This is a genomic window from Aquisalimonas lutea (assembly GCF_030409225.1).
Classification (GTDB): Bacteria; Pseudomonadota; Gammaproteobacteria; order Nitrococcales; family Aquisalimonadaceae; genus Aquisalimonas; species Aquisalimonas lutea.
This window is the reverse complement of sequence record NZ_JAUFPK010000001.1, coordinates 1,393,099-1,449,001: the sequence shown is the minus strand read 5'-3', so window position 1 is coordinate 1,449,001 and position 55,903 is coordinate 1,393,099. Positions and strand designations below refer to the sequence as shown.

General features: G+C 66.1%; 54 protein-coding genes, 4 pseudogenes and 1 riboswitch (2 of these 59 running past the window's edge). Of the genes and pseudogenes, 28 read left to right on the top strand and 30 right to left on the bottom strand.

From position 1 onward, the window contains the following. Both QWY84_RS06760 and QWY84_RS06755 read left to right on the top strand, forming a co-directional pair. Positions 1–281 carry the 3' portion of a diguanylate cyclase domain-containing protein gene (locus tag QWY84_RS06760; RefSeq protein ID WP_290201745.1) on the top strand. 1,579 nt of this gene lie to the left of the window's left edge, so 281 of the gene's 1,860 nt are visible here — the last part of the coding sequence; its start codon lies beyond the left edge, outside the window; its stop codon occupies positions 279–281. Positions 282–294: 13 nt separating this feature from the next. Next, positions 295–1,413, top strand: a complete 1,119-nt coding sequence (locus tag QWY84_RS06755) for a PQQ-dependent sugar dehydrogenase (RefSeq protein ID WP_290201742.1) — start codon at positions 295–297, stop codon at positions 1,411–1,413. Between the two features lie 30 nt (positions 1,414–1,443). On the opposite strand, the gene QWY84_RS06750 is transcribed toward QWY84_RS06755, so the two are convergent. The 8 genes from QWY84_RS06750 to QWY84_RS06715 all read right to left on the bottom strand — a co-directional run bounded on the left by QWY84_RS06750 (position 1,444) and on the right by QWY84_RS06715 (position 13,735). Next, complete coding sequence (locus QWY84_RS06750) at positions 1,444–2,928, bottom strand: AMP nucleosidase (RefSeq protein ID WP_290201740.1); 1,485 nt, start codon at positions 2,926–2,928, stop codon at positions 1,444–1,446. Between the two features lie 108 nt (positions 2,929–3,036). Beyond that, positions 3,037–6,750 carry a sensor domain-containing protein gene (locus QWY84_RS06745; protein ID WP_290201739.1) on the bottom strand — a complete coding sequence of 1,238 codons (3,714 nt, stop codon included), beginning with the start codon at positions 6,748–6,750 and terminating at the stop codon, positions 3,037–3,039. A 180-nt stretch (positions 6,751–6,930) separates the two neighbouring features. Further along, positions 6,931–8,388: a sodium/proline symporter PutP gene (gene putP / locus QWY84_RS06740; protein ID WP_290201737.1), complete on the bottom strand. Its 1,458-nt coding sequence runs from the start codon at positions 8,386–8,388 to the stop codon at positions 6,931–6,933. Positions 8,389–8,622: 234 nt separating this feature from the next. Then, a complete protein-coding gene (locus QWY84_RS06735; protein WP_290201735.1) occupies positions 8,623–10,782 on the bottom strand; it encodes a putative bifunctional diguanylate cyclase/phosphodiesterase in 2,160 nt (719 codons plus the stop codon). Positions 10,783–10,845: 63 nt separating this feature from the next. Then, the gene (locus QWY84_RS06730; protein WP_290201733.1) at positions 10,846–11,355 is read right to left on the bottom strand and encodes a DUF4442 domain-containing protein; all 510 of its coding nucleotides are present in this window, start codon (positions 11,353–11,355) and stop codon (positions 10,846–10,848) included. Between the two features lie 39 nt (positions 11,356–11,394). Continuing rightward, on the bottom strand, positions 11,395–12,123 hold the full coding sequence (locus QWY84_RS06725; RefSeq protein ID WP_290201732.1) for an alanyl-tRNA editing protein: 729 nt from the start codon (positions 12,121–12,123) through the stop codon (positions 11,395–11,397). Between the two features lie 97 nt (positions 12,124–12,220). Then, entirely contained in the window at positions 12,221–12,616 is a 396-nt protein-coding gene (locus tag QWY84_RS06720) for a PilZ domain-containing protein (RefSeq protein WP_290202691.1), read from the bottom strand. Positions 12,617–12,892: 276 nt separating this feature from the next. Then, complete coding sequence (locus QWY84_RS06715) at positions 12,893–13,735, bottom strand: HAD family hydrolase (protein ID WP_290201731.1); 843 nt, start codon at positions 13,733–13,735, stop codon at positions 12,893–12,895. Positions 13,736–13,903: 168 nt separating this feature from the next. Between QWY84_RS06715 and QWY84_RS06710 the strand changes: the two genes are divergently transcribed. The 4 genes from QWY84_RS06710 (at position 13,904) to QWY84_RS06695 (ending at position 18,102) form a co-directional block, all read left to right on the top strand. Continuing rightward, a complete protein-coding gene (locus tag QWY84_RS06710; RefSeq protein WP_290201730.1) occupies positions 13,904–14,707 on the top strand; it encodes a DeoR/GlpR family DNA-binding transcription regulator in 804 nt (267 codons plus the stop codon). Beyond that, positions 14,700–15,839 (top strand): ABC transporter ATP-binding protein, encoded by a 1,140-nt coding sequence (locus QWY84_RS06705; protein ID WP_290201728.1) that lies wholly within the window; start codon positions 14,700–14,702, stop codon positions 15,837–15,839. Before QWY84_RS06710 ends, QWY84_RS06705 begins: the two co-directional genes overlap by 8 nt. A gap of 29 nt (positions 15,840–15,868) precedes the next feature. Continuing rightward, entirely contained in the window at positions 15,869–17,152 is a 1,284-nt protein-coding gene (locus tag QWY84_RS06700; RefSeq protein WP_290201726.1) for an ABC transporter substrate-binding protein, read from the top strand. Between the two features lie 65 nt (positions 17,153–17,217). After that, a complete protein-coding gene (locus QWY84_RS06695; protein WP_290201724.1) occupies positions 17,218–18,102 on the top strand; it encodes a carbohydrate ABC transporter permease in 885 nt (294 codons plus the stop codon). Positions 18,103–18,144: 42 nt separating this feature from the next. Here the strand turns inward: QWY84_RS06695 and QWY84_RS06690 are convergent, their stop codons facing one another. Next, positions 18,145–19,260 carry an RNA-guided endonuclease InsQ/TnpB family protein gene (locus QWY84_RS06690; RefSeq protein ID WP_290201721.1) on the bottom strand — a complete coding sequence of 372 codons (1,116 nt, stop codon included), beginning with the start codon at positions 19,258–19,260 and terminating at the stop codon, positions 18,145–18,147. Between the two features lie 112 nt (positions 19,261–19,372). On the opposite strand from QWY84_RS06690, the gene QWY84_RS06685 reads away from it, so the two are divergent. The 4 genes from QWY84_RS06685 to QWY84_RS06670 all read left to right on the top strand — a co-directional run bounded on the left by QWY84_RS06685 (position 19,373) and on the right by QWY84_RS06670 (position 23,256). Then, a complete protein-coding gene (locus QWY84_RS06685; RefSeq protein WP_290201718.1) occupies positions 19,373–20,230 on the top strand; it encodes a carbohydrate ABC transporter permease in 858 nt (285 codons plus the stop codon). Between the two features lie 101 nt (positions 20,231–20,331). Then, on the top strand, positions 20,332–20,916 hold the full coding sequence (locus tag QWY84_RS06680; protein ID WP_290201717.1) for a YgjV family protein: 585 nt from the start codon (positions 20,332–20,334) through the stop codon (positions 20,914–20,916). A gap of 69 nt (positions 20,917–20,985) precedes the next feature. Further along, positions 20,986–21,567 carry an acyloxyacyl hydrolase gene (locus QWY84_RS06675; RefSeq protein ID WP_290201715.1) on the top strand — a complete coding sequence of 194 codons (582 nt, stop codon included), beginning with the start codon at positions 20,986–20,988 and terminating at the stop codon, positions 21,565–21,567. A gap of 189 nt (positions 21,568–21,756) precedes the next feature. Then, on the top strand, positions 21,757–23,256 hold the full coding sequence (locus QWY84_RS06670) for a GGDEF domain-containing protein (protein WP_290201713.1): 1,500 nt from the start codon (positions 21,757–21,759) through the stop codon (positions 23,254–23,256). Between the two features lie 3 nt (positions 23,257–23,259). Here QWY84_RS06670 and QWY84_RS06665 read toward each other — a convergent pair whose 3' ends face one another. Both QWY84_RS06665 and QWY84_RS06660 read right to left on the bottom strand, forming a co-directional pair. After that, entirely contained in the window at positions 23,260–25,377 is a 2,118-nt protein-coding gene (locus tag QWY84_RS06665) for a putative bifunctional diguanylate cyclase/phosphodiesterase (protein WP_290201711.1), read from the bottom strand. Between the two features lie 689 nt (positions 25,378–26,066). Continuing rightward, positions 26,067–26,582 (bottom strand): DUF6933 domain-containing protein, encoded by a 516-nt coding sequence (locus QWY84_RS06660; RefSeq protein ID WP_290201710.1) that lies wholly within the window; start codon positions 26,580–26,582, stop codon positions 26,067–26,069. A gap of 446 nt (positions 26,583–27,028) precedes the next feature. Here QWY84_RS06660 and QWY84_RS06655 point away from each other — a divergent pair, with 446 nt between their 5' ends. The 4 genes from QWY84_RS06655 (at position 27,029) to QWY84_RS06640 (ending at position 30,460) form a co-directional block, all read left to right on the top strand. After that, on the top strand, positions 27,029–27,778 hold the full coding sequence (locus QWY84_RS06655; protein WP_290202690.1) for a glycosyltransferase: 750 nt from the start codon (positions 27,029–27,031) through the stop codon (positions 27,776–27,778). 205 nt (positions 27,779–27,983) lie between these two features. After that, on the top strand, positions 27,984–28,901 hold the full coding sequence (locus tag QWY84_RS06650) for a histone deacetylase family protein (RefSeq protein ID WP_353959885.1): 918 nt from the start codon (positions 27,984–27,986) through the stop codon (positions 28,899–28,901). Positions 28,902–29,364: 463 nt separating this feature from the next. Beyond that, positions 29,365–29,865, top strand: a complete 501-nt coding sequence (locus tag QWY84_RS06645; protein ID WP_290201705.1) for a hypothetical protein — start codon at positions 29,365–29,367, stop codon at positions 29,863–29,865. 46 nt (positions 29,866–29,911) lie between these two features. After that, on the top strand, positions 29,912–30,460 hold the full coding sequence (locus QWY84_RS06640) for an HD domain-containing protein (RefSeq protein WP_290201704.1): 549 nt from the start codon (positions 29,912–29,914) through the stop codon (positions 30,458–30,460). 509 nt (positions 30,461–30,969) lie between these two features. Here the strand turns inward: QWY84_RS06640 and QWY84_RS06635 are convergent. Beyond that, positions 30,970–33,123, bottom strand: coding sequence for a sensor domain-containing protein (locus tag QWY84_RS06635; protein ID WP_290201702.1), 2,154 nt, complete (start codon positions 33,121–33,123; stop codon positions 30,970–30,972). Between the two features lie 91 nt (positions 33,124–33,214). After that, positions 33,215–33,302, bottom strand: a riboswitch (cyclic di-GMP riboswitch). A gap of 355 nt (positions 33,303–33,657) precedes the next feature. On the opposite strand from QWY84_RS06635, the gene QWY84_RS06630 reads away from it, so the two are divergent. The 3 genes from QWY84_RS06630 to QWY84_RS06620 all read left to right on the top strand — a co-directional run bounded on the left by QWY84_RS06630 (position 33,658) and on the right by QWY84_RS06620 (position 37,280). Further along, positions 33,658–34,146, top strand: coding sequence for a GAF domain-containing protein (locus QWY84_RS06630; RefSeq protein ID WP_290201701.1), 489 nt, complete (start codon positions 33,658–33,660; stop codon positions 34,144–34,146). 61 nt (positions 34,147–34,207) lie between these two features. Beyond that, positions 34,208–35,455, top strand: coding sequence for a hypothetical protein (locus QWY84_RS06625; protein WP_290201699.1), 1,248 nt, complete (start codon positions 34,208–34,210; stop codon positions 35,453–35,455). A 298-nt stretch (positions 35,456–35,753) separates the two neighbouring features. Further along, positions 35,754–37,280, top strand: a complete 1,527-nt coding sequence (locus tag QWY84_RS06620) for a sensor domain-containing diguanylate cyclase (protein WP_290201698.1) — start codon at positions 35,754–35,756, stop codon at positions 37,278–37,280. 265 nt (positions 37,281–37,545) lie between these two features. Here QWY84_RS06620 and QWY84_RS06615 read toward each other — a convergent pair whose 3' ends face one another. Then, complete coding sequence (locus QWY84_RS06615; RefSeq protein ID WP_290201697.1) at positions 37,546–37,956, bottom strand: antitoxin Xre/MbcA/ParS toxin-binding domain-containing protein; 411 nt, start codon at positions 37,954–37,956, stop codon at positions 37,546–37,548. A 36-nt stretch (positions 37,957–37,992) separates the two neighbouring features. Continuing rightward, positions 37,993–38,334, bottom strand: coding sequence for a hypothetical protein (locus tag QWY84_RS06610; RefSeq protein ID WP_290201696.1), 342 nt, complete (start codon positions 38,332–38,334; stop codon positions 37,993–37,995). A 352-nt stretch (positions 38,335–38,686) separates the two neighbouring features. Here QWY84_RS06610 and QWY84_RS06605 point away from each other — a divergent pair, with 352 nt between their 5' ends. Then, positions 38,687–38,830: a hypothetical protein gene (locus tag QWY84_RS06605; RefSeq protein ID WP_290201695.1), complete on the top strand. Its 144-nt coding sequence runs from the start codon at positions 38,687–38,689 to the stop codon at positions 38,828–38,830. Positions 38,831–38,885: 55 nt separating this feature from the next. Here QWY84_RS06605 and QWY84_RS20070 read toward each other — a convergent pair whose 3' ends face one another. Continuing rightward, a complete protein-coding gene (locus tag QWY84_RS20070) occupies positions 38,886–39,080 on the bottom strand; it encodes a helix-turn-helix domain-containing protein (RefSeq protein ID WP_353959884.1) in 195 nt (64 codons plus the stop codon). A gap of 320 nt (positions 39,081–39,400) precedes the next feature. Here QWY84_RS20070 and QWY84_RS06600 point away from each other — a divergent pair, with 320 nt between their 5' ends. The 3 genes from QWY84_RS06600 to QWY84_RS06590 all read left to right on the top strand — a co-directional run bounded on the left by QWY84_RS06600 (position 39,401) and on the right by QWY84_RS06590 (position 40,945). Next, on the top strand, positions 39,401–39,835 hold the full coding sequence (locus QWY84_RS06600) for a hypothetical protein (protein WP_290201694.1): 435 nt from the start codon (positions 39,401–39,403) through the stop codon (positions 39,833–39,835). A gap of 159 nt (positions 39,836–39,994) precedes the next feature. Next, a complete protein-coding gene (locus QWY84_RS06595) occupies positions 39,995–40,141 on the top strand; it encodes a hypothetical protein (protein ID WP_290201692.1) in 147 nt (48 codons plus the stop codon). A gap of 111 nt (positions 40,142–40,252) precedes the next feature. Beyond that, a complete protein-coding gene (locus tag QWY84_RS06590) occupies positions 40,253–40,945 on the top strand; it encodes a hypothetical protein (protein WP_290201691.1) in 693 nt (230 codons plus the stop codon). A 259-nt stretch (positions 40,946–41,204) separates the two neighbouring features. Here QWY84_RS06590 and QWY84_RS06585 read toward each other — a convergent pair whose 3' ends face one another. Genes QWY84_RS06585 through QWY84_RS06560 form a run of 6 tightly spaced genes read right to left on the bottom strand, consistent with a single transcriptional unit; the run spans position 41,205 to position 45,544 of the window. Beyond that, positions 41,205–41,732, bottom strand: coding sequence for a 3'-5' exonuclease family protein (locus tag QWY84_RS06585; protein ID WP_290201690.1), 528 nt, complete (start codon positions 41,730–41,732; stop codon positions 41,205–41,207). Beyond that, positions 41,726–42,529, bottom strand: a complete 804-nt coding sequence (locus QWY84_RS06580; RefSeq protein ID WP_290201689.1) for a nucleotidyltransferase domain-containing protein — start codon at positions 42,527–42,529, stop codon at positions 41,726–41,728. The genes QWY84_RS06585 and QWY84_RS06580 overlap by 7 nt, the downstream gene beginning before the upstream one ends. Beyond that, positions 42,522–43,043 carry a hypothetical protein gene (locus QWY84_RS06575; RefSeq protein ID WP_290201688.1) on the bottom strand — a complete coding sequence of 174 codons (522 nt, stop codon included), beginning with the start codon at positions 43,041–43,043 and terminating at the stop codon, positions 42,522–42,524. Before QWY84_RS06575 ends, QWY84_RS06580 begins: the two co-directional genes overlap by 8 nt. Further along, positions 43,040–43,855, bottom strand: a complete 816-nt coding sequence (locus QWY84_RS06570; protein ID WP_290201687.1) for a metallophosphoesterase family protein — start codon at positions 43,853–43,855, stop codon at positions 43,040–43,042. Before QWY84_RS06570 ends, QWY84_RS06575 begins: the two co-directional genes overlap by 4 nt. Beyond that, positions 43,848–44,699, bottom strand: a complete 852-nt coding sequence (locus QWY84_RS06565) for a metallophosphoesterase (RefSeq protein WP_290201686.1) — start codon at positions 44,697–44,699, stop codon at positions 43,848–43,850. The genes QWY84_RS06570 and QWY84_RS06565 overlap by 8 nt, the downstream gene beginning before the upstream one ends. Beyond that, entirely contained in the window at positions 44,684–45,544 is an 861-nt protein-coding gene (locus QWY84_RS06560; RefSeq protein ID WP_290201685.1) for a Fic family protein, read from the bottom strand. The genes QWY84_RS06565 and QWY84_RS06560 overlap by 16 nt, the downstream gene beginning before the upstream one ends. 68 nt (positions 45,545–45,612) lie before the next feature. Between QWY84_RS06560 and QWY84_RS06555 the strand changes: the two genes are divergently transcribed. Then, on the top strand, positions 45,613–46,053 hold the full coding sequence (locus QWY84_RS06555) for an Xre family toxin-antitoxin system antitoxin (protein WP_290201684.1): 441 nt from the start codon (positions 45,613–45,615) through the stop codon (positions 46,051–46,053). Between the two features lie 28 nt (positions 46,054–46,081). Here QWY84_RS06555 and QWY84_RS06550 read toward each other — a convergent pair whose 3' ends face one another. Beyond that, a complete protein-coding gene (locus QWY84_RS06550; protein ID WP_290201683.1) occupies positions 46,082–46,888 on the bottom strand; it encodes a metallophosphoesterase in 807 nt (268 codons plus the stop codon). Then, entirely contained in the window at positions 46,885–47,691 is an 807-nt protein-coding gene (locus QWY84_RS06545; RefSeq protein WP_290201682.1) for a metallophosphoesterase family protein, read from the bottom strand. Before QWY84_RS06545 ends, QWY84_RS06550 begins: the two co-directional genes overlap by 4 nt. Positions 47,692–48,133: 442 nt before the next feature. Between QWY84_RS06545 and QWY84_RS06540 the strand changes: the two genes are divergently transcribed. From QWY84_RS06540 to QWY84_RS06520, 5 genes and pseudogenes are all read left to right on the top strand, one after another. Continuing rightward, positions 48,134–48,646, top strand: coding sequence for an OsmC family protein (locus QWY84_RS06540; protein WP_435372973.1), 513 nt, complete (start codon positions 48,134–48,136; stop codon positions 48,644–48,646). A 69-nt stretch (positions 48,647–48,715) separates the two neighbouring features. Next, on the top strand, positions 48,716–49,546 hold the full coding sequence (locus tag QWY84_RS06535) for a class I SAM-dependent methyltransferase (RefSeq protein WP_290201679.1): 831 nt from the start codon (positions 48,716–48,718) through the stop codon (positions 49,544–49,546). Between the two features lie 544 nt (positions 49,547–50,090). Further along, positions 50,091–50,285: pseudogene (locus QWY84_RS06530) on the top strand (hypothetical protein); the annotation flags it as partial. Beyond that, positions 50,282–51,259 carry a virulence RhuM family protein/type II toxin-antitoxin system death-on-curing family toxin gene (locus tag QWY84_RS06525; RefSeq protein WP_290201677.1) on the top strand — a complete coding sequence of 326 codons (978 nt, stop codon included), beginning with the start codon at positions 50,282–50,284 and terminating at the stop codon, positions 51,257–51,259. The pseudogene QWY84_RS06530 and the gene QWY84_RS06525, both read left to right, overlap by 4 nt. A 441-nt stretch (positions 51,260–51,700) precedes the next feature. Further along, a pseudogene (locus QWY84_RS06520) lies at positions 51,701–52,048 on the top strand (helix-turn-helix domain-containing protein); the annotation flags it as partial. Between the two features lie 54 nt (positions 52,049–52,102). Here QWY84_RS06520 and QWY84_RS20200 read toward each other — a convergent pair. The 5 genes and pseudogenes from QWY84_RS20200 to QWY84_RS06510 all read right to left on the bottom strand — a co-directional run. Continuing rightward, positions 52,103–52,321 (bottom strand): annotated as a pseudogene (locus QWY84_RS20200) (GIY-YIG domain-containing protein); the annotation flags it as partial. After that, positions 52,317–52,373 (bottom strand): annotated as a pseudogene (locus QWY84_RS20195) (hypothetical protein); the annotation flags it as partial. The pseudogenes QWY84_RS20200 and QWY84_RS20195, both read right to left, overlap by 5 nt. A gap of 86 nt (positions 52,374–52,459) precedes the next feature. Next, entirely contained in the window at positions 52,460–52,594 is a 135-nt protein-coding gene (locus QWY84_RS20190; protein ID WP_494337366.1) for a VapC50 family PIN domain-containing toxin, read from the bottom strand. Then, on the bottom strand, positions 52,591–53,022 hold the full coding sequence (locus tag QWY84_RS06515) for a PIN domain-containing protein (protein WP_290201676.1): 432 nt from the start codon (positions 53,020–53,022) through the stop codon (positions 52,591–52,593). Before QWY84_RS06515 ends, QWY84_RS20190 begins: the two co-directional genes overlap by 4 nt. A gap of 1 nt (position 53,023) precedes the next feature. Further along, on the bottom strand, positions 53,024–53,476 hold the full coding sequence (locus QWY84_RS06510; protein ID WP_290201675.1) for a helix-turn-helix domain-containing protein: 453 nt from the start codon (positions 53,474–53,476) through the stop codon (positions 53,024–53,026). Between the two features lie 157 nt (positions 53,477–53,633). On the opposite strand from QWY84_RS06510, the gene QWY84_RS06505 reads away from it, so the two are divergent. Then, positions 53,634–54,245 carry a tyrosine-type recombinase/integrase gene (locus tag QWY84_RS06505; protein WP_290201674.1) on the top strand — a complete coding sequence of 204 codons (612 nt, stop codon included), beginning with the start codon at positions 53,634–53,636 and terminating at the stop codon, positions 54,243–54,245. A 117-nt stretch (positions 54,246–54,362) separates the two neighbouring features. Here the strand turns inward: QWY84_RS06505 and QWY84_RS06500 are convergent, their stop codons facing one another. Both QWY84_RS06500 and QWY84_RS06495 read right to left on the bottom strand, forming a co-directional pair. Further along, positions 54,363–55,568, bottom strand: coding sequence for an SUMF1/EgtB/PvdO family nonheme iron enzyme (locus tag QWY84_RS06500; RefSeq protein ID WP_290201673.1), 1,206 nt, complete (start codon positions 55,566–55,568; stop codon positions 54,363–54,365). Further along, positions 55,543–55,903, bottom strand: the final stretch of a protein-coding gene (locus QWY84_RS06495; protein WP_290201672.1) for a class II glutamine amidotransferase. Its footprint extends 389 nt past the window's final position; 361 of the gene's 750 nt are visible here — the last part of the coding sequence; its start codon lies beyond the right edge, outside the window; its stop codon occupies positions 55,543–55,545. Before QWY84_RS06495 ends, QWY84_RS06500 begins: the two co-directional genes overlap by 26 nt.

Below are 55,903 nucleotides of genomic sequence, written 5' to 3'. Positions count from 1 at the left end.
TGGGGGGCGACGAGTTCGTGGTTGTCGCCCCCCTGGGGCGTCCCGCCGACGCCCCGGCCGTGGCCGACAAGCTGATCAGCGCCACGGAAACCGTGGAGTGCCCGTGCCCCGTGGGGCTGAGCATCGGCATCAGCCTGTTCCCGGATCACGGCGAGAGCGAGCGCCCCCTGCTGCACCGGGCCGACCGCGCCATGTACCAGGCCAAGCAGCAGGGCAAGAATCGCTGGGCCATCTACGGAACCTCGTCGGACCTGGCGGCGTCACAGCCGACAGACGAATAACGAGGCTGCCACCATGCCGGCTCGCCCGCTCGTGCTCATCGCCATCCTCGCCGCCGCCCCGGCCGTAGCGCACGCGCAGGTCTACGAGAGTCAACAGCACACGTTCCGGGTGACCACCGTCACCGACGGCCTGGAACATCCGTGGGCGGTGGCCTTCCTGCCCGACGGCCGCTTGCTCATCACCGAGCGCCCCGGACGCCTTCAGCTCGTCGAGCCGGACACCGGCGAGCGGACCCGCGTGCGCGGCGTCCCGGAGGTTGCCGCGCGGGGCCAGGGCGGGCTGCTGGACGTGATCCTGCACCCGGACTACGACGACAACGGCTGGCTGTACCTGAGCTATGCCGCCGCCGGCGACGGGGGCGCGGCCACCCACGTGAGCCGGGCGCGCCTCGGGGACGGGCGCCTGCAGGACCGCCAGGAGCTGCTGGTGGCGACGCCGTTTATGGACAGCAGCAAGCACTTCGGCTCGCGCATGGCATTCGACGAGCAGGGTTACCTCTACGTCACCAGCGGCGAGCGCGGCCGGCGGGACCAGGCCCAGCGGCTGGACGGCCATCTGGGCAAGGTCATCCGCCTCACGGATGACGGTCAAATCCCGGCCGACAACCCGTTCCTGGACCATCCCGAGGCCCGGCCGGGGCTCTACACCACCGGCCACCGCAATCCCCAGGGCATGGCCCGCCACCCGGAAACCGGCGCCATCTGGATCCACGAGCACGGACCGCGCGGCGGCGACGAGATCAACATCCTGGAAGCCGGCGAGAACTACGGCTGGCCGGAGACCACCTTCGGGCGCGAGTACTACGGCCCGGAAATCGCCCCGGATCCACCGGTGGCAGGCTATGTCTCGCCCATCCACCACTGGACGCCGTCCATCGCGCCGTCGGGCATGGCCTTCTACACCGGCGACGCCTTCCCGCAGTGGCAGGGCGACCTGTTCGTCGGCGCCCTGGCCCACACCCACCTGCGCCGCGTCGTCCTCGACGGCGACGAGGTGGTCGCCGAGGAGGAGCTGCTCGACGAGCGCGGCCAGCGCATCCGCGACGTCGCCCAGGGCCCGGACGGGCTGCTGTACGTGCTCGTCGACGCCGCGGATGCCCCGCTGCTGCGGCTGGAGCCCGTCGACGAGTAGCGGCCGCCGGGCCTGGTGTCCTGCAGGACACTACCGGAACGCGACCTCGGCGAAGCTGCGCAGCTTGCGGGAATGCAGCCGGTCGCGATCGTAGGTCTTCATGTTCTCGATGGCCGCCAGGCCGATCTCCAGGTGCTGATCCACCCGCTGCCGGTAGAGCTCACTGGCCATGCGCGCCAGCTTGATCTCCCCGTGCATGGGCTTGTCCGAGACGCACAGCAGCGTGCCGTAGGGGACCCGGAAGCGGAAGCCGTTGGCGGCGATCGCCGCTGACTCCATGTCCAGCGCCACCGCCCGCGACTGGGACAGGCGCCGGATGGTCGTAGTGTGGTCGCTGAGCTCCCAGTTACGGTTGTCCACGCTGGCCACCGTGCCGGTGCGGATGATGCGCTTGAGCTCGAAGCCCTCGTAGCCGGTGATCGCCCGGCCCGCCTCTTCCAGGGCCACCTGCATTTCCGCCAGCGCCGGGATGGGCACCCACAAGGGCAACTCCTCGTCCAGCACGTGGTCGGCACGCACGTAGCCGTGGGCCAGCACGTAGTCGCCGAGCTTCTGGGTATTCCGCAGCCCTGCACAGTGGCCGAGCATGAGCCACGCGTGGGGGCGCATGACCGCCACGTGATCGGTGATGTTGCGCGCGTTGGACGGGCCCGCGCCGATGTTGACCATGGTCACGCCGTTGCCCCCCGGCGCCACTAGGTGGAACGCCGGCATCTGGTGGGAGCGCTCCGGCGGGCTGCCGGACGGTTCCGTCTCGCCGGGCCGGGTGATCCGGTTGCCCGGCTCCACGAAGGCCTCGTAGTCCGCCTCGCTCTGCACCAGCCGCTCCCGGCAGATGCGGGTAAAGGCGTCGGTGTAGAACGGGTAGTTGGTGAAGATGACGAAGTTCTGGAAATGCTCGGGATCCGTGCCGGTGTAGTGGTTGAGCCGGTGCAGCGAGTAGTCCACCCGGGCGGCCCGGAACAGCGCCAGGGGCTGGGCGCCGTCGCGGCCGGCCTGATGCGTACCGTTGACGATGGCGTCATCCATGGTGCCCAGATCGGGGGTGTCGAACAGGTCCCGCAGGGGCCGATCCGGCAGGGCCTCGGCAAAGCCGGCCTCGATGTTGATATCGCGCCGGTAGGCGAAATGCAGCGGGATCGGCTCGTCGGACTCCCCTACCTCCACGGGCTCGCCGTGGTGCTCGAGCAGGAAGCCGATCTGCTCGATGAGATAGTCCCGGAACAGGTCCGGCCGCGTGATCGTCGTCTCGTAGGTACCGGGCCCCGCCACGAAGCCGTAGGAGGAGCGCGAGTCCACCCGCGCATGGGTCCGCGTGGTGATGCGCACCCGCGGGTAGCAGGCGCGCACCCGGCCCCGCACCGGCTCGCCCTGGGCGCAGGCCTCGAAGCGCGCGCGCAGGAACGACGTATTGCGATCGTAGATCTCCTGGAGCCGGTCCACCGCCGCCACCGGATCGGTGTACTCCCTGGTCGGCAGGGCTCCGGGGGACAGGATATCGACGTCTGTAGGCATCGGTTCGATCCTTGTTCAATGCGTGGCGTGGACCCCGATTGTAGTACGCGCGCAGCCGCCCCGCGCCAGCGTCCCTTGACGGCTTTACGGGGACCGTTGCCAGCGGCGTTAGCCGTCCAGGCGGGCGAGCCAGCCTTCGAATTCATGCGCCGGCAGCGGGCGGCTGAAGAGATAGCCCTGGAATGCGTGGCAGCCCTCCCGGGTCAGGAAATCCCGCACGCCTTCGGTCTCCACGCCCTCGGCGAGCACTTCCAGGCCCAGGCTCTGGCCCAGCGCGATGATGGTCTGGACGATCGCCACGTCGCTGGCATCGGTGAGCACGTCCTGCACGAAGCTCTGGTCGATCTTGAGCACGTCCAGGGGCAGCCGCTTGAGATAGGCCAGCGACGAGTAGCCGGTACCGAAGTCGTCCACCGCGAAGGTCACCCCGAGCGCGCGCAGCTCGTCCATCTTGCCGACCGTGTGCTCCAGGTCCTCCACGAGCAGTGACTCGGTCACCTCCAGCTGCAACCGGCCCGGATCCACACCGGTATCCGCGATGATGGCGCGCACTTCATCGACGAAACCGGGCTCGTGGAATTGCCGGGCACTGACGTTCACGGACACGATCAGCCCCGCCCGCTCGCCGTCGTCCGCCCAGCGCGCGATCTGCCGGCAGGCGCTGCGCAGGACCGATGCGCCCAGGGATCGGATCAGGCCGGTCTCCTCGGCCAGCGGGATGAACTCACCCGGCGAAACCAGGCCCCGCCGCGGATGATGCCAGCGGACCAGGGCCTCGACGCCCACGCAGCGGCCGTCGGCCGTCATCCGCGGCTGATAGTAGGGGACGAACTCGCCGGCCTGGATGCCGGCGGGCATCTCGCTCTCGATCAGTGCCCGCGCGTTGGCGCTCTCCTGGAGCGCCGGGTCGAACACGCTGACCATGTTGCGGCCCAGGTTCTTGGCCTGGTAGAGGACTAGGTCGGCGCGTTTCATGACTTCCTCGGTACTGTCCCGTCCCGGGTGCAGCAGCGTGATGCCGACGCTGCAGGTGCGGTGGTGCCCGCCGGATTCGCCGGCGGAGTGCCCGTCAAGCGCCGCCAGTACCCGCTGGCCGGCCCGCTCCGCCTCGACGGTGGCCTCCTCGGCGGAAGACCCCAGCCCGTCCACGATGACGGCGAACTCGTCACCGCCGATCCGGGCCAGCGTGCACGTGTCGCCGAACTCCGCCTCGAGCCGCCGGGCGACATTCTTCAGCAGATCATCCCCGCGGCTGTGCCCCAGCGTGTCGTTGAGCGTCTTGAAGTGATCCAGGTCGATGAAGATCACGCACGCGTGGGAGGCCGAGGGGCCCTTGCGCTCCAGGGTCTGCTGCAACCGGTCCACGAGCTGCCGCCGGTTGGGCAGGCCGGTGAGCGGGTCATAGAACGCCAGGAACTCGATCTCCGCCTCGGCGCTCTTGCGCTCGGTGATATCCCGGAAATAGACGGTAAGCCCGTTGTCGGACGGATACGCGTGGATCTCGAACCACATCGCCAGCGGCACGAAGTAGTACTCGAAGCTCCGCGTCACCTGCACGCGCATGGCATAGCGATACTCGTCTTCGACCACGGTTCCGGCTGCCTCCGGGAAGGTCTCCCAGAGGTTCTCACCGAGCAACGTCTCCCGCGACACGCGAAGCAGCCGTTCGGCCTCCCGGTTGAAGTACGTCACGCGCCAGTCGCTATCCAGCGTGTAGAAGCCGTCGGTGATGCTCTCCAGGGTCTGCGTCAGCCGGTCGGCCAGGCTGACGAGCTCCTCCTCCAGGTCCTTGCGGTCATGGATGTCCATGGCGCTGCCGTACCACTTGCGGATCGCTTCGGCCTCGTCGCGGATGGGCACGGCGCTGACATAGTGCCAGCGGTAGGTGGCGTCCGCCTGGCGGTAGATACGGAAATCGATGGCGTAGTCGGTGCCCTCCGCGACAGCCTGGCCCCAGGCGGCCAGGCAGCGGTCCCGGTCGTCGGGGTGGACGGCGCGGAGCCAGCCATCCTGGGGCAGCTCGTCCTGGGTGACCCCCGCGAGCTCCACGAATCGCTGATTGGCGTAGTCCAGCGTCCCGTCCGGCTCCGCCGTCCAGACGATGCCCGGCATGGCATCGGCGAGCTGCCGGAACTGCTGCCGGCTCTGCAGCAGGCTCTTCTCCGTCTGCCGCTGCTCGGTGATGTCCTGGAACGCCCCGCGGACCTCGCGGATCACGCCGTCGCGGTCGCGCACCGCCTCGCCGATGGAGCGCACCGTCCGCCGCCGCCCGGCCGCGGTAATGATCTCGACCTCCTCGTCGTACGGAGTCCCCTCCCGGGCGCAGGCGGTGAAGGCCTCACGGATGCGCTCCCGCCATTCCGGCGCATAGAAGCCGATCCCCTCGTCGACGTTCACCGCGCTCCCGGGCGGCATGTCGTGGATGGCGCAGACCTCGTCGGACCAGACCATGCGCCAGGTCTCCAGGTCCACGCTCCAGCCACCGACATGGGCCACGCGCTCGGCCACCGAGCGCAGATGCTCGGCTTCCTGCAGCCGCCGGTAGTCGCGCTCGCGGCGGGTCGCCGACGCCAGCGTCTGCGCCAGGCCGGTCAGTGCCTGCACGTCGTTGTCGGCAACGCCGGCACCGGCCCCGCAGAAGGCGTACAGAATCCCCCACTGCTGCGTCGGCTCGACCACGGGCACGCACACCACGGCGCCGAACCGCTCCGTGCCAGGCAGCGCCGACGCCCAGGATGAGCGCATCTCATCCGCCGTCGCTATAGCCGCTTCACCAGCCGCCAGCGCGCGACCGGCCGGATCGTCCTCACGGACCGTGATCGTTTCCGCAACCAACTCGCCATGCGCCCACCCCCAGTGGGCAGCCACGCGCCCGTCCTCGCCCGAGGACGCCACCTCGGCGAGCAGCGCCGCCTCGAAGCCGAACGTCTCGCAGGTGAGCTGAACCGCCTGCCGCTGCAGCAGCCCGAGGGACTGCTCCTCCAGGGCGGCCTGGCCGAAGCCGATCAGCGCCGCCCGCTGTACCGAACGCGACACCAGGGCCTGCTCGGCGCGCTTGCGCTCACCGATGTCGATCACGGAGGCCAGGATCTTGGTGGCTCCCTCGAAGGAAACCGGCGTCAGCCCGACTTCCAGGGGGAAGCGCGTACCGTCGCTGCGCTGGCCTTCCAGATCGCGCCCCCGCCCCATCTGCCGGGCCCTGGGATCACGGCTGTAGCCGGCCCGGTGCCAGGCGTGGCGCTCCGCCAGGTGGTCCGGCACCAGCGTTTCCACGGAGCGGCCGGCCAATGCCCCGTCGGCGTAGCCGAAGAGCTCTTCGGCGATGCCGTTGGCGATCTCGATGGTCCCCTTGGCGTCGACCAGCAGGATGCCGGCCGGCGCCGCCTGAAGGACGGTCTCGAGATACTTCTCGCGCACCAGGCGGTCGTCGATGGCGCGCTGGATGGAGACGAAATAGACCTCCCCGCGCGTGCGATCGCGGACCGGGGTGATGCTCCACTCCACGGTGTAGGGATTGCCGTCCTTGCGGTAATTGACGGTCGAGCCCAGGAAGGGCTCATACCGCGCCAGGGCAGCGCGGAGCTCCCGGAGCACGGAGGTATCCGTGTCCGGCCCCTGGAGAATGCGCGGCGTCTTGCCGAGGAGCTCGTCCCGGGTGTAGCCGGTCATGCGGCAGAACGCGGGGTTCGCGTACACGATCGTGGGGCCGGGCTGTTCCAGCTCCCCGGTGGTGACGATCACGGCGTCCGGAGCCTGCTCCATCGCCGGCTCGAACAGGGAGCGGTCCCACGCGGTCAACTGGTATTCCGTTCCCGAGGTCATTCGGCCTCCGCGCGCCCGCATGCGGCCGCTGGCGCGATCGGATTCCGCGCCAATACACGCCCACACGGAGTATTGTTCGGACCGATGGTATACACAACCCGCGTGGCAGAACGTGATGCGTTCACCAGAAACCGGGGTGCGGGCGCGGCCGATTCGCCGCCCCGCACCCCGGACGTCCGGCTACATGCCGGCTTCCCGGTACTGCGCGGACACCTCCGCGGACGGCTCCCTGCTCAGCAGGCTGACCGCCACGATGGCGATGGCGCAGAAGATGAACCCGGGCAGGATCTCGTAGACATCGAACAGGCCGCCGGAGAGCTGCTTCCACACGACCACGGTGACAGCGCCCACGATCATGCCCGCCAGCGCCCCGCTGCCGGTCATCCGCGGCCAGTACAGCGACAGGATGATGACCGGCCCGAAGGCGGCACCGAAGCCGCCCCAGGCATAGGAGACCAGGTCGAGCACGCCGGCCTCCGGGTCCATTGCCAGCAGTACCGCGATCACCGACACCACCACCACCGCGGCGCGGCTGATCCAGACCATTTCCTGGTCGGAGGCCGACGGGCGCACCATGCCCTTGTAGAAGTCATTGGTCAGCGCGCTGGCGGAGACCAGCAGCTGCGAGTCGATGGTGCTCATGATCGCCGCCAGGATCGCCGCCATGAGAATGCCCGCGAGCCACGGGTTGAACAGCGCCCGGATGAGCTCGATGAGCACCGTCTCGCTGTCGTCGATGGGCGCATCGGCGAAATACGCGATGCCCATGTAGCCGGTGGCCACGGCGCCGATCAGCGCCAGGATCATCCAGCTCATGCCGATGAGCGTCGCCCGCGGCACGTCGGCCTCGGAGCGCATGGCCATGAACCGGGCCAGGATGTGCGGCTGGCCGAAGTAACCGAGACCCCAGGCCAGCAGCGAGATCATGCCCAGGAAGGTCATGCCGCTCAGCACCGTGGTATAGCTCGGGTCCATGGCGCGGATCTCGCTCTCGGCCTGCCCCCAGCCGCCGACCAGGACGACGACGAACATGGGCACGACCAGCAGCGTCAGGAACATGAGAATGCCTTGGGCGAAGTCCGTCCAGCTCACCGCCAGGAAGCCACCGAGGAAGGTGTAGGAGATGATGACAATGGCGCCGACGATCAGCGCTGTCTGATACTCCATGCCGAAGGTGCTCTGGAAAAGCAGCCCCCCGCCGACGAGGCCCGCCGAGATGTACAGGGTGAAAAACACCAGGATCACGATCGCGGAGATCACCCGCAGCATGCGGCTGGTGTCGTTGAACCGGTTCTCGAGAAAATCCGGGATGGTCAACGAGTCCTTGGCCACGGCGGTATAGCGCCGCAGCCGCCCGGCCACGAAAACCCAGTTCAGGAAGGCGCCTGCAACCAGGCCCACGCCGATCCACAGCTCGCCGAGCCCGGAGGCATAGACGGCGCCGGGCAGGCCCAGCAGAAGCCAGCCGCTCATGTCGGACGCGCCGGCACTGAGGGCGGCCACGCCCGGGCCGAGGCTGCGGCCACCAAGCACGTAGTCCGAGAGATCATTGGTCATGCGGTAGGCGTAGAAGCCCAGGCCCAGCATGAGGAGCAGATACGCGGCGAAGGTCAGAAGCGTCGGGAGGGGCAATTCCATGGAAGGCTTCCTTTTTCGTTTTTAATAGGTGCCTGATGCCCAGGCCGGCAGCCCACAAAGGAAGCCTGCTGGGCCGTAACAAGCGCGATGGTTCGAACCTTTCGGAACGTATACCCCCTCGAAGAGTAGCACCGTTTCGATCGACGGCTACCGTTCCCCCCTTTTTCGGGGATTACGGGACGCCCCACGACGCTTCCCGGCCGTTCGCGAAGGGTGGGAGCGGACAGTGTCCGGCTACGCGGAATCGCCCGGCTTCGACCACGGCCGATGACCGCGGAGCAGCGCGCCGAAATCCGGTTCCGCCACCGGCTTGCTGAAGTAGTACCCCTGGATCTGATCGCAGGCGTAGTCGCGCAGAAAGTCGTACTGCTCCCGGGTCTCGACGCCCTCGGCCACGACGCCCAGGCCGAGAGTGGCGCCCATGGCGATGATCGCCCGGGTAATGGCGCGGTCGTCGGCGTCCACCGCCAGGTCGCGGATGAAGGAGCGATCGACCTTGAGGGTATCCACCGGGAAATGCTTGATATGCGACAGCGACGAGAAGCCGGTGCCGAAGTCGTCGATGGCGAGCCGCACGCCCCGCCGCTTGATGGCATGGAGCTTGTCGACGGCCTCCTCGACGTTGAACATCACCACGCTCTCGGTGACCTCGAGCTCCAGGTACGCCGGGTCCATGCCGGTCTCCCGGAGAATGGCGTCGAGGTCGTCCAGGAGATTGTCGTCGCGGAACTGCCGGGGTGAGAGGTTCACGGCCACGGACACCGGCGGCAGTCCGGCCGCGGTCCAGGCGACGTGCTGGGCACAGGCCTGGCGCAGCACCCATTTGCCGATGCCCAGGATCAGGCCGGTCTCCTCGGCGATGGGAATGAACTGGGCCGGCTGCAGCGTTCCCTGCTCGGGATGCTGCCAGCGCACCAGGGCCTCGACGCCGACGATGGTGTCCGTGGCCAGGCCGAGTTTCGCCTGGTAGGTAAGCGAGAGCTCATCGCGCTCGATGGCCCGGCGCAGGTCCGCCTCCATGGCCATGGGGTCGGACGCGCGGCTCCGGGTCACCCGGGAGTAGAACTGGTACGCGTTCTTGCCGTCCTCCTTGGCCTGGTACATGGCGATGTCGGCGTTGCGCATCAACGACGGCCCGTCCTGCGCATCGTCCGGGAACAGGCTGATGCCGACGCTGGCCGTGACCCGGCACTCGCGCCCCATGATCGTGACCGGCTCCAGCGCCGCGGCATTGAGCTTGCGCGCCGTCGCTGCCGCCTGCCGCTCGTCGTCCACCTCCTCGATGAGCACGATGAACTCGTCGCCGCCGAGCCGGGCGATGACGTCGCTGTCGCGCACGCAGGCCGTGAACCGCTCCGCCATCTCGCGCACCAGCGCGTCACCGGCCTCGTGCCCGAGGGTGTCGTTGATGATCTTGAAGCGGTCCAGATCGATGAACAGCACGGCGAACGCCCGGCCGTAGCGGCGCGCGGACGTCAGCGTATGCGTGAGCAGCTCGTTGAACAGGTCGCGGTTCGGCAGCCCGGTCAGGCTGTCGTGGGTCGCCAGGTACTGCGCGCGCTCCTCGGCGCGCGCCCGCTTGGTGACGTCGGTATAGACGGTCACGAACCCCCCGCCCGGAACCGGGCGGCCGCGGATCTCCAGCACCGTGCCGTCCGGGCGCTCGCGCTGGAACTCGTGGGGCTCGAAGCGCCCCGCGAGCTCCACGCGGGCGCGCACCTGCTCGTCGACGTCACCCGGGCCATAGTCGCCGCGCTCGGCGTTGTAGCGGATGAACTCCGAGAACGGCGTCCCCGGCTGGCAGAGCCAGTCGGGAAACTCCAGCAGCTCCTGGAAGCGACGGTTGGCGGCAAGCATCCGGAGATCGGCGTCGACGATGCTGATCCCCTGGTCCATGTACTCCATGGTCGTATCCAGGATCGCCTGCCGCTCGCGCAGCAACTGCTCGTTGCGCCGTGCATCCGTGACATCCTCGATGACCCACACCGCCCCCTCGTCGATGTGCGCCGGATCCACGGCCTGGCCGTAGACGTTGCACACCAGGGCCGTGCCATCCGCCTGGCGGAATTCCCAGTCCGAGTGAAAGGGCTCGCCGGCGGCGAACAGCGGCGCCGCCGTGGAGATCAGCTCCTCGTAGGTCTCTGCGCTTTTGTGAATCCACGCGGCGGGCTGGCCGGCCAGCGCCTCGGGCGCGTCGTAGCCGAACAGCGCCGCGGCCCGCTGGTTGCAGCGCTGAATCCAACGGCCGCGGGAGAAGAGGATGGCCACCGCCGCGTTGTCGAAGATCGCCCGCAGCTCGAGCAGCGCCTGCGAGGCGTCGTCCCGGGCCTGGCCGCCATCTGACCGGGACGGCGTCGTCCTGTTGTCTGCGGGGCTTGTTCGTCTTGTCCGCATTTCTCCCCCTGGGCCGGACCCGGAAGGCCGGCCCATGCAAGCTTAGACGAGTCAAAGGCATGATCATGCGGTGGAATTCGCATTTTCGACGTTCTTCTTGGCGCGCACATCGTCAGGCAAACGCCTGCGCACATACAACCGCTTGTAGACGCGGGCCACGGCATCGCCGTCGGCGTCCGTGATGTCCAGCGTCCGCTCGGGCTCGTACCTGGCACCGTCCGCGGTGGCCGCGCGCACGGCGGCGAGCTGGTCGTCGCTCCAGTGGAAAACGGCCGTGACGGTCCCGCGCCCCGGCTTGAGATAGTCGATGCACGCGCTGCGGTCCCAGACCACGTAGTCCCGGCCCAGGAGGTGGTGCAGCATGAGGGCGTAGAAGGGGTCCGCCATGCTGTAGAGGCTGCCGCCGAAATGCGTGCCGTACGCGTTGCGGTTGTAGAAGCGGCTCTTCATGGTCACGACCACCCGCTGGAAGTCGCGGCTGACCTCGCGCACGGCGATGCCCGTACCCAGGTACGGCGGGTACAGCGTCAGGGCCAGCCGGAAAACGGCCGGATGGCGGTACAGAAATGACATGCGGACCTTCCCGGGTTCGTACGGACTTGCCCGGAAACGTTACCCGGAATGGTCGCTGATGAGTACCCGGCGGTTGTGCCGGCTCTTCTTCTGCATGCGGGTTACATGCAGGCCTTCCAGCTCGGCGGTGCTGCGCACGTGGGTGCCGCCGCACGGCTGGTAGTCCAGATCCTCGATCTCCACCACCCGCAGCCGCTCGCCCGTCGCCGGCGGTGCCTTGACCGTACGCACGGTCTCCAGGGCTTCAGCGACTTCGGCACCGGTGCGCCAGTAGTGCCGAACCGGCCGGTCCCGGCGAATCTCTTCCTGCAGCCAGGCTTCCAGCTCATCCGCGGTGAACAGGCTCTCCGGGAGATCGAAGTCGATGCGCCCGCGGTCGGCGTGGATGGAGCAGCCGGTCACCGGCGCGTCGATCAGCCCGCACAGCACGTGCAGGCACGTGTGCATGCGCATGTGCCGGTAGCGCCGGTCCCAGTCGACGGCCAGCCGGACCGTGTCCCCCGGCTGCAGGGGCGCCCCGGAGGCAAGAGTGTGCGCGATGCGGATGCGCCCGGGCAGGTACTGCGTGTCCGAGACCGGAAGCTGCGCGCCGTCCGCCGCCTCGATCACGCCGTGGTCACCGGGCTGGCCGCCGCTCTCGGCATAGAACAGCGTGCGGTCGAGCACCACGCCCTGCGCGGTGACGTCGAGCACCTGCGCCGTGGTCTCGGTGGCGTAGGCATCGGTTTCGTACAGCCGGTCCGTGGCCGGCGGGATGGATGGCGCCATGGATCCGGAACTCCCTGTCGTCAGCGTCAACTCCGTTGCCAAGGTGAGCGGCGGGAATCCCTTTGTCAATCAGAGGTTTGTCACCGCGACAATGCCGTCAGCGGCGGGCGATGGTGGTATCCGGCACCGACCAGTCGTGCATGTGCGGAATGTAGCCATCGTGGATTTCCCTTCGCACCGCGGTGGGCTCGTCGCAGTGCCGCGCGACGATGTTCTGGAGCAGGGCGAAATCGTTGCGGTCCATGGACTGGAAGCGGACCCCGCACTCGTGCTCCGCGGCGTTGGCCACCTCCGCCTGGATGGTGATCACGTTCAGTTGGCGTCCGCCGTCGAGCAATACCAGCAAAACGGTGGACCCGACGCGCTCGCGACGCAGACCACAGTTCACCAAGGCTCCGCGAAGGCTGAGATTCCTGACTTCCGCCAGCTTGGTTCGACGGTCACTACCGAGGATCATTTGCACGGGCAGATTGGTTGCCACCCGGCAGTTCAAGCGCCTTTCCAAGATTGAACTCCTCAAAAAAAAACGGGAATCAAAAAACAGCCGTCGTCACGAATGGCTGGCCACGTCAAAACAACGCTGTTACGGCTGCGAATCAGATCCAACCGGCTTTCCCTCACTCCTCACTCTCCGTGCGATCCGGCATCACCGAAATTAGGCAATTATCATGCCGCGATCCACCGCCCGGCGCCATGAACGGATTCAAAAATGTTGCGACAAACGCGTGTAAAAAATTCCGGCACCCCCGGGGCGCCCTCGGAGCGCTTGTCAACGTCCCGGACGACGCGCTTCAAGCAAGGTCGACGCGAGTTCCTCGAACCCTTCACCGTGGGATGCCGCTGTAATCCAACGAGGCCGGGCGTGCAGGCCCAGCAGGTGGGGCGCGATATTGGCCACGGCCACCGTGTCCGGCAACGCCGCGAATAGGGCCTCGTCATTGGGCGCATCGCCGATGAACAGCACACGCCGGTGCCGGGCCTGGCCGTCGACGCCGAACCAGCGCGCCAGGCAGCGCCGCGCCATGGCCTCCTTGTCGAAGTCGCCGATCCAGGCGTTGACATGAATGGAGCTGGCACGGGCGCGGATGCCGCGTTCCTGCAGGGCGGCGATCACTGCCTGCACGTCCGCCGCGGGCAGCGGGCCGACGTCCTGGGCATGATCCAGGGCCACGTCGGCGATGCGGAAGTCCTGGTCCCCCGCCGGGACGATGCCGTAGGCCTGCTGCAGCTCCCCGGCCACGGCCAGCACCTGCGCCTGGTTGCGGGCCAGTGTCTCCCGCGGCGCCCAGTACAGCCGTTCCAGCCCGCCGCCGGCCCGGCGCAGGGCCACGGCGCCGCCTTCCGCGATGACGGCCGCCACCGGCCAGGCACGGGCCATGTGATCGGCCCAGCCCGAGCATCCTCCCGTTACCGGAATCACCGCGATGCCGGCGCCGGCCAGCGCCTCCATGGCGGCCAGGGTCGACGCCGCCAGGCGCCCGCGGCACGTAAGCGTGTCGTCCACGTCCGTGAGGAGGATGTCCTTGTGGGCGAGCACCGCCGGCGGACACGCCGCCAGCGGCTGCGGCTCCGCCCGCATCGGAGCGGGACGCGGGTCCTGTTGTGACGGCACGGGCTTCACCCCCCTACTTCTGCCGGACGAGCGCCGGGATTGTACGACGGATGCGGCGGCGAAGCGGGGCTTTCACATGAACGTCACGCACGGGTCAGGAAAACGAAACATCGTCTTCGTAGTGTTCGTTTCAACACGTTCGGTGATCGAGACGACAGGAGCAAGACGGTGGACAACCGGCAGGAACAGATCCTGGACCTCGTGCGACGCGCCGGGTTCACCCGCATCGAGGTGCTCGCCGAGCGCTTCGGGGTGAGCGCCCAGACCGTCCGGCGGGACGTGCGGGCGCTGTGCGACAGCGGCCTGCTCCGGCGCCACCACGGCGGCGTGGGGCTGATGCAGTTCTCCGGCAACCTGGATTATGAGCGCCGCCGCATCCTGCGCCTGCCGGAAAAGCACCGTATCGCCGGGACCGTGGCTCGGCTCGTCCCGGACGGTGCGTCGCTGTTCCTGGGCATCGGCACGACACCGCAGCAGGTCGCCCAGGCCCTGTGCAGCCACCACGACCTGCTGGTGGTCACCAACAACCTGGGCGTGGCGGAGGCGTTCGCCGGCAGCAATGACTGCTCGGTGATCCTGCCCGGCGGCAAGGTGCGCAACCGCCACCGGGACCTGATCACGCCGGCCGCAGCGGAGCTCTACGCCACCTATCGCGTGGATTTCGCCATCGTCGGCGTCGGCGGCATCGACCCCGACGGCACGCTGCTGGACTTCGACGGCGACGAGGTCCGCGCCCGCCGGGCCATGGCCGACAACGCCCGCTGCCGGATCCTGGTTGCCGACCACACCAAGCACGGGCGCCGGGCGCCCGCCCGCGGCGGCCACATTACCGAGGTCGACCGCGTGGTCACCGACCGTGCGCTGCCGGCGGCGCTGCAGCGAACGCTCGACGCCGCCGGGGTGGCCGTGTCGGTTGCCGACAGCCTGGCGCCGGAGCCGCACGCATGCGGGGAGGACAGGGCTCATGGCTGAACCGCCGGCGATCCACCTGGAAGGCCTGCGCAAGGCCTGGGGCGATACCACGGCCGTCGCCGATGCATCGCTGTCCGTCCGCCAGGGCGAGTTCGTGATCCTGCTGGGGCCCTCGGGCTGCGGCAAGTCCACCACCCTGCGGATGATCGCCGGCCTGGAGCCGCCGGACGCCGGACGCCTGCGCATCAACGGCACCGACGTCACGCGGCAGCCGCCGGGCCGGCGCGGGCTGTCCATGGTGTTCCAGTCGTACGCCCTGTTCCCGCACCTCACCGTGGCCGACAACATCGTCTTCGGGCTGCGCAGCCGCCGCGTCCCCAAGGCACAGCGGCGCCGGCGCCTGAATCACGTGGCCCGCCTGGTGGGCCTGGAAGAGCTCCTGCAGCGCAAGCCCGCCCAGCTCTCCGGCGGCCAGCGCCAGCGCGTGGCCCTGGCCCGCGCGGTCATCGCCGAGCACCCCATCTGCCTGATGGACGAGCCGCTGTCCAACCTGGACGCGCGGCTGCGCGCGGAGATGCGCCGCGAGATCCGCGAGCTGCAGCGCCGCCTCGGCATGACCGTGGTCTACGTGACCCATGACCAGGTCGAGGCCATGAGCATGGGCGACCGCGTCGTCCTCATGGACCGGGGAACGATCGTGCAGGACGACACGCCGGATGCCCTCTACAGCCGTCCGCGCACCGCCTTCGCCGCCACCTTCGTCGGCAGCCCGCCCATGAACCTCCTGGAGCTGGCCGACGACGGCGGCGCCAGCCACCTCCCCGGCGCCCCCGGCACACCGGTGGCGCCGGCCGGCCTGGCCGGCTGCCTTCTCGGCGTCCGCCCCGAGGACGTAGGCATCGCCGGCGCCGACAGCGCCGGCATCCCGGCGGAGATCGTCGACGAGGAGTACCTGGGCGCCGACACCATCGTCCGGCTCCGGGTGGGCGAGCAGACGCTGCGCTCGCGGCTGACCGGCCACCGCCCGGGCCCGGCCGAGCGGCACTGCCGCATCCACTGGCCGCACGAGGCCGCGCACCTGTTCGACACCGGCACCGGCCGCCGCCGCGACGACGCGGCCGTGTACGGCCCGGGCGAGAAGGCACCCGCGACGGCCGGCGACACCCCGGCCGTGGCGACCAGCACCCAGTGAACCCGATCCGAGCCACAAGGAGCCACACCATGACCATACGCAAGCAATGCCTCACGGGCGCCCTCGGCCTCGCCGCACTGTGCCTGTCCGCGCCGGCGGCGACGCAGGAGCCGGTGCAACTGACCATGTACTACCCGGTGGCCGTGGGCGGGCCGCTGACCGAGGTGGTGGACGGCCTCGTGGCGGACTTCGAGGCGCAGCACCCGGACATCGACGTGGAGGCCATCTACGCCGGCAACTACGACGATACCCGGGTCCGCGCGCTGTCCGCCGTGCAGGCCGGCGATGCCCCGGCCCTGTCCGTGATGTTCTCCATCGATCTCTACGAGCTCATCGAGCAGGACGTTATCGTGCCCTTCGACCAGGTCGTCGAGACCCAGGCCGACCGCGAGTGGCTGGACAGCTTCTACCCGGCGCTCATGGAGAACGGCCGCACCGACGGCCGGACCTACGGCATCCCCTTCCAGCGCTCCACCATCGTGCTCTACTGGAACAAGGACGCCTTCCGCGAGGCCGGGCTCGACCCGGAGCAGCCGCCCGCCACCTGGAGCGAGATGGCCGCGATGGGCAGCACCATCCGCGAGGCCAGCGACGGCGAGCAGTGGGGCGTCATGGTGCCGTCCACCGGGTACCCGTACTGGATGTTCCAGGCCTTTGCCTACCAGAACGGTCACCGCCTGATGAACGGCAACGGCACGGAGACCTCGTTCGACGACCCCGCGGCCGTGGAGGCGCTGCAGTACTGGGTGGACCTGGCCGGCGAGCACGACGCCATGCCCGCGGGCGTGCTGGAGTGGGGCACCCTGCGGCAGAACTTCCTGGAAGAGCAGACCGCCATGATGTGGCACAGCACCGGCAACCTCACCGCCGTGCGCAACCAGGCCGATTTCGACTTCGGCGTGGCCATGCTGCCGGCGAAGGTCCAGCGCGGCAGCCCCACCGGCGGCGGCAACTTCTACATCTTCAAGGACACCACCGAGGCCCAGCGCGAGGCGGCCCTGACCTTCGTGCAGTGGATGACCGCGCCGCAACGCGCGGCGGCCTGGTCCATCGAGACCGGCTACATGGGCGTGAGCCCGGCCGCCTACGAGACCGAGGCACTGCAGGACTACGTCGGCTCCTTCCCGCCGGCGGCGGTGGCCCGGGATCAGCTCGAGCACGCCACGGCGGAGCTGTCCACGTACCAGGGCGGGCGCGTGCGCCAGGCGCTGAACAACGCCGTGCAGGCCGCCCTGAACGGGGAGATGACGCCGCAGGAAGCGCTCGACAGGGCCCAGCAACGGGCGGAACGCGCCCTGCGCCGGTACCAGTGACGCCCGCGGGGGCCGGCGCATGCCGGCCCCGCGCCGCCGCCCCATCAGCCACGGGTTCGACCGCCATGGCGCTGTCCGACCACCGCCGCATGCAGATCTACGGGGCGCTGCTCCTGCTGCCGGCCGCCGTGCTGCTGGTGACGTTCGCGTACCTGCCCACGGTGCTGACCGTGCTCCGGAGCCTGTTCCTCCCCGGCGTGCAGGGGCAGCCGGCGGAGTTCGCGGGGTTGGAGAACTACGCCCTGCTGGCGGATGACCCGGTGTTCTGGAAGGTCGCACGCAACAACCTGGTCTACGCCCTGGTGACCGTGCCGGCGTCCATCGCCATCGCCCTGGGCATGGCGCTGCTGGTCAACGCCCGGCTGCCGGGGCGCGGGCTGGTGCGCATGGCCTACTTCACGCCCACCATCCTGCCCATGATCGCCGCGGCCAACATCTGGCTGTTCTTCTATGCCCCGGAAATCGGCCTGTTCAATCATGTCCTGGGGCTGTTCGGCATCGCTGGGCCGAACTGGCTGGGCGACGAGTCCGTGGCCATGGTGAGCGTCATCGTCATGACCGTCTGGAAGGAGGCCGGCTTCTTCATGATCTTCTACCTGGCGGCGCTGCAGAGCATCCCGCCGGAGCTGCGCGAGGCGTCCGACCTGGAGGGCACCGGCCGCTGGAGCCACTTCTGGCGCGTGACCTTTCCGCTGCTCATGCCCACGACGCTGTTCGTGCTGGTCAACGCGCTGATCAACGCCGTGCGCGTGGTCGACCACCTGTTCATCCTCACCAAGGGCGGGCCGAACAACGCCACGAACCTGCTGCTCTACCACGTCTACGAGACGGCGTTCTCGTTCTTCGACCGCTCCTACGCCGCGGCGATCACGGTCATGATTCTCATCGTCCTGGCCGTCGTCGCGACGCTGCAGTTCACCGTGCTGGATCGCAGGACCCACTACCAGTAAACAACCCCTGATTGAAATCAGAGGCTTTTTGTTATGGTCAGCCTAAGCGACTGCCACATCGGGACGGCTTACGACGCCCCTGCCGAAGACGGCGGTCTCCGGCAACCAGGCAAGGTTCGACGCCGCATTGACGTCCGCGTGCGCCCGGTTTCCACACGTGCAACGCAGGGTGTTCTTGTTGCGACTCGCGATCTGGCCGCAGGCCGCGCAGGTCTGGCTGGAGTACGCCGGGTTGACGTAGACCACTCGGAGACCCGCTGCTTCGACCTTGTCGGCGATCATCGCCTGGAGTTGCGCCCACGGCCAGCGGTGCAGCCGGGTGCGAACGCGCTTGCCCGCCTTGACCCGCTTGCGGATGTGGGTGAGCCGCTCGAGGACGATGGTGCCGGCACCGCTTTCGATCGCCTCGGTGATGATCGCCTTGCTGACTTCGTGGTTGACGTGGGTCACGTGGCGACGTTCGCGGCCGGAGGCTTCACGGAGCCGCTGTTTCGCGGACTCGGAGCCGTTGCGTTGAAGTCGCCGACGAAGGGCAAGGAATCGATCCCGATCGTAGCGGAGCTTGCCGCCACCGAACACCTTCCCGGTGCTGGTAGCAGCGATATTGTTCTCGCCGAGATCGACGCCGAGGACGCCGCCTTCGCGGCTTGCCCCGGGCGGGACGTCGAGAACCAGGTTGAAGAACCATCCCTTGTTCTTCTGGACGAGTTTGGCTTCCCGCGGGACACCGCGCTCGAGGTATTCCCGTTGAAAGCCGCCCGGGGCCATCGGGACCCGGATACGGCCGTCGAGGGTGTAGAGCGACAGCGTGTCGCCCTGGATGCTGTAGGTGCGTTTATCGAAATGCACCGCACCCCGGTCACCGAAGACCACCGGCGGGAAAGCACCGTCGGCGGGCAGGCGCTTGTTCGCTTTCAGGGTCTTGTAGGCACCGGCGACCGCTCGCATTGCGTTGCAGACCATCTGCGCGCCGAGCCGCGTTTGCTCGCGCACCGGGTAGTAAGCGAGGTGGTGGAGTCGAACACGGTTGGTGCAGCGGTTCTCGGCCGCCAACGCAGCCGCGCTATTGCAGGCACGAGCGAACTCGACGGCGAGCGCCGTGAGCGCCTCGGCTTGCTCCGGCGTGGTGTCGAGTTTGATCGCGATCGTGCGCTGCATACATCAATGCCTTGGAAGCGATTGATCCGCTCCATGCTACAAAAGCAGGCTTGCGTTGCAAGCCCGCAATTCCTCTCCCGACTAAAGTCGGGAGTTTCCTTGCGGAGGAGCTATGAGCACGCCCGAAGCCGTTCCCATCCGCCGGCCCTCCCCCGTCATCCGGAGCCTCCCCGGGGTCCGCCTGGAGACGGTCGCCGCCTGGGTACTCGCGGCCGTCTGGATCCTGCCGCTGCTGTACGCCTTCTGGGCGGCGTTCCACCCGGCGGAGTACGTCGCCCAGTTCGATCCGACGGCACCGCTGACGCTGGGCAACTTCACCGAGGCGTGGAGCCAGGCCCCCTTTGCGCGCTACTACCTGAACACCTTCCTCATGGTCAGCGGCATTCTCGCCGGCCAGATCGTAGTGTGCACCCTGGCGGGATTCGCCTTCGCGCGGTTCCCCGTTCCCGGCCGCGACGTGCTGTTCGTGCTGGTGCTCATCCAGCTGTTCGTCTTCCCCGAGGTCCTCATCGTCGAGAACTACCACATCGCCAGCGACCTGGGCCTGGTGGACTCCATCACCGGCATCGGCCTGCCCTACGTCGCCAGCGCGTTCGGGATCTTCCTGCTGCGGCAGACGTTCAAGACCATACCGCGGGAGCTGGAGGACGCCGCGCGCATCGAGGGCTGCGGCTGGATGGCCGTGCTGCTCAGGGTCTACGTCCCCCTGGCCCGGCCCACCTATCTCGCCTACGGGCTGGTGTCGGTGAGCCACCACTGGAACAACTTCCTTTGGCCGCTGATCGTCACCAACTCCGTGGAGACACGCCCCCTCACCGTGGGCCTGGCGATCTTCTCGGCACCGGAGACGGGCGTCAACTGGGCCACCATCAGCGCCGCCACGCTGCTCAGCATCGGCCCGCTGCTGGTCGCGTTCCTGCTGTTCCAGCGGCAGTTCGTGCAGTCGTTCCTGCGCGCCGGGCTGCGCTGACAGCGCCCGCGCGGCGATGCGGCAGCGGGCGCAAGGACTCGTAAGGTACAATCTGCGTTCCGTTGTTCGCACGGCTTCGCTCGCCGTCGGGGAGTTGATCCATGGAAGAGCTCGGCTGGCGCCTGATCGCAGGACAGGCCCTGAGCCTGGTCGCGCTGGCGATCTGCATTCTGGCGTTCGCCAGCAAGCGGGACGAGCGCCTGCTGGCGCTGCTGATCTCCGCGAACGTGGCGTTCGCCCTGCACTTCGCGCTGTTCGGCAGCTGGGTCGCCGCCGGCCTGACGTCCCTGATCGTCGTCCGCATCCTGCTGGTTCAGCGGCTCAAGGGCAGTGTGCCCACCATGCTGGCGTTCCTGGCAGCCAGTGGCGGGGTGGCGTACCTGACCTGGCAGGGGCCGCTGGACGTGTTCCCGCTGACCGCGTCGGTCCTGGGAACCGTGGGCATGTTTCTCCTGCGGGGCATTGCCATGCGGATCCTCCTCGCAGGGGCCGCCCTGGCCTGGACTCTGAACAACCTCCTGATCGGCTCCATCGGCGGCACCATCGCCGAGGCGCTGGTTCTCGCGACGAACCTGGTCACCATCGCCCGCATGGCCTGGGAGCGGCGCGCCCCGGCGCCGGTCGCCGGCGGCCGCCTGGCCGCGCCCCCCGGCCCCGGGCGTGCCGATTGCGCCCATGAGACGTGATCGGACAAACTGGACGGACTCGTCTGTCCGGAATAGAATTCCGTCAACATCCACAACCCGATCCGCCCCATGGCCAAGTACAACAATCATCCTTCCCGGCAGGCCCTGCGCATCATCACCCGGCTCCGCCACGGCCGCGTTCATGCCATTGTTGCCGGTACCCTGGCGCTGTGCATCGCCGCGGGCACTACCGCTCACGCCGGCGAGATCGGCGTCCGCGGGGGTATCGGCCTGCGCGAGTACAGCCTGGATGCCGGCGGTATCTTCTGGCGACCCGAATTCGTCCCGTTCACGGCGGAACCCGGCGGCGCGTGGCGCCTGACCGGCTACACCGAGCTGCACGCGTCGCACGTCCGGCGCCGGGGCGAGTCCATGAATACGGCCGGGGTCACCCTCGGCGGCTGGTTCACGCATCCGCAATCGCCCGTGCGGTTCGGCGTGGGCACGGGGCCGACGTATATCTCGGAGAAGCACCTGCCGGACCATGCCTTCGGCATCCACTTCCAGTTCACCTCGCACGTCACGGTGCGGCTGGACCTGAGCAGGTGGCTCAGCATCGGTTACCGCATTGAGCACACATCCAACGCCGGCCTGCACTCGGACAACAAGGGCTACGACCTGCAGATGATCGAGTTGCGGGCCGGCTTCTAGTGTCAATGGGCGCCGCATGTGCATGGGTCACACGACGGCAAATCCCCCGGCATCCGCTCTGGAACTTGTACAGAGATTGCTGCATTCTTTGTGGCGTTTCGGGCTGCCGCCGATCAACGCTGCTGCGTGTCTCCGCGCAGACCGTTGGCGGCGGCTTACCGCGAATCGATCTCTGCAAGGGCGCAACTGATGACCCCCGAGGTCCGTGATGCACTGACGTACTGCCCGACCTTGCCGTCGCTGTCCAGCGTGGCCGTGCAGGTCGTCGAGATCGCCCGCGACCCGGAGGCCGACCCGGCGCATCTCACGCGCATCATCAGCCGCGATCCGGCGCTGGCAAGCCGCATCCTGCGCGTGAGCAACTCGCCGCTGTACGCCAGGAGGCGCTCCGCCGACAACCTGCACCAGGCCGTGTCCGTGCTCGGCTTCAATGCCACCATCACCCTGGCGCTGAGCTTCTCCCTGGCCGATACCCTGCGCATGACCACAGGGGCGGCCCACCTCACCGATTACGTCTGGCGCCGCGCCCTCACCACGGGTGTGGCGTGCCGGCAGCTCGGACGCGCCCTCGGGCGCACGGATGACGAGGAGCTCTTCCTGGCCGGCCTGCTCCAGGACATCGGCGTTCTCGCCCTGCACGCGGCCCTGCCGGAGCGCTACGCGGCGATCGCCGACGACGACCCGGACCACGACAGCCTCGTCCAGCGGGAGATCGCGGCCTTCGGCTGCGACCACAGCGCTGCCGGCGCCTGGTTGATGGCGCAGTGGCAACTGCCCCATTACCTCGTGCTCGCCACCCAGGGCAGCCACGACCTGGGCCTGGTCGCGAGCGACAATCAGAGCCTGTACGCGGAATGCGTCGCCGTCGCCGGCAGCATCGCCGAGCTGTTCCTGAGCCCGGACAACGCCGCCGCCACCGAGGCTCTTGCCGCGCAGGCGAGCCCGCGCCTCGGGCTCGGCCGTGACCAGCTACAGGCTGTACTGGAAGCGGTCTCCGGCGAGCTGCCGGAGGTGGCCCAGCTCTACGAAACCGAGATCGTCTCCGCCTCCCGCGCCGCCGGCATTGTCGATCAGGCCCGGGAGGTGCTGACTACCCGGAACCTTGAGCTCATCAGGGAAGTCGCCGCGCAGCACCACCAGACCGCGGAGATCGAGAACCGTTCCCGGCAGTGGCGCGACACCGCCCAGCGCGACGGGCTCACCGGGATCAGCAACCGCTGGCATCTCGACCAGCGGCTCGAGGCCGAGTTCGGCCTCGCCGAGGAGAACGGCTGGCCGTTGGCCGTCGGCTTCCTCGACCTCGACTACTTCAAGGCCATCAACGACGTCCACGGCCATCTCGTCGGCGACCAGGTCCTCATCCACACGGCCCAGGTTCTCGAGACCAATCTCCGGGAGGGCGACCTGGTCGGCCGCTACGGCGGCGAGGAGTTCGTAATCCTCCTGCCGGCGACACGGCGCAGCGATGCCCGGCACGTCATGGAGCGCCTGCGGGCGGCCGTGGAGACGCAGGTCTACAGGACGGACGAGGGGGTCTCACTCCAGGTCACCGCGTCCGTCGGCGTCACCGTCTACGACACCGACAACGTCCGCCACGGCAACCCGTCGAGCCTGGTCCGGGAGGCGGACCGCGCCCTCTATGACGCCAAGGAGCGGGGGCGCAACCGGGTGGAATTCTTCCGGGCCTGAGGGCTACGCGGACGAACCGGCGACCGGCTTCTGCCGCCCGGCCAGGGCGGGAAACAAGCGCTCGACGTCCGCGACCCCGGCCGGCCGACCGAACAGGTATCCCTGCCCCACCGGGCACCCCAGGCCCACCAGGGCATTGCGCTGCGCCTCGCCCTCGACGCCCTCCGCGACCACCACGTAGCCGAGCCGCGAGCCCATCTCGGTCACCGCCTGGATGATGGCCTGGTCGCTCGGGTCCGTGAGCATCGACGCAATGAACGCCTTGTCGATCTTCAGCTTGTCCACCGGGAGATCCTTCAGGTAGCGCAACGAGGAGAACCCCGTGCCGAAGTCGTCCACCGACAGGCTCACCCCGAGCCTGCGCAGGCGGCGCAGTCGCTCGAGCGTGGGCAGATCGTTGTCCATGAGCGACGACTCGGTAATCTCGAGCTCCAGGCAGGCACCGGGCAGCCCGGTATCGTCGAGGATCGCCGCCACCGTGTCGGCGAAGCTCTCCTCGGCGACCTGCGGCGCGGCGACATTGACGGCGATGCGGCCGAAGGCCACGCCGGCGTCGAGCCAGATCCGTCCCTGGACACACGCCTCCCGGATGGCCCACTCGCCGAGCTGGAAGATCACGCCGGTACGCTCGGCCAGCGGCACGAACACGCCGGGGGAAATGAGGCCCTCGCGCGGGTGGCTCCAGCGCGTGAGTGCTTCCAGGCCCAGCCAGGCACCGGTGCCAAGATCCACCCAGGGCTGGTACTCGAGGAAAAGCTGATCGTGCTTGATCGCGCCCCGCAGATCGTTGCCCAGCCGCATGGTCTGCATCGCCTGCTCCGTGAGCGACGGGTCGAAGCACCGGTAGCCCAGGGCGTGGTTCTTGGCGTAGTACATGGCCGCATCCGCCTGCTGGATCAGCTCCTCGGCGTTGTCGCCGTCATCCGGATACATGCTGATTCCGATGCTGGCGTCCAGATGAAACTCCTGATGGTCGATCGCGATGGGCTGCTCCAGGGCGCGCAGGAACCGGTGCGCAATCGCCTCCGCCGCCGCGGGCCTGTCGAGGCGGCGCGCCAGGACCACGAACTCGTCGCCGCCGAAGCGGGCAAGGGTGTCGTCCGGTCGCAGCGAGCCCGCGAGCCGGTCGGCGAGCTGCCGGAGCACGCGGTCGCCCACCGTGTGGCCGAGGCTGTCATTGATGGTCTTGAAGTCGTTCAGGTCCATGAACAGCACCGCAAGGGGCTCGCCACCGCGGCGGCTGTCGGCCAGGGCCTCGTCCAGGCGCTGGCGGAAGAAGGCGGTATTGGGCAGCCCCGTGAGCGCATCCGTGGTCACGAGGTGCTCCAGGAACTGCTGATTGGCTCTCTGCCGGTCGATCCACGTCGCCAGCACGCCGAGCGTGAGAACGAAGCCGGCGAACCCGCTGATTGTCGCCGCCATGGCCGCCTCGGAGAACAGCGCGCCGTCGCCGCCGAGGTCCGGCCCGGCATGGAACCGGGCGGCGGCCATCGCGGTGTAGTGCATGCCGGCAACGGCGAAGCCCATGACAATGCCTGCCGCCACCCGCAGCCCGTAGCCGGGGAAGCTCAGCACGCTGCGCACGCGGAAGTTCAGGTACAGGGCGACCAGGGCCAGGAGATAGGCCACGACCAGGGACAGGACGAACAGGGTCGCGTCGTAGCGCAGCCCGTCCATGCCCATGGCTTCCATGCCGGTGTAGTGCATGGTGCCGATCCCGGCGGCCATCAGGTGCGCACCCAGATGCAGGCGGCGCCGTGTCAGATGGTCCTGCGCCATGACATGGAGGGCCGCACCGCTGCCCAGGATCGCGGGCAGCACGGAGGCGAGGGTCCAGGAGAGTGCATAGGACGGGTGCGGCTGGCCCTCCACGGAGAACGCCAGCATGCCGGTGAAATGCATCGACCAGATACCCAGGCCCAAGGTCAGGGCGCCCGCCCAATGCCAGCGCCTTCTCGCGGCCGTGGCCTCGGCGCTGATCATGCGGTCGACCATCATCAGCGCGGTCAGCCCGGAGAAGCAGGCGATCATGACGGACAGCGTGACCAGCAGCGGGTCGTACACCCCTTGCAGGGGCCCGGCCAGAGATGGATCCGCTGTCTGGAAGCGCCAGAAGTCCATAGGTCAGGTACCGAAGTTCGCGAATGCGTGGGACGGTTTGAGCCGCGGTACGGGGATCCGAACGCCGGCGGCTCCCAAGTCCGTGACGCCTTGTTTGCGCCGAAGCGCGAGGTGCGACGCGTCCGAAGGACGTTGCGCCGACACAATACGAAACTGGGCACATCCATTGTGTGGCCCATACCCCATCTTCGAGCTAAAGATCCTGGACACGCCTGGACCGGACTCATCGCTGACAAGGCATCGGGGGCATGGCGGTGGCATATTCACGCGAACCCGTCATATCAAGCACCCACGGGTTTCGGTGTCCTGTACTTGTGACGACTCAAGTGGGTTCTAATGGTTACCGACGAATTGAACCAGAAGCCCACTGCCACCTCTTCGAGCGAGAGACTTTGAGGAACCGTCCCCTCGGTCACGTGGTGCGATGCTGCCGCGGCAACGCTACAGCTCATCACCGGCAACTCCCTACCGGCCCCGTTGCGCCAGCAGACTGCAGGATTCCGGGGCGATGCTCAATTCAGGGGTTAGGGTGCAGCGGCCTACTGGGGCGACACGTTTGCCACTCGCGACATTCGGGGTGATGCACGCCGAATGGGCGCAACCCAAGCACCGATGACCGAGATGGATCCCGAGGGAAAATGCTGCATTGCAATAGATCCGGTGCAGACCACAATTGTGGTGGATGGCGATCAACGCGACGGCTGACAAAGGGTGTGGAGGGCATCGACCGGATAGCGGTACTGCAGGGCACTCATGGGCATTTCGTTCATCTTGCGGATAATCCCCGGCACCGAGGGGCTTTGCACGCCTCCGGCTGACCGGATAGCGAGTTCGTAGTGGAACGCGAAGTCATTCGCCGACCCGAGGATGCGTCGGCTGTCGGTGTTCGCAAAGGCCATGTCCTCATACTCCGCCATGATCCGTTGGCGGACGGCGTCAGTGATGCCAAGATCGACGAGCACGGGTGCGAGGTAGCTCCGGAACAAATCGCCAAGGCGGCGGATGTCCACACGACGCGCATCAGGGGCCAGGAAGTTGGTCAGCGTGGTGTCGTTGACGAACAGCACGCACTTCCTCCCCCCGATATGGATAAGGTTGGCATGCCAACTCCCGAGCAGGGACGGGTCCGGGGCGTCGACGGTCAAGTCCGCTTTGCCGATCTGCGCCTCTTTGCGGAGCTTCTTCGTACACTTGAGCAACTGCATGCCCTGCCTCCGGTAACCGGACCCATTTTGCCCAAAGCCTGCTCTTGCTTCGCCGGTCCCCGCGAGGGTCTCTTGAGGGGCCTCCAGAGGACCTCCGGATTCTCGGCATTTGGCTTGAGGGCTCCTGCCATCTTTGCACGTGCAGGAAGTAGGGAGCACCCATCTGCGCGTGCCATGACGGTGGCGGACCGGGAATGGCCGTCCGGGCGTCAATACGCCCGCCTGTGGGCTCGGTTGAACGAGAGCATTACCCGGAGAAGGTGGCTGTTGACGGATCCTTTTGCTCCATATCCGGTGTATGGCAGGCGGCGAGGGCGGTGTAGCGTGTGCCGATGATTGCGTCCCGATCTCTGTCTTTTGCGCGCTCTCCGGAACGCCACAGGCCCAACGGCCATTGTGAACCGTCTTGCACGCAACAGCAGGCCAAGCCTTCCAGTGAGCCGGCGCTGTCGATTGTCATACCGGCCTGGAACGAGGCCGCATACTTGCCACGCACTCTGGAATCGCTTCGCAGCGCGTTGCCGGGCTTGGGCCTCGAGGTGGAAGTCCTCGTCGTCGACAACGCCTCCACCGATGGCACCATGGAGGTCGCCTGCGCCTGGGGTGCCCGGGTGGTGTGCGAGCCCGAGCGGCGGATCGCCCGGGCTCGGAACACAGGGGCTCGGGAGGCGTCGGCCCCGTGGCTCCTATTCCTGGACGCCGACACCCTGGTCACAGCCGAGCACCTGGCCGCCGTTCGGGATGCACTACATGATGGCTTCGTTGGCGGCGGCGCACCGGTTGCACTGGATGCCTCGGTGTCGCGCCTGTACACACTGGGGCTGGGCGCCTGGAATGGGCTCTCGCACAGGCTCGGCTTGGCTGCCGGGTGTTTCCTCTTTGCCCGGGCCGAGTTCCATGACGCCGTTGGCGGGTTTGACGAGCGGGTCTACGCCGGCGACGAGCTGGGCTACTCGCGTGCGCTGCGCCGGGAAGGGAGCAGGCACGGCCTGGCATTGCGTATCCTCGCGATCCGCCCCGTCGTAAGTTCGGCGCGCAAGGTGCACTGGTATGCTCCCTGGCAACATGCACTGGTGCTTCTGACCTTCCTGCTGTTCCCCTGGGCAGGGCGGTTCCGGCGCCTGAGCTGGTTCTGGTACCGGCGTCCGGCCGAGCACAGCAACGCGTCCGTAAAACGGCGCGACGATGGACAGTAGACTGTCCGTGCTCAAGTGCACGGGCCGTAGGGAAAGGGGGTGTCGCGGAACCTGGAGCGGAACCTGGCGACCGCGAAAGCCGATGGGTCGTCAGGCGGCCTGTGGGTTGCCGACTCGGAGTGTTCCGGAGCCGCGCATCACGCCGAATGATTAACATACGGCACAGGATGCAGTGCCGCCGTTGCCAAGCGCATGAGTGCCGATGATGGGCTTGCCGTTCATACACCACCCTGGCTACACCATCGAGCTGCCTGCTGCGCACCCGTTCCCCATGCGCAAGTTCACCGCGCTTCGCGAGCAACTATGCCCTCTCGCGGCGGGCGCGGCGATTGACTGGCTCCAGCCCGAGCCGGTTGACCGGGACGCACTGCGGCGCGTCCATACCCGCGACTACATCGAGGCTTTCTTCGGGGGCCGTGTGGATCGGATCGCGCAGCGACGCAGCGGCTTTCAATGGTCCGAGGAGCTGGTCTCGCGGGTGCGCCTGGAGACCGCGGGGACACTGCTGACCGTCGAGGCGGCGCTGGCGGAGGGCCTCGCACTCAATACGGCCGGTGGCACCCATCATGCCCACGCCGATACGGCCAGCGGCTACTGCCTGATCAATGACATCGCTGTCGCGGCCGCTCATGCCCTCGCACGGGGCTGGGTGCGGCGGGTTCTCGTGGTCGATCTCGATGTTCATCAGGGCGACGGCACGGCGGCGCTGTTTCAAGACGTGCCCGAGGTCTTTACCTTCTCCATGCATGCCGGCACGAACTTCCCCGCCCGGAAGCAGCACGGCGATCTCGACGTTGCTCTGCCCAAAGGCATGGCTGACGACACCTACCTGGACGCGCTGGCTGCCCGGCTCCCGGAGCTGCTCGAGCAATTCCGGCCCGATGTCGTGATCTATGATGCGGGCGTGGACGTCCACGAGCGCGATCGCCTGGGCCATCTCGCGCTCACGGACGCCGGCATCCGTCAACGCGACGAATACGTCATCCGCGCCTGCCGCAGCGCGGGCGTGCCCGTTGCCGCGGTCATCGGTGGCGGCTATGACCGTGATATCGAGGCGCTTGCCGCGCGCCACGCGCTCCTCCATCAAGCGGCCATCAACCACTGGAACCAGGCAGGCGGTTGACGCCGGAGCCGAGTGAACCGATCACACACGACCCCACCGATCGCTTGTGAGGCCAGCCCTGGGGCGGATTTCGGCAGGTTGACGTCCCTGGAATCGCAGCCGCTGTGTTACGCGTCGCGCCATACCTTGCCTGGCGCATCGGCCCGTAAGGCGCGGGTCGTCGTGGTTTCGCGGGCACGAGTGCACGCTTGGCTGGGGTGTGTGTGCGGAATGCAAGCCAAGCTGCCAGCTCAATGGGGTTCGGCCGGATCCCGAGGTCGCCAAGGGCTCAGGCGTCACGCGGGTGCGGATGCAGATGGCAAGGTAGGCGTCGAGTAACTAGAATAACGGTATAGTTAATAATCAGAGTTACTTCATGGCATATGAGGAGATGGACGACCCCGCGGAGACAGGCCCACCGTCCGGACAGGCCCAAGGGGACCAAGGCGGCGCGGCCAGGCACGCTGCGCTCGCCGAGCGGGTCATGCAACTGATCGAGGCGACGAACGTGGCCGCCACCGACGCGATCCTCGAGAAGGTCATCGAGCTGCTGCGCCCGTTGCCCGACGACGAGCTCACCGAGGTGTGTCTGTACCAGGCCCGGCTGAGCCTGCGCTGGCAGACCGATTTCTGCCAGACCTACGCGATGCTCTCGGCAAAGCAGATTCATGAGCTGGCCGGCTCGACGAGTGCGAACGCCAACGCCACGGCCACCCGCTGGGCGAAGCAGGGGCGGATTCTCGGCCTGCCCACGGGCCGGGGCCTGCGCTATCCCGGCTTCCAGTTCCGCTCGGACGGGCGCCCGGTGCCGGAGATGGAGGCGGTGCTGGCCACCCTCGAAGCCGCGGAGGATCCGTGGGGTGTTGCCTTCTGGATGGACACCGAGAACGCGCTGCTTGACGGGAGGAAGCCGGCCGATGTTCTGCAGGATCACCCGCAGTCTGTCGTCGAGGCGGCACAGCGGGAGATGGAGCCCGTAGCCTGACTTGGTACTCTGAAAGCATCAGGGAGCTGCACACGGGATCGTGACCATGGAGCCGTACGCCATCACCACGGACAACCTGCCCCTGGAGGCGCTGCGCTTTGTCATGGAGCGCCACCATGGGCAGGTGCGCAAGTACACTGGCGAGCCCTACCTCTCGCACCTTGCGGAGGTCGCAGGCCTGGTGGCGACGGTGACCCGTGCGCCGGGTGTGATCGCCGCGGCGTATCTCCACGACATCATCGAGGACACGCCGACCACCATCGACGAGGTGGCAGCCCGGTTCGGGCCCCCTGTTGCCCGGATGGTCGCCGAGCTCACCGACGTCTCGACCGCGGCCGACGGCAACCGCGCTCAGCGCAAAGCGCGTGACCGCGACCATCTCGCCGGCGCCTCGGCGGCGGCACAGACGATCAAGGCGGCCGATGTCGTGAGCAACGCCTCGAGTATTGTCGGCCACGACCCCGACTTTGCCCAAATGTACGTGCCGGAGAAAGAAGCGGTGGTAGGCGTGCTCACGCGCGCCGATGCGCGCCTGCTTGCCGTCGCCCGGTCCGTGCTCCATGAGGCCAGGCGAAACCTGCCGCAATCGGCCTGACGGCCGGCTCCCACGGCGGCCAAGTACACGCCGGGCAGCCGCACGACGTGTCTACAATCCTCCGAGGAGCCGAGTCGTCTGGTCTATCCGGGGTGTCTGGAAGAGCCAAGCCGTTGCGGTTGTGGTAAGAGTGAACCGGGCATCCGCTGCGCTCAGTGGGCAGTCGAGGACTAGCAGGCGCGGCGGACAATATGGGCGAGGAGGCAAGCGAATGAGAAGTCTACCGGTCAAGGCGCCAGTCCGGTAGGCGTCGCTCGTGGATAGCTTACTGATCGCCTCAAGTTCCCGACCTGACGTCTGTTCCGCTGCGATCCAAGGATGCCGCTCAATCCGGATCGTTGATTGGGTCGATCGTTTTGTTGGGGGTCCGTATCCGTCGCGTTACGCGAGCCCTTCGGTGAGTGTTGGATGGCGGCTACTGCCACTGCTGTCAGCGATAGCCAGTTCAACCAATCTGCGGCGGCATACTGGAAGGGATGTGCCGGTCCTTCACATGTGTCACACAGAGATCATGAACGGCCTCTACGACGTTCAATCGGCTCGGGCTTGTGGACTCCGAAGCCTTGGGCGAAGTCGACGCCCAGCTCCCACAAGAGCGCCGCGACTGCGTCGTTGTCGACGAACTCGGCAACCGTGCGGATTCCCATGGTATGAGCAACATCGGTGATCGATCGCACTACGGCCCGATCGACGTCGTCATCGAGAATGTTCCGGACGAACTCCCCGTCGATCTTAATGAAGTCCACGGGCAAGTGCTTGAGATAGGAAAACGAGGACATGCCGCTACCGAAATCATCCAGGGCGAAGGAGAATCCAAGCTGGCGGAGGGCGTGAACGACACTGGCCGTGCGCGTGAGGTTAGCGATTGCCGCCGTCTCAGTAATCTCGAAGCAAAAGCGCCGGGCGGGTATGCCGTGGTCGGCCACCTCCTGCTCGATGAACGACACGAAGGTGTCGTCATTCAGCGTGGTGCCCGAGAGATTGATCGAGTAGTACCTCGCCTTGCGCTGGTCCGCATCAAGCGCCATGTAGTGACGGAAGGCTGCCCGAACGACGTAGCGGTCGATCGTGGGCATGACGCTGTATCGCTCCGCCGCCGGGATAAAGGCCATGGGCGGCACAATGACCCCGTCGGTGTCCAGTAGGCGCACAAGAACCTCCTGACGATTCAACGGTCCGATGTCATGCTGCAGCGGCGCGATATCTTGTACATACAAAACGAGGCGCTGCTCATCCATCGCCTGCCGCAACCGGCTCACCCAGTCCATCTCGCGCAATCGGCTAGTGAGTTCGTCATCATCGGCGCTGTGCACATGCACCCGGTTGCGGCCCTTCTCCTTGGCGAGAAAGCACGCCGAGTCGGCCGTGCTCAAGATCTCTTCCGCGTTGACGCGTTCGCCGCCGAAGGTAACGACGCCGACGCTGATGCTGCCCCCGAACCGGCGACTGCCCCAGACGAAGTCGATGTCCGCGACGCACTGGCGCAGCGCTTCAGCCCATTGCCGGCCACATTCCAGCGAGCAGCCATCCAGCAAAAGTGCGAACTCGTCGCCACCGAGACGCGCCAGCGTGCCGTGGTTGCCGAGCTCCTCGCGCATGGCCTGCGCCACACGCCGTAGCAGCTCGTCACCGGCCGCATGGCCGCACGTGTCGTTTACTACCTTGAACTGGTCGACATCGAGATACAGCAGGGCATGGACCATTTCTTGTCCACCGGGTCGCTGAACCGCCTCGTCCAGCTCCTGCTCGAACTTGCGCCGGTTGCCGAGGCCGGTGAGCGTGTCATGGGTCGCCTGGTAGCTCACCTGCTGGGCCAGCGCATGGGCTTCGCTGACGTCGTGACCCTGGACGAAAAGCCCCGTCACGGCGCCGTCGTCATCGACCATCGCCTGATAGATGAAGTCAATGTGTTTCGTCTCCAACGGGGCGCCAGGCCGGGGCTGGAATTGGATGGGCATGGCGCGCCCGATAAACGGCTCGCCGGTGGCGTAGACCTGGTCGAGCAACTCGTAGAAACCCTGCCCGGCGAGCTCGGGCAGGGCCTCGCGCACGGGCTTGCCGATGATCTCGCGGTGGCCGACGAGCTGGTAGTAGGCGTTGTTCGCCAGCTCGAAGACATGGTCGGGCCCGCGCAGGACCGTCATGAAGCCCGGGGCCTGTTCGAACATCTCCCGCATCCGCTGCCCGTCGACCTGCAGGGCGTGTCTGGTGTGAGTGCGCGATACCGGCCCTTCCGCGGGAGAGGCCGGCCTGGACACGTCCCCATGCATGGTGACGGCACAGTGCAGGATGTGGGTCACGCGTCCCCAGTCATCGCATACCGGGGTGTTGACACATGTTGGCAGGCGCCTTCCTCCGTCACGCTTGTGGGGATCGCCACTCGGCGCGACGCCCCCCGCAGCAGGCCCGATCGCGTCCGTGTCACCGTGGTCGAGCACCCGTTGCAGCGAGGCGTTCAGGGTATTCGGGTCTAGACCGTGCTCGCTCGTCGCGGCATAGAGATCAAAGATGGTGCGCCCGACCAGCTCTTTTCGTGGCAGGCCGACAACCGCCTCGTAGGCATGATTTGCAGCGACGACGGTGCAATCGGAATTGAGGACGGCAACCGGATTCGGGGAGCACGCGAAGAGACGTTCGTGGTCGATGCGCGGAGATGAGGCCATGGGAGGATACTCGCCTGTCTTACGCTACGGGCCAGCACGGAGGAAGTGTGCACGCCGCGAGCGATGACGGACCGCACCCTGACGTAGTTCACCCGGCGGCCCCACTGCCATAGGATCAAGATCCCTTAGACTGTCGGCTTTGCGTGCCCGCCTTTCGGCCGGGGTTGCCCGTTTACGGTTTTGAATCGGGTCGCTGCCGTTGTATCCAAAACCTAATCGAACGGCATTGGATCAATTTGCGATACTACAGTCAATTGAACTGCACGTCCTCAGCTTGGCGAATACCTCTAATTGGTTACGCCGTATAGTCCCTGTGTACTTCGATTCAACGAATACGGTTGCGGTTCCCGAGGGTTCCAGCGTTGTTATTGCAAATGCCCCCACATGGTTCTGGCCGTTGTCGCCGTGTGATGCGCATCACATTCCACCACATTGTCACGCCGTAGACTGCCGCTCGGGATTCCTTAATGATCGTTTCAGAACGAGGATGCGGCTGCCGTCAGCCAATTCCGTCAGCATCGACACGGGGGTTCAGTGTCCTGTATTCGGGGTAGCCAGGCGCGCATTGATACCTCTCAGAGAATCGCGCCGGAAGCCCTCTGCCACCTTCTAGAGCGAGAGATCCGAGGGAGCGTCGCCTCGGTCATGGCATTCGATGCTGCCACGGCAACGCTACAGCTCATCGCCGGCAACTCCCTGCCGACCCTGTTGCGCCAGCGGACCCGCAGGATTCGGGTCGGTGCTCAATTCGGGAGTTGTGGGGCAGCGGCCTACTGGCGCAACACCATTGTCACTCGCGACATTCAGCGTGATCCGCGCTGGAAGAACGTTCGAACGGCGGCGCGTAGAGCCGAGCTTCGCTCGTGCTGGTCGACGCCGATCATCACACCCGACCATGGTTTGCTAGGAACTCTCGCGGTGTACACGAACCGTGTAGGTTCGCCTGAGCCGCGCGCTGTCGAGATGACGAGCGCCGTTGCGTCGTTGTTGGTGCCGTCGCTGATGCGGCGCCGCGCCTGCTGAGCGGCCAATTCTCCATACAACCCCGACCGGGGCGTCGGGGGCATCATCCCGGGAATTCGCCATGGAAAGCTCGTCCCTGTTCCTGACCTTCCTCATCGTTGCGGTCGAGGTAGCCATCGTCTCGGCCGCGCTCGGGGGTGTGTCCTGGTGGCTCTACCGCAAGGCCTTCACCGAAGCCCAGGCGTTCAAGTCCGAGAAGCGCTATCTCCTCCAGCGCCGCGACGCGCACCTGCGCTTTCTCAACGACCGCCTGAGCACGCTCGCGATGCGCCGCCACCGTCAGAGGGGCGCCGAGACCCGGCTCGAGAACCTGGAGCGCCGCATCCTGGAGGAGGACAAGAAGCATACGGAAGCCGCCCGTGACCGCGACACCAAGATCTGGGACCTGCGCACCGCCTCGACCAAGGCCCTCATCGACGCCGTTCGCGCCATGGACCCGAACGCCCTCGACGGTGCGGGGTCCTCCTCCAGCGCCAAGCAGGACACCAACCACGCACTTCGACGTAGCCTGAAAGAGCGCGAAGAGCAAGCCGAGCGCCAGCGTCGGGAGATCCAGCAGCTATCTCCGTTTCGCGATGCCTGGCTGCGTCTGCACCGCTACGCTCAGCGCGAGAGCGCCGAGAACGTCGCCTTGCGGGAGACGCTACGCGGGCTTTCGACCGACGCGGCAACGGCGAAGGCCATTCAGGATGCTATGCAGACCTACGCCAACGATCGGGCCGCTCTCGACGACTACCTCGAAGCTACTGCACCAAGCTACGACGAAGCCAACCCGAAGCAAGCGCAGCGGGCCCGGCGACGGCAACAGCGCATGGATCGCATGCACAAAGTCGTCGACACGGCGTCATCGCGCATGGATGCGGCCAGTCAGAAGTTCCCGGCCGTGCTCAACGACCAGAACGAGGCGATCTCCGATCTTGAGTTCAAGCTCGAGCGCGCCGAGCAGGCCCAGCAGGTGATCCGCCAGAACTACAGCCGCGAGATCCAGCGGCTGAAGAAGAACAACCAGGATGCCGAGAGTACCGCCCGCAGCCTGGAGAAGGAGAACCGGCGCCTGCGCCAGCGGGTGCGCAATCTCATTCGCCTGAGCCAGGAAGAGAATACGAGCTTCGTCCCCGCCGCCCAGAACCAGGACACCAGCAAGGAAAAGGAGGATGACGCACGCAAGGACGCAGAACTCGACCGCCTGCACCAGGCGCTGCGCCAGGAGCGCACGAAGACGGAGCGCCTGGAGAAGCAGGTCGAGAAGTACCAGACCCTGGAAAACGCGATTCAGTCAACGCTGCACGAAGACGCTGCCCTATCATGACCGCGGAGCTGTCAAACCGACCGAGACGTCGCCCCATCTCCAGCTTTTGTCTCGGCACCAGCTATTGGCGCGTCTTGGCATCTGTTCCGGCTCAGGCAAGCACGTGGGACCGACGTCCCCCAGTGGACGCAGTGCAAGCGCATCCGCGATGATACCGTCGCGCTTTTTGTTGCATAGCTCACATACTTTTCGTTTAATACGGGTATGCAATGTAGCAATCAACGCGGAAGGCCCGGCTCACACTGACGTTGGTGGGTTGGCCAGAATGCATCAAGGGTTTCCAGGCGAGGACGAGTGAGTGCAAGACAAGGACAAACTGACGCTGCCGCCAACGGTTCGTGATGCCCTGACGTATTGCCCCACGTTGCCGACGCTCTCGAGCGTGGCGGTGCAGATCGTGGAACTCGCACGTGACCCGGAAGCCGATCCCGCACAGCTCACGCGGATCATCTCCCGCGATCCGGCGCTCGCCAGCCGCGTGCTGCGCGTGAGCAACTCCTCTATCTATGCCCGTCGGCGCTCGGCAGATAACCTGCACCAGGCCGTGTCCGTTCTCGGGTTCAATGCCGCGATCACCTTGGCCTTGAGTTTTTCTCTGGCCGACTGCCTGCGAATATCATCCGGAGCAGCTCAACTGACCGACTATGTCTGGCGCCGGGCGCTTGCGGGCGCTGTGGCATGCCGTCAACTCGGGCATCAGCTCGGCCGCAGCGATGGCGAGGAACTGTTTCTCGCCGCACTGCTGCAGGATATCGGCATACTCGCGTTGCACGCGGCGCTGCCGGAGGCGTATGCGGAGATTGCCGGCGATCAATCAGGCCACGACACGCTCATCGAGCGCGAGCTGGCGACATTCGGTTGCGATCATAGTCAGGCCGGTGCCTGGCTGATGCGTCAGTGGCAGATCCCAAATTATGTGGTCCTCGCCACGCTGGGCAGCCATAACCCAGCGGTGGTCGAACCCGACGGGCAGTATTGTGCCGCGGCCTGCGTTGCCGTCGCCAGTCGCATCGCCGAAGTCTTCGTGAACCCGGAGGGCGCGGGCGCAACCGAGGACGTCATCGTGGAAGCCAACCGTCGAACAGGGCTCGGCCAGGACCAGCTCGGGGCTGTCCTCGAAGGGGTCTCCAACGAGATCCCGGAGATTGCGCAGATCTTCGACACGGAGATCGTCTCTGCAGCGTTGGCCGCAGGGATCGTCGATCAGGCCCGGGAAGTTCTGATAGCCCGAAACCTGGACCTCATCCGCGAAGTATCCACAAAACATCGCCAGGCCGAGGAGTTTGAACGCCACTCCCAGCAGTGGCAGGACACTGCCCAACGCGATGGCCTCACGGGGGTCAGCAATCGGTGGCATCTTGACCAGCGGCTCGAAGCCGAGTTCGCCCTTGCCGAAGACAATGGGTGGCCCCTGGCGGTTGGCTTTCTCGATCTCGACTATTTCAAGGCCATCAATGACGTCCACGGTCACCCCGTCGGTGACCAAGTGCTCATCCAAACCGCCAATGTACTCCAGAGTCATGTGCGCGACGGGGATCTTGTGGGCCGATACGGTGGCGAGGAATTTGTGATCGTTCTGCCAGGCGCGCTGGAAGAACATGCCCACCACGTCATGGAGCGACTCCGCGCCGCCGTCGAGGCACAAGTCTGCGAGACGGACAACGGAGCTACGCTGCGGGTGACCGCGTCGGTCGGTGTAACTGTCTACAACCCCAGTACCTGCCGCCACGAAGGCCCCTCCTCACTCGTTCGGGAGGCGGATCGCGCCCTCTATGACGCCAAGGAACGGGGACGTAACCGGGTGGAGTTTTTCCACGCGTCGTGACAAGCCCATGTGCCCGCCAGCGACCTCCGCGCCTGGGCTGAAGGGCCGTTGTCATTGGTATCCGCCCTTCGTCTGGCAATCGGCGCCGGATTTGACGTATTGCGATGCGGCGCACAGCCAACTACTGCGACGCCTGGCGTCGTCTACCATCGGCGATGCGAGGTTGCCTCCGTGTCCAGATCTTGACGCGTGAAAGCCCTCTTGCCGTCGAGGATCGACATACCGTCCGGCGGGGCAGTCCGCGCGCCCGCGCAGCGCGTAACAATCAACCAGACACCCCGGCATCAAGGGACTGCACATAGGCAATCACGTCATCCGTTCTCCCCTCGCTCACGAGCTCCGCCGGCGTCTTGTGGCCAAAGGCGGACAAAGGCTCATTGCGGAACCAGAACGCGACTTCACGGAAGTCGTCATGGATCTGTGCGGCGTTACTGAGAACACGCAACGCCTCCCGCATGAACCCCTGGATCTGTGGATTCTCCGGGCTGCGGGAGACCGTTACCCGATGGACATGCGCCAATGCCGCAATATCGCCTTGCGAAAACGCCATTGCCTTTTGAAAGACCCTCGGCGAGATGACAACGCTTTGGGAGGCCTGGCGCAACTGCTTGACAAACCGATCATAGGTTGATGGGAGCGATGTCTGGCCGGGCTCGACAGTGGACTCGGTACGCATGGCGTCTACCTGTTACGGTCTTGCTACTTTCATGCATCATAGACCGTAACCAAATTCAAGCAAAAAGGAGGCACCATCCTTCCTTTTGGGATTGGTCGAGACTCTGCACTTGAGCATCCTTGCCGTAGTTGTGATCTTGCCGAGCAATGTCTTGACGTCCACCCGGCCATCGGCGCGCACCCCGGCCAGCGGGCCGACATGGATGCCTCGGTACTTGCCGCGTTTTTGGTCGGGCCGCACCAGATCTCCGGTCTGCAAGCCTTGGACACGCTTACTCCGGCCCGCCTTGGTGCGCGGGAAGCCTATGCAGTCCATCGTGCAGACGTGCTGCTGGCCTCGGTTGTCCGCACGGATCGCAAGCACCGGGGACGCTTGCATCGAGCGTGACCGCGGCGCCGGTTTTCAGGGAAAAGTCCGATATTAGCCAAGTTGAGCTACGTACATAATCTGGTAAGCCTCAATGAGGCCAAGGCATTTGGCCTCGGATTACAATCGGCCTACGAGCGCGTTATAAACCCCGAGCGCACGGCTTAAATGAGGCCGAGGCATCCGGCTTGCCTCGCCGGCGCCTCGCCTCGGGGACAAGATCCTGATCGGGATGCTGAAGAAAGGGCGGAACAAGGATCTCGTGCGAGGCGCCGCGGACCTCTACGAAGAACAGGGTGCCGCCTACCACGCCGTGCCCGCCAATCGGCTTCAATCGCCTTCCCGGGCCGGTCGAGAGTAGCTTTTGATCGCGATCATGCTCTATCGCTTTGCCGATGTCATCCGGGAACGCAAACCCTGGGAGGTCCAGATCGTCGCGACGATGGATGATGACGGGGTGCGTGCGTTTTGCCAGGACCCGGACACGCTCTGTCCCGAGCTTGAGTGAAGTTGCGGGCGGCCCGGTTCGGCAGGGTGTCAGCCTGCCGAGCCGGGAGGCCGGGTTACGGTGCCCAGGGAGGGGGATCCGGAGGCTTCCTCCTGATTCCCACCTCGGAACCAAAGGGACTGAGAACGCGGTTGAGGGTTTCGATTTTCACGCCCGGGGCATCTCGTTCAATGGCCGAAAGGGTGTTGACGGACACGTTGCATATTCGTGCCAGGTCTTTTTGACGCAGGCCAGCCCACCGGCGGCGCATGTGGCGCACCCCCTCGCCGATGGTCATCTCACCACGATGGAGCATCGCAAAGACGCGTTCCCAGTCGTCGTATCGGTCGTCACCCGGGGGTATTGGTGGAGCGAGCTTTGGCATAGTGGCGTACTCGCTTTCTCTCCCACTGGAATGGGACAGAGAATACGGTTGACGCTTGAAAATCACAATAGAGTTGGAAAGACGAAGCCCGCCTTCCAGGAAGGCCACGAAGGGTCTCTCTGCGCTTCAGCGCTCAAGGACGTCGATGGTATGCGTGCGTAAAATGACGATAATGACGTGACACTGATCGTCGGGAGATGCTTGCCATGGTTCAGGATGATGTCGACAAGGTCATCGAGGCATCTCGGTACCAAGCCCGGCTGCGTCTTCGCTGGCAGAGCGATTTCTGCCAGACGTGCACAATGCTCTTGGCAGAGCAGGTCAATGAGCTGGCCGGCGCGACGAGCAATAACGGCAACACGACGGCCGCCCGCTGGGCGAAGGAAGGCCGCATCTTCAGGGTGAAGACTCGGCGGGGATTGCGCTACCCGGGCTTTCAGTTCACCGTCAATGGCCAGCCTGCGCCGGAGATGGAGACCGTTCTGGCGCTCCTGCGCTCCGATGAAGACCCGTGGGATATCGCGTTCTGGATGGACACGGAGAACGCGCTACTCGACGGGCGCAAGCCAGCCGAGGTGCTGCAGCATGACCCGCAGCGTGTCGTCGACGCCGCGCGACGCGAGATGGAGCCCGTGGATTGAAAATGACCCGGTTCGGGTATGCCTCGGGGTGAAATCAAGAACTTAAACGTTGACGCTGAGGCTCGAGAGCCTCTATAGTAAAGTTTGATTAAACATCACCGGGCGAGCCAGACCATGCAGCCTGAAGCCAAATCCGAGATCGTTCGTAGCAGTGCCCTCATGGCCGAGATCGACCGTGAGCGCGAGGCGAACTACGTCCGTGACCGCGAGATCGCTCTTCGAGGCTCCGATGAGGAGAAGGCTCAGGCACGGGTTCGCAATGCCCCCGCGGCTGGAGCGTATTGGGCGCCGGGGCTTCCCCTGTAAGCGTTCGTGTCACCCCATCCAGCCACTCTGTTCGCTGATCAATTCCGTGATTATCGCGAACGAGGCGGAGACCCCTCCCTCCCTGTCCTCATCGGTGGAGCCGCCCTGCATTTGTGGGTGATGGCCCTCGGTGGCGCGACGGACAACGCGCTCTATCAGACCGACGACGTCGACATTGTGCTGTCATCGCAAGACGAGATGAAGGCGTTTCAGGTCTACTTCCATGGACGGCTGATTCTCCCGGGGATTGATCATGCCACTCCGGAGATTGGCCGCATTGAAGTCGGATCGCCTCACCCGCTATCGATTGACATTCTCGCAGCGCCTTTTGGACTGAAAAGGGAGCATGTCCAAAAGCGTGCGGTCGTCATGTATCTTGAGACCTCTGATGGCGAGCGCGTTGGTGCCCGCTTGATCCACCCCGCCCATGCCCTCATCGGCCTTGTCGAGAATTACCTCCATCTGCCGGCCAAGCGGGATCAGTGGACCCTCGACCGCCTTCAGGGCCTATTCCCCGTGGTTCGAAGGTACACCATCGAGACGTCTCGTGACTCGGACCATCGCAAGGCTGCGCGCTGGGTTGCGCAAACCCTCTATCGCTTTTGCTCGTCCCGGGATGGCGTTAAGTTCCATTCCGATACCGGGATTGATCTCCTTGGCGCGATTCCGGGGCCGGACGAAGCGGATCTCGGCGCGATGTTTCGGAATAGGGAAGAGCCCAAGCTGCAGCAGCACGTCGCACGAAAGCGCCGAGGCCGGCAACGGCTCCTTCAAGCCACACAGTCCCGAACGCAGCAAGATTGATTGGGCAGGCTGTCCGCGAACCTGCTTGCAAGAACCCACGATGGGCTCGGGATCAGGTCGCTGCCGGGATGATCTATGCAGGATTGGTCGTCGGTGCCATGCTCTGGATCGTGGGCATCACCGCAACTTGGGGAGATGACTGATGACAGGCTATATCCTGCTCGCCGGCGTGGTGCTCGCCGCCATTGTGGCCACAGGGGTGGCTTTCTATCTCGAGCGCCATCGCAACCACAAGTAGTTACTCAATGGCACCTCCTTGCTAGGGGCGCAGATCCAGTGGGTCGAGGCCGTACGACGCGAGCACCTGGTAGACGCGATGCAGCCGCGCGGCGTCGTTCAGTGCCTGGTGCGCTCCCCACCGATGCTCGTGGTTGGCGCGCGCGGCTTCGACTGCATCCCGCACGGGCCCGGAGGGAAGGTTCGAGGGATCCAGCCGGCGGGCCGACCGGGCGAGGTTGTGCGGCCAGCGATCGCCATCGAACCAGTCGCGCAGCAGCCGGGCGTCGAACTCCGGGTAGTCGGTGACGAGCTCAGCCGGCTCTCCGAACGCCTCGATCCAGGTGCGCACCTGCCGGCGTGCATCAACCGAGGCCATGGCATAGCTGCCGCCGAGGAGCTGCGGGATCACCTCCCGGCGCACGAATGCCGAGCAGTCGCTCGGCTCATACGTATCCGTGAGCTCGACGTAGAACGGCTCTGGTGGTTCGCTCGTAGCGGCGACAAACCCGACGCTCAGGAGCTTCGGGGCCTCGAGGCTGGTACATTCGGTATCAACGAAGATCAGCATGGCCCCGTCCCCTGTGTCGACATGGCATGCAGTGCCGCTCGGAAGGCGACGTTGAGCGCATCGCGGGTCGTCTCCCGCGTCGCGGTATCCGGGCGGCCCGGGCCGTGGAAGCCATCGGCATGGCGGGCGAGCTCATCCCGGATGAAGGCGGCAAGCACCGGGGGCAGCACCCCCTCGCCCGTCTCGCCGGCGGCCCGCTTGGCAGCAAGGAGCTCACTGATCGCTGGGCGGATGGTCTCCGGGGCGACCGCCGCGACCAGGGTGTCGAACGCCACCGGCGGCACATCACGGTGCGCCTCGACGTACCGGATCGCCAGCAACGGACGCAGGACGTAGAGGACCTTCTTCAGTCGTACGCGCTCGCCGCCAAGGTTCTCGCGGGCATTGCCGCGGGCCATGTGGCTGTAGTGGTAGCAAAGCGCCCGGCTGTCGAACGCCTCCCGGGCGAGGCCGCGCAGCCGCGCGGCCAGATCCCCGTGCTCGCGATAGACGATGGGGCTGTGCAGCCATTCAAGCAGCGCCCCGTTGGTGCGCGTGAACAAATGCAACGCCTTGCGCACATCCCAGCCGACGACATCGAGATCGCCCACCATCGGCGGCTCGATGACATCGCGGCGGCGCTCGACGTCGAAACTGAGATACCACGTCGGTGGATGCAGGTAGAGAAAGCGCACGTCATAGTCGGAGTCCGGCGAGGCGAACCCCCAGGCGCGACTGCCGGACTCAACGGCATAGACCACCTGCACGTCGTGCTCGCGCTCGATGGCCTGCAAGCGCTCCAGAATGGCTTCACGCATAGCCATGCGCCTCCATTGCCTCACGGGTGAGCCGATAGACGGCGAGCAGGAACCGCACGTCGCTGTCGGCCTCGTGCTGTCGGCCGCCGCGCTCGGCTTCGGCCTGGTCCAGGATGCGGCTCGTCACCCGGTGCGGCAGCCGCGCGGTCGGGTCCGGGTGGATGTGCCAGAACGACCCGAGATCGAACGTCGGGTCCATGCCGGCAGCCTCGAACAGCGTCCCAAGCCAGAACCCGTCGATCCCTGGGGCATCCGCGTAGACCGTCCGCCCGGCGAGCACGGCGTTCATGCGCTCGGCGACCCAGACCACCGGCTTGCCGCAGTCGCGCAGCAGGTGCCACGGGATCCAGTGAATGGCCTCGGCGTCGGGGTCCCAGTCGTCCCAGCCGGGCGCGGGGTCGATGTAGTGCGCCTCCACACGCCCCATTGAGTCCGACCAGGCCACCTCGATGGGGTAGCTCTCGGGCCCGAGCCCCGACGCCTCGAAGTCGATCATGCACGGCCACGCAATCATCGGATGGCGTCCTCCTGGAGCAGCGCCTCGACGGTCTGGTAGGTCCCCGCCGGACGCTCGAGGCGCTGTCGGTTGCGACGGCCGAGCTCTCGCGCTCCGTGGTAATCCTCCCGGCCGAGCGCCCGGATCCTGCCTGCGCCGTTGCTCACGCCGGCAAGCCCGAGGCCGATCACCGTGCGTGAGCCATCGGCCGCGTCCCACCGATAGGCGACGTGGTGGTGGCCGTGGATGATCACCCGCGCGCCCATGGCCTCCGCGAGCTCGTCGAAGATGTGAAAGCCCAGCGGATGGCAGGCCGGGGCCTCATGGGTGACGAGCACGTCGGCGCGCTCGTCCCACAGCGCCTCGACATCCTCCCACCAGATCGCCGCTCGATTCTTGAGAGGCAGGCTGCCGCGCCAGCGCTCCCGCGGCGCGAGCTTGTGCAGGTAGTCTCGGCGCTTGGCAAAACGCGGCTGGCCGTCGCCCTCATGCGGGTGCCAGATACGGCCCTGGAAGTGGCCGCCGAGCCCGGCGATGCGCACCCCGGCGACATCGACCACGCGGGCGTGCAGGCACCGCTCGGCCAGGCCGGAGTCGACGAGGTTGGTGTAGTAGCGCTCCTGGTCGACGTCGTGGTTGCCGTGGATCCAGTAGACCGTCGTGGCGGCCGCTGCCGGGGCAACCGCCTCGTCCAGGGGGCGGTCGAGGTCGTAGTCGCCGATGAGAATCATCGCCGGTGGGCGATCGGCCGTGGCGACCTGATTGAGCGGGCCGAACACGCCGTGGGGGTCGCCCGCGAACGCAATCGCTTGCAGGGCCGTGTCATCCATCGTTGCAATCTCCTGGTCCTTGTTCGGTGGCCGCAGCCGGGGCCACGCGCACGACCCGGGCCGGGTCGAAGCCGGGCACCGGCTCGATGCCGGCATAGCCGCGCCCGTTGGCCACCACGCGGCAACCATGAATCGTGGTGTCGACGCACTCGTGGGTGTGGCCGTGGATCCACAGCGCCGGGCGCGCCCGATGGATCAACGCACCGAGATCCGAACCGTAGGAAAACGACAGCGGCGACCCGTCTGGGCCCTCCGGCGGATACGGCGCGTGGTGCGTGACTACCACGGGCACCATGGCCGCGGCGTGGGCACTAAGGACGGCTTGCTCGATGAACGCCGTCGAGGCCCGGTGCAGCCGCAGGGCTGCCTGCGGGAGAAACCGGTGCGCATAGGGTGCCGCCTCAGTGCCGCAGCGGATGCGCTGGAAGTCGTTCATCACATTCCGCGCCACGCGCAGCGCCTCGGGGTCGGCCCCGTTGAAGTCCGTCCACAGCGTCGCGCCGATGAAGCGCACGCCGCCGACATCCACCGTTGCGTCGTCCAATACATGGACGTTCTCCGTGCCGGCGGCAGCCACATGCTCGCGAAGCTTGGCGGGCAGGCGCTGCGGCGAGCCGCCCTTGTAGTACTCGTGGTTGCCGAGCACCTGGACCACGGCCCGGAACGAGGCCGCCTGCCGGGCGGCGAAGGCGGCCGCGTGGCGGTCCACGTCGGTGTCGCCGGCGAGCACGAGCACGCGGTCGCGGTCAGCGTCGGTGCAGGTAAGCTCGAACGCCGGGTCCTTGCGGCCTCGCCCGCGCCCGGCGATCTCGAGGTGCAGGTCGCTCATCACCCGCAGTTCCATGGCGCCTCCTCTCTTGGTGCCTCTTGATCAGGCCGTGCGCGCTTGGCGGCCCGGCTGTAGCGGCGTGTGATCTCGCGGTGAATGAGGTCGAGCATCGCCTCGCAGTAGTCCACGAGCCCGGCCTCGGACAGCGCCCCGCGGCCGTCGAGATCGCCGCGGCGCGGCGCATCCGCCTGCGCGAGCGCGGCGCGATAGCGCGCCTCGGCGCGTAGCAGCCCGGCGGACAGCGACCAGGTTGCGCCGCAGTGCAGCCCGGCCGCTTGGAGGCGGACTTCGAGGTCGAGCCGTGCAATGCGCCCGTTGCCGTCACGAAACGGGTGGATGAAGAGCAGCCGGTGGTGGGCACACAGCGCATCGAGGACCGCAGCGGCAGTCGATGCCGGCGTGCGCCCATAGGCGGCCGCCCAATCGCCCATCAACCCGGCCACCGCGGCCGCGGGCGGGGCCACGTGGTGGGCCACCGCGACGTCCTCGCGCCGAAAGCCGCCGGCGGGCCCGCCATCGACTACGCCTGCGGCGGCCAGCCGGCCATGTGCGCGGCACAGCGCATCGATCCACTCATTCGGGTCAGCGCTTTCGGCTGCGATTAGCGTCTCCCGGGCGTCCTGCAGGGCCGCAAAGGCCGCCGTTTCCCTGCTGTGAGCGGCAGTTAGCCCCTCGATGAGGTTGGAAGCGATCAGCTCCATGGCCACCATGTGTTGTTGCACACTGCAATCCCGGCGGTCCTGCGGCATGACCATGGACAGTGCCTGATCGTCCGCGACCAGGCGCTCGGCCTCCCGGTGCAGCCCAGCCAGCGCCGGGGCGCCGGCCGCGGGCCGGGGTGGTGTGAGGTGATAATCCATTGTGTCCCTCCTCACGCCGGTGCAGGTGCCATAATCGATGGCACACGGTCCCCATCGAGGGCGATAAGATGATCCAGGCCAGCGAGATCCATGACATGACCCGCGTGCTCGGCCTCGAAGAGGCCGGCAGCCAAACCACCGCGCTCCAATTCAGCGAGACGATCGCGCGCGGGCTGCCGCTGCGCTCGATTGAGCACGTCCGCCGCATTGTCGCGCCGCACTCGAGGACGTTCTCCACCCTGGTCATCCCGAAGCGGACCCTGGCCCGGCGCCGGAGAAAGCGCGAGCCCCTGAGCAAGAGCGAGAGCGAGCGCCTCGCGCGGGTCGCTCGCGTGTGGGTCATGGCGAAGGCGGTCTACAAGGCTGACGAGTTCGCACGCACCTTTCTCGGCCGGCCGCATCCGATGCTCGCCGGCCGCGTCCCGCTCGAGGTGGCCGTCGAGACCGAGTTCGGCACCGCGGCGGTAGTAGAGATCCTCGGCCGGCTGAAGTACGGCTCGGCTGCGTGAAGGGCGTCGGTGATCCATCACAACCTCCTTACAGCGGCGTCATCGGGTCGGTGACATCGACGAGCGTGAGCCCGGGGCGGCCCTCGGTGACATGCGCCCACTCGCCGTGCCAGGCCGGCTGCGCCAGGAACGCGCCCGAGTCGATGTGGACCCGGTTGCCAACGCACCAGGGGCGAAACCCGATATCCCCGCGGATCGTGTGGCCGTGGACGACATGGCGCACGTCCGGCAGCACCGCGTCCGGATCATCAGCACCGGGCGGTTGACCGGCCTTGAGGGCGCGGAGATACCGTCGGCCGCGCACGAGCGGGGCCAGTTGGCCCATGCCCGACTGGGCGGCGAACGCCCGCTCGACACGCTCGCGTAGCTCCGCCCAGGAGTTGTCCTCTTCGGGGACTTCCGCGTGGACGACGCCGACCCGGCCGTCGCCGACGGGGATCTCGAGCAGCCACGGCAGGCCATCGATGTGCGCTGCCGCCTCGGCTCGCTCCACGGGATCGAGTCCGGCCAGCCAGGGCTCGGTGGGCAGCCGGAAGCGCGCCACGTCGTCGGCGTCGACGCCGGGCGTGCCCTCGAGCAGCCGCACGGCGGCCGCCAGGTCGTGATTGCCCATGACGCTGACAAACCACGGCTCGTTCAGAAGTCGCAGGGCCGCGACGGACTCGGGGCCCTTGTCCACGAGATCACCGACACACACCACGCGGTCGACGACCGGGTCGAAGGCCACACGTGCGAGCGCCGCACGGAGGTCATGGACCATCCCGTGGACGTCGCTGACGAGGAAGTCGCGCCCAGCCGTGTTGCGCGGCAGCCGCTCGATGGCACGCCCGATCATGCGATCCTCCGGGTGGTGTTGAGCACGGGGACGGTGAGCCACCCCGCCGGGCGGGGCCGCCCGCTCGCCGGCGCGGTGAACAGCCCCGGCGCCTTGATGTGATCCCGGTCGCCGAGCACCCACGCCGTGCCTGCACCATCGGTCACGCCGCGGTGGCCGACGCCGAGCACGGTGAGGCGTCCGTCGGCGGCATCGAAGCGGTACGTGAGATGCGTGTGGCCGTGGACAATCAAGCCCGCGCCCATCGCGCGGGCGAGGTCGTCGATGACCCGGAAGCCCCGCGGGTGGCAGCTCGGCGCCTCGTGGGTGACGAGCACATCGGCCTTTTGGCCGCGCAACGCGCTGACGTCCTCCGGCCAGATCGCCGCGCGCCGGTTGCGGGGCAGCCCGCCCCGCCACCCATTGCCGCGGCCCATGGTCGCGATGAACTGCCGGCGCGTCCGCACCACCGGCGGTCCGGCCTCCGGATGCCAGACCTTCTCCTGGAAATGCCCTCCGAGCCCGGCCACGCGCACACTATTGAGGTCGACCACCCGACCGTGGAGGTTGCGCTCCGCCAGGGCGGAGTTGAACACGCAGTCGTAGGCGGCCTCGGTTCGCACGTCGTGGTTACCCGGGATCCACCACACCGAGCTTGTCGCGAGCGCCGGCGCGACAGCCCCCTCCAGCGGCACCGCCTCGAGCCCAAAGTCGCCGAGCAGGATCGTGACCGACGGCTCAACGAACTGGGCCATGGTGTTGATGGGATCAAAGACGCCGTGCGGATCGCCGGCGATGAGCCAGGTGGAATCGAGACAGGACATGGTAGGACCCCCAACGCAGCGAAGCCGGGCGGGGCCCGGCTTCGCGTGAACAAACAGCACAAACGAACGCGCAGCTCCCGCTACCTCCGGGGTATTCGGGTTATCTCCTGTATCCGCTGCGCGTGGATATTCATGCCGTCGTGCTCACTGTTGGGTGGTGATTTCAGGCGTAAGATAGCAGGGCTAGCTCCGCCCCGCAACCGCCATCCAATCTTAACCTACTGAACATGTTGAAATATCGACATGTCCGGTCTCACAACAACCCGCAGGTCTACCGCCACGATCAGAGATAGATAAGGGAAGAACTCCGCGCTGCAATCGACAGCGATTCGTGATCTCAAACCGTCACTCACAACCCGAAGCGCCTTTGAACTCTGCTGCTGCTGACCGTACAGGCGAGGGATGCAGGTTTCGCCACGAACTGACCTGTACGCCGGGACGCATGTCCCATGATTTATCAAATTTCTCTCGCCGGTCGGGACGTCTGCCTCAGGTCGTGATGCCTTTTACCTCCCAAGATGGACTCGCAGTCCATCGAAGGTCCACAGGAGGTTTCGTCATGGCAAAGCCGAGCGAGCNNNTGCTGTGCGCGGCCCAAGCAGCCTGCTTGCATTCGACGACGCGCATGCTGGCGGAATGGCTGGATGTCGAGATTATCAATGCCGAGGTCGCCGTTAGCGCCGAGGTCGATGTGCGCGGCGCCCTCATGGTCGATCCTTCGGTGCCGGTGTGCTTCCAGCGGATCCATTGCGACGTGCTTCTGGAAGTGCCCGTCAATACCCCGGGGCAATCGCTGAAAGCGTTGATGGGCAGCGCGGAACGCTGCTGCCCGGTGTTTCAAACCCTCAAAGGCGGCACGGAGGTAGTTGTCGACTGGCATATCGACCAGGCGGTGGGCCCCGAATCGAAGGAGGTTCGGCCTGAGACCGGCGCCCACCAAGAAGCACGCTCTTGACGCGAGTCCGGCAACCAGTGGTCCCAGGGCACTTGGCAGTGCCCTGAGCAACCATCAAGGAGGCATATCATGAACACGGCAGCCGAACCCGAGAAAGGTTCCATCCGCCCGCACAACGCGGGCCCGTCGGCGGTATGGTCCAGTGCTGGTGCTGCCTACGACGAGATCAGCCGAGGCATCTTGGACGCCATCGAGCACGCCATCAACCGGCTCCGACCCACCACGGAGATGCGCATCCTCGACGCTGCGACGGGCACGGGCTGGACGGCCCGCCGTCTGGCCGAACGGGGATTCCATGTCACCGGGCTGGATTTCGCCCCGGAGATGCTGGACGCGGCCCGGGAGAGCGCCACCGCCCGTGGACTACAGATCCCCTTCATCGAGGGCGACGCTGAGGCGATGCCTTTCGACGACGGCACCTTCGACGCCGTAATCTCCACCTTTGGCGTCATGTTCACCCAGCACCCCGAAGATACCGCCGCAGAGCTGGCCCGTATCTGCCGGCCCGGTGGCCGCGTGGTGCTCGCAGTGTGGACGCCGGACGGCAACGTCTTCGAGATGTTCCGGATCATCAAGGGGTATATGCCGGCTCCGGAAGGCGCGCCCCCTCCGTCACCCTTCGAGTGGGGCCGCACGGAGCGGCTCCGGGAGTTGCTGTCCGACGCCTTCGAACTGCGCTTCGAGGAGGGCACGTCGTACTACAGGGAGCCCGACGGTGCCGCTGCCTGGCAAACCTTCTCCGAGGGCTACGGCCCGGTACGCACCCTCCTCGGCAAGCTGGATGCGGACCAGCGCTCCCGCTTCGAGGCCGAGTTCACGGCCTTCCATGACGGCTTTGCCGACGAGCTGGGAATCACGGTGCCGCGCCAGTACCGCGTGGTCCACGGTGTACGGCGCTGACGGCCGCGGGAAGCCTCGGAACCGGGAAGCGTGCTGCAGCCCGAGGGGCTGCGGCACGCCCCTTCGCCGGAACCCGTATCAAGGTTGGTGCTCGCGCTGTCTATCGACGTGGCCTCGTTGAGCAGTTCCCGGGGAGCGTTTTCCTGGTGTGGCTGTCAGAAACCAGAAGTAGTTCCCGACCTATTGCGACCTTCAGCCGAATGCAATGACAACATGAGATTTAGAGTTTCTGAGAGTGTTTAATCCGACGGAACGCAGACGTTCCCAACCGTCGATCGAAGGTCCGCAACGGGTCGATAGCTTAACCTCCGAAGGTTAGACAAAGCGGGCCGACCCACAGCCAATAGGCTCTGAAGAACCCGGTACGGTTCACAGCGGAGTCCGTCCACCATGGTGGCGTGACTCACACCAACGAGCCTCCGGGAAAGCCAGTACCGTTCAAACGGAGGCGCAGCGATGCGACGGCCACAACCCTATCGGTGCTTATGTATCATGAGGCCGAATCTGACATCAGAACCACGAAGTGAGGGACCGTCGAATCACTCCCAGACCGGACGCTTGGATCGACGGGTCTAGGGGCGAAGAGCACGACAGCGCGATGGGCATCGTCGACTGCGAGGTCCCGTTCAACCGCAAGTTCTACGTGTTCAAGCCGCCGCGACCGCTGGGGGAGATCGATGCCGAACTCAAGAAATGCACCGACCGGATCAAGCAGATGATCGAGGAGCTGTCGGCGTGACGGAGGTGGTGATCTACGAGAGCGCCGCCGGCTCCGTCGAAGTCCGACTGGAACACGAGACAGTGTGGCTGCGGCAGGAACAGCTCGCCGAACTGTTCGGCCGGGACCGGACGGTCATCGGGCGCCACATCCGCAATGTCTTCAAGGAGGGCGAGCTGGATGAGGCGACCAATGTGCAAAATATGCACATTCCTTCCTCCGATAAACCTGTGCGCCTCTATAGCCTGGACGTCATCATCTCCGTGGGCTATCGCGTCAAGTCCCACGAGGGCGTGCGATTTCGCCAATGGGCGAGTCATGTCCTAAAGGACTATCTGACACAGGGGTACGCTGTCGATCGCGCACGTTTCGAAGCCAATGCCCGGGAACTCGAGGCGGCACTTGAACTCGTCCGCAACACGGCCCGCACACCGGCACTGACTACCGACGCCGGGCGTGCACTCGTCGATGTCGTCACCCGTTACGCCAACACCTTCCTGCTGCTGCAGCGCTATGACGAAGGCCTGCTGACCGAACCACCCGCGACGCGTGGCGGCACGCTGCCGACTGTCGACGAGGCCCAGCGCTCGCTCAATGAGCTCAAGCGCGCCCTCATCGCCCGCGGCGAGGCCACCGAGCTGTTCGCCCAAGAGCGCGGCGACGGCCTGGCGTCCCTGCTCGGGAACCTGGACCAGACCGTCTTCGGCGAGCCCGCCTATCCGAGCGTCGAAAGCAAGGCGGCGCATCTGCTCTACTTCGTGGTGAAGAATCACCCGTTTGCCGACGGCAACAAGCGCAGCGCCGCCTACCTCATGGTGGACTTTCTCAGCCGTAACAACGGGCTGATGGACGCCAAGGGTGAACCCGTGATCAATGACAACGGCCTCGCCGCCCTGACGCTCCTGGTCGCGGAATCACAACCCGCGCAGAAGGAGACGATGATCCACCTGATCATGAACATGCTGGCGCCGCCGGGGTCCAGCACCGAAGCATGAGCGCTATCGCGGCCAAGAACCTGACCGGATACAAGGTCCTGTCGGGAAGCGTCGAGCGAAAACGGCAGCATCGCCGTGCGGAAGGTCACGGCGTTCTCCGCCTCGTGCTCGCCGAGCAGTGTCGCGGCAGGGCGTTCACGCTGATAGCTGCGGTAGCTCGACTCGCGCAGGCAGCGCCGGATCGTCTTGCGATCCACCACTCCAAGGCGCCGCGTCAGCTCCGAGATCGATACCAAGTCCCGGGCCGCCGTGCAGAGGATCTCCTCCCAAAGCTCCTGGCGCACGATGGCAGCCTCCGCAGGTAAATGCCCCGCGTGCATCATGCGCCTGGGATCGTGCTTCGCCCTCGTCATGGCTCTCCCTCCTCGGTCTGGAGGGTGCGGGAAACTCAATGACCCACGGAGGTGCGGACGAAATCTTGGACTACATCGGAGGTAGTTCATGTACTCGTATGATGATTGTCTCAGGGCAGTGAAGCTCCATATCCAGTACGGCAGGAGCGCGACCGACACCATCCGGGAGCTTGGTTACCCCTCACGGAAGAACCTCCGGCGGTGGTATCGCACCTACGTCGAAACCGGGGATCTGCCCGAGCGGTCTCGCCCCAAATCGAAGTACTCAATCGCACAGAAGCAAAGGGCGGTTGATCACTACTTCACCCATGGTCGCTGCCTTGCCAGAACCAGTGAGGCGCTGGGGTACCCGTGTGTCGCGACGCTTCGAGCCTGGGTTGATGCACTCCATCCCGGCACGCGGCCGGCGACTGAACAGACGAACCGCTCCGGACCGAGTTTGAACCAGGTGTAACCGGGAGTGGGCGGATGACCAGTGCTTGCTGATCCACCGCTGCAGAGTCACGGGGAACGAGGAATCATGGGTTTCGCGGATGTGGTTGTTGTTCCAGAGACCCAAGAGACGAACCGCCTCTCTGTCGGTGTGACGACCGAGCCATTCGGGTGAAGGGGGGATCAATGGGCTCTCTTTCCAAATTGCTGAGCAGCGCAATGCAGTTGCGCTCAATATGTCCGCGGCCGCTTGCAGGCCCGGGCTCGTCGTCAACACCGACCCAGAGACAGGGCATTGCCCCGATGTATTGACTCACCCGCCGCTCCAATTTCCTGAAAGCGGACGGGGGAGAGGTATAGGCTGATAGTCAGGTTAGGGTCGGACAGCGTCCCTTGGTCACGGGATCGCGTTTGGTCAGAGAACGTCGGCGAATTCCCGCAGCCTTTCCGCCGTGACGACAAGCCCCTGCGCCGCGAGGGTATCAAGATAGGTGTCGACTGGTTTCGGAGGGTTGCGGAGAGCAGCGCGGTGACGTTTCGCCGTCGTCACAACCGCCCCTCATGCAGATCGAGCTGCTGTTCCACGAAAGTATCCGGGTGAACGGCCTCAATGCCGTAGGGCGCGAGCGACGGTGCCGGAAAGTCTCTCAGGTTGATGGTCACGATTGTCTGCGCACCGGCGCGGATTGCGGCAGCAAGAACGTGTCGGTCATCGGGGTCCGGCAGCGATAGTCCCTCAATCAACGGCTCATAGCCTTCAACAAGGCAGTCGGGGACCGCTTGATCCATTAGCGAGCGTGTTCTCTTGAGCGCGTCAGCCAGATCAGGACGCGTTGTCAACAAGCTTCGTGTCCACTCCTCATGAATCCGGTCGGTCCATTTGGCTGCGAACAGCCCGGCGGTTGCCAACCGGATCAGGAAATCCCGCATGGGTGCCGGGTACAGCACGCACGCATCAAACACCACCACGAAGCGCACGTCAGTACCCCATGTCCAAGTCCTGCGCCTGCTCGGTCAGTGCATCCAGGGCCTCCTGGCTGGTGCGATCGCGTTCAGCCTTGTACGCCAGCAGATCCTGGTATCGAATCCGGCGATGGGTACCTACCTTCGAAAAGGGAAGCTCCCCCCGCTCGAGAAGTTTGACGAGATGCGGCCGGGAGACATTGAGGATGTCTGCAGCTTCCTGCGTCGTGAGCTCTGCGTGCGTCGGCACGATCGTCACTGCATTGCCCTGGGCCATCTCGCCAAGCAGGTCACGCAGCAGCGCGAGCGCCTGGCGCGGCAGCACCAGATCGGTGCCGTCGAGCTGAACCCGGGCCCGGTCGGAGTCCGGCTGCTGAGCCAGAAGTCTGCTCAGCTCCGTCGCGCTGGCACGGGCCAGGGCAGCAGCCTCATGACCGGGGAGCTGGTTGTCGCCACTGGGTGTCTGCATGGGAACTCCGGAGTGCGTGTGTGCTCACCCGACAATAATCGCAATAACCGTAAAACGCAACAAACGAAACACCGCCTGCAGCGCCAAACGTCAAGAGAGCGGGCGAGCCCGTCATGGTCGATGCTTAACATCCCACCCTCTGCGGAGATATAGAGCCATGACCACCGCCAACCCGCCCCGCCAGCAGACAACCGAACGCGCCCCTTGGAACAAAGGCCACCTGATTGGTCCGAAGCCCCCGCTGAAACTCCCTGAAGTCTGGGGCATTCGCATCCGGCTTCAGCTCGACCAGAACAGGCGCCAGCTCGCTCTGTTCAACCTCGCGATTGACAGCAAACTCCGAGGCTGTGACCTCGTCAGGCTCCAAGTTCGTGATGTCGTGCATGGCGGGAAAGCAGTCAAGCGAGCCGCTGTCATCCAGCAGAAGACGGGGCGACCTGTCCAGTTCAAACTCACGCCCAATACCCGACGGGCTGTCGAAGAGTGGGTCGATGAGGCCCACCTGCAATCCGGGGATTACCTTTTCCCGAGCCGCATCCGCGGTTCCCCGCACATCTCCACTCGGCCGTACGCAAGAATCGTAAAATCCTGGGTTACCCAACTCGGCCTCGACCCCGCCGAGTACGGCACCCATTCACTTCGCCGAACCAAGGCGACCTTGGTGTACCGGCGCACACGGAATCTCCGAGCCGTGCAACTCCTGCTTGGCCATACCAAACTCCAAAGCACCGTCCGGTACCTCGGGATCGAGGTGGACGACGTACATTAGATGTCGGAACAAACTGAAGTCTAGCGGGATAACTCGTCGGGCCGCGTCCATGGAGGGGCGCTGTCCGACCCGAAGCCGACAGTCACTCAGTATCCGCCGACGTCCGCTGTGAAACGGTCAGCAGCCATCAAACGCGAGCCGCAGCCCGCCGAAGTGATGCCGGGCATGGGGTTCGAAGAAGTTACGGAACGAATGGCGTCTTAACCCCGGTTCGGTATAGATGCTACTCCCGCGCAGAACGAAGTGATGGCCGTCAAACCAGGGTGTCGAGTAGCCGTCGTAGGGGAAGGCACGGAAGCCGGGATAAGGTGCAAGCGTGTTAGAGCACCACTCCCATACATACCCGACGTTCTGCAGCAGCCCGAGGTCTGCCGCTGCTTCCCACTCGAACTCGTGCGGCAGACGTGCACCTGCCCAGGTAGCGAAGGCATGCGCCTCGTAGAAACTGACCCCGCTGACGGGCGCCTCTGCTGCCAGGGCCTTGAATCCATATGCTCCCTTCCATGCGAAACGGCCCACGTGATCAATGTGCCAGGTCCAAGGACAATCAACGCCGGTGGCACGCAGCCACGTGGCACCCTCGACTGACCACCAAGGCGCCGAAGGATCGTATCCGCCTGCGGACATGAACGCGAGCCATTGCGCATTCGTGACCGGCGAACACGCTAACTCACTACCAGCGAGACACACTGTGTGCGCAGGGCGCTCATTGTCATAACCACGCACATTGTTGGTGCCAACCGAATACTCGCCCGCAGGCAGCCTTACCGAGGTTCCGGAGACGGGGGCAGGTCGCACTGCCTCCGACAGAGGTAGATCTGCTGTCTGGTGGTCACCAACACTCATCGCTGCCAGGCAGTAGCACAGCGTCTCGCAATGCTGGGCGTAGTGCTGTTCCAGAAAATGCGCCAGATAGCCTTCACGCATCATAGGATGCTCAGCCAAGGGCACGGGTGGCTTTGCGAGGAATTCTAATGTGCGACGGTGCACAGAGCCGGCCCAGTGTCTCAGTGCCTCGCCACTGGGAAGGCGACAGCCACGTTCTTCCTTGCGATTGCGCTCCGGGAAATAGAGGTCGTGAAGCTCCTCATCAGCCTCAGCGCCTAGGATGGTCTCCTCAATCCAGAAATGCTCGACCAGCGCGCAGTGGCCGATATGCCACCCCACGGGGCTGAGCTCCGGGTGATACTGGGTGCGGATCTGCGAATCGTCGAGCTGACCTACAAGCTGAAGCGCCCAAGCATGGTGCCAGGCCAGCGCTTCAAGTGGATCCTGGCGAACAGGGGGTCGCGCAGCTTCAGAGGGGAAAGATCCGTACATCATGCCCTGGCTCCAAGACTGCAACGTGATGGGGCGGAACAGCATCCCAGCCAGGGTCATCGTCCAGCGGCTCCGAGGCGGCTAAATGGCCTCCAGCAAACGCATGGTGTCCGCAATGAGTATATAGACTGGGACACTCAAGGCGGATTGCGTGGCGTAGCGCAGTGACCGTGTTTCCCTGGGACACTACGATGTTGAGAAGCGCCCCGAGCTTTTCCTCGCGCAGCCAGTCAACGAGACGCTCGACCGTTACGCGCAATGCGCTGAGCAAATTCCCGTCATGCTCGTGGACTTCTTGCCGCAGCAGAGCAAAGAGATACTCCGAATCAGTCGTCCCA

What these genes read in the sequence shown, in the direction of transcription:
- QWY84_RS06755 (WP_290201742.1), top strand. Translation starts at nt 295, where the DNA reads ATGCCGGCTCGCCCGCTCGTGCTCATCGCCATCCTCGCCGCCGCCCCG.
- QWY84_RS06750 (WP_290201740.1), bottom strand. Translation starts at nt 2,928, where the DNA reads ATGCCTACAGACGTCGATATCCTGTCCCCCGGAGCCCTGCCGACCAGG.
- QWY84_RS06745 (WP_290201739.1), bottom strand. Translation starts at nt 6,750, where the DNA reads ATGACCTCGGGAACGGAATACCAGTTGACCGCGTGGGACCGCTCCCTG.
- putP (WP_290201737.1), bottom strand. Translation starts at nt 8,388, where the DNA reads ATGGAATTGCCCCTCCCGACGCTTCTGACCTTCGCCGCGTATCTGCTC.
- QWY84_RS06735 (WP_290201735.1), bottom strand. Translation starts at nt 10,782, where the DNA reads ATGCGGACAAGACGAACAAGCCCCGCAGACAACAGGACGACGCCGTCC.
- QWY84_RS06730 (WP_290201733.1), bottom strand. Translation starts at nt 11,355, where the DNA reads ATGTCATTTCTGTACCGCCATCCGGCCGTTTTCCGGCTGGCCCTGACG.
- QWY84_RS06725 (WP_290201732.1), bottom strand. Translation starts at nt 12,123, where the DNA reads ATGGCGCCATCCATCCCGCCGGCCACGGACCGGCTGTACGAAACCGAT.
- QWY84_RS06705 (WP_290201728.1), top strand. Translation starts at nt 14,700, where the DNA reads ATGGCTGAACCGCCGGCGATCCACCTGGAAGGCCTGCGCAAGGCCTGG.
- QWY84_RS06700 (WP_290201726.1), top strand. Translation starts at nt 15,869, where the DNA reads ATGACCATACGCAAGCAATGCCTCACGGGCGCCCTCGGCCTCGCCGCA.
- QWY84_RS06695 (WP_290201724.1), top strand. Translation starts at nt 17,218, where the DNA reads ATGGCGCTGTCCGACCACCGCCGCATGCAGATCTACGGGGCGCTGCTC.
- QWY84_RS06690 (WP_290201721.1), bottom strand. Translation starts at nt 19,260, where the DNA reads ATGCAGCGCACGATCGCGATCAAACTCGACACCACGCCGGAGCAAGCC.
- QWY84_RS06685 (WP_290201718.1), top strand. Translation starts at nt 19,373, where the DNA reads ATGAGCACGCCCGAAGCCGTTCCCATCCGCCGGCCCTCCCCCGTCATC.
- QWY84_RS06680 (WP_290201717.1), top strand. Translation starts at nt 20,332, where the DNA reads ATGGAAGAGCTCGGCTGGCGCCTGATCGCAGGACAGGCCCTGAGCCTG.
- QWY84_RS06675 (WP_290201715.1), top strand. Translation starts at nt 20,986, where the DNA reads ATGGCCAAGTACAACAATCATCCTTCCCGGCAGGCCCTGCGCATCATC.
- QWY84_RS06670 (WP_290201713.1), top strand. Translation starts at nt 21,757, where the DNA reads ATGACCCCCGAGGTCCGTGATGCACTGACGTACTGCCCGACCTTGCCG.
- QWY84_RS06665 (WP_290201711.1), bottom strand. Translation starts at nt 25,377, where the DNA reads ATGGACTTCTGGCGCTTCCAGACAGCGGATCCATCTCTGGCCGGGCCC.
- QWY84_RS06660 (WP_290201710.1), bottom strand. Translation starts at nt 26,582, where the DNA reads ATGCAGTTGCTCAAGTGTACGAAGAAGCTCCGCAAAGAGGCGCAGATC.
- QWY84_RS06650 (WP_353959885.1), top strand. Translation starts at nt 27,984, where the DNA reads ATGGGCTTGCCGTTCATACACCACCCTGGCTACACCATCGAGCTGCCT.
- QWY84_RS06645 (WP_290201705.1), top strand. Translation starts at nt 29,365, where the DNA reads ATGCAACTGATCGAGGCGACGAACGTGGCCGCCACCGACGCGATCCTC.
- QWY84_RS06640 (WP_290201704.1), top strand. Translation starts at nt 29,912, where the DNA reads ATGGAGCCGTACGCCATCACCACGGACAACCTGCCCCTGGAGGCGCTG.
- QWY84_RS06635 (WP_290201702.1), bottom strand. Translation starts at nt 33,123, where the DNA reads ATGGCCTCATCTCCGCGCATCGACCACGAACGTCTCTTCGCGTGCTCC.
- QWY84_RS06625 (WP_290201699.1), top strand. Translation starts at nt 34,208, where the DNA reads ATGGAAAGCTCGTCCCTGTTCCTGACCTTCCTCATCGTTGCGGTCGAG.
- QWY84_RS06615 (WP_290201697.1), bottom strand. Translation starts at nt 37,956, where the DNA reads ATGCGTACCGAGTCCACTGTCGAGCCCGGCCAGACATCGCTCCCATCA.
- QWY84_RS06610 (WP_290201696.1), bottom strand. Translation starts at nt 38,334, where the DNA reads ATGCAAGCGTCCCCGGTGCTTGCGATCCGTGCGGACAACCGAGGCCAG.
- QWY84_RS20070 (WP_353959884.1), bottom strand. Translation starts at nt 39,080, where the DNA reads ATGCGCCGCCGGTGGGCTGGCCTGCGTCAAAAAGACCTGGCACGAATA.
- QWY84_RS06600 (WP_290201694.1), top strand. Translation starts at nt 39,401, where the DNA reads ATGGTTCAGGATGATGTCGACAAGGTCATCGAGGCATCTCGGTACCAA.
- QWY84_RS06595 (WP_290201692.1), top strand. Translation starts at nt 39,995, where the DNA reads ATGGCCGAGATCGACCGTGAGCGCGAGGCGAACTACGTCCGTGACCGC.
- QWY84_RS06585 (WP_290201690.1), bottom strand. Translation starts at nt 41,732, where the DNA reads ATGCTGATCTTCGTTGATACCGAATGTACCAGCCTCGAGGCCCCGAAG.
- QWY84_RS06580 (WP_290201689.1), bottom strand. Translation starts at nt 42,529, where the DNA reads ATGCGTGAAGCCATTCTGGAGCGCTTGCAGGCCATCGAGCGCGAGCAC.
- QWY84_RS06575 (WP_290201688.1), bottom strand. Translation starts at nt 43,043, where the DNA reads ATGATTGCGTGGCCGTGCATGATCGACTTCGAGGCGTCGGGGCTCGGG.
- QWY84_RS06570 (WP_290201687.1), bottom strand. Translation starts at nt 43,855, where the DNA reads ATGGATGACACGGCCCTGCAAGCGATTGCGTTCGCGGGCGACCCCCAC.
- QWY84_RS06565 (WP_290201686.1), bottom strand. Translation starts at nt 44,699, where the DNA reads ATGGAACTGCGGGTGATGAGCGACCTGCACCTCGAGATCGCCGGGCGC.
- QWY84_RS06560 (WP_290201685.1), bottom strand. Translation starts at nt 45,544, where the DNA reads ATGGATTATCACCTCACACCACCCCGGCCCGCGGCCGGCGCCCCGGCG.
- QWY84_RS06555 (WP_290201684.1), top strand. Translation starts at nt 45,613, where the DNA reads ATGATCCAGGCCAGCGAGATCCATGACATGACCCGCGTGCTCGGCCTC.
- QWY84_RS06550 (WP_290201683.1), bottom strand. Translation starts at nt 46,888, where the DNA reads ATGATCGGGCGTGCCATCGAGCGGCTGCCGCGCAACACGGCTGGGCGC.
- QWY84_RS06545 (WP_290201682.1), bottom strand. Translation starts at nt 47,691, where the DNA reads ATGTCCTGTCTCGATTCCACCTGGCTCATCGCCGGCGATCCGCACGGC.
- QWY84_RS06535 (WP_290201679.1), top strand. Translation starts at nt 48,716, where the DNA reads ATGAACACGGCAGCCGAACCCGAGAAAGGTTCCATCCGCCCGCACAAC.
- QWY84_RS06510 (WP_290201675.1), bottom strand. Translation starts at nt 53,476, where the DNA reads ATGCAGACACCCAGTGGCGACAACCAGCTCCCCGGTCATGAGGCTGCT.
- QWY84_RS06505 (WP_290201674.1), top strand. Translation starts at nt 53,634, where the DNA reads ATGACCACCGCCAACCCGCCCCGCCAGCAGACAACCGAACGCGCCCCT.
- QWY84_RS06500 (WP_290201673.1), bottom strand. Translation starts at nt 55,568, where the DNA reads ATGATGTACGGATCTTTCCCCTCTGAAGCTGCGCGACCCCCTGTTCGC.